We start from the raw sequence: 57,671 nt of genomic DNA on the forward strand, positions 1-57,671 counted from the left end.
TTCCCCGGTTATATGATAATTTACCAGGGAAGAATCAGATTTTTTATATAATGTTATGGTTACAGATTGTAACGCATAGTCATCAGCAGAATCCTTCACAATACCTGTAATAGAACCGCTACGCGTAGTATCTTTTTGGGCTAATAGCAAAGAGGGTAAAAAAGCTATAAACAGCGCAGTTATTAGTATCCGCATTATCCGATCTTATTTTTGGGTTTTAATTGAATGATAACCGGATTATCTGCACGGGTACCCTTTTCAAAATATTGTTTGATGACTGGTTTATATTGCGGGCTCTTTGCCTGGTTGTAGTCCTTATTCTGAAACATGATAGAGGACGAAGCGCTCGTGTATAAATAATGACCATCGCTGTACTGAATACCGGTTGAAAGAACCGGCAAAAATGCATTGGCGCTATCAGCGATTATTTTGCCGGTTGCATAAAACCGATTGGTTGATTCATCAAATAAAAAGTTGCGGTCCCTGGGACTGCGGTTATAATCAAGCGAGAAAAACAGGTATTGCCGGAGCTGGTATACATTCTCAATTTTCCACACAAAGCTTCCGTTTTGCGAGCGATACTGGTCGAAATCATTTTTCGAACGAAAAGGATGAGCGAAAAAAGCTTTGGAAAGAGAATTCTCGAAAGGCAGAATTAATGAATACAACAGCGATGTGCTATCGCTTGTCAATTTATATATTCCATAATGATAGGGCCGGGTAAATAATAATACTCCCGGATTATCGGTTGGGAAAAAAGAAACCTGTCCGGGCTTGAAATAGTAAGCATCGTTTCGCTTATTATATGGGAAATACTGACTGATGTTCTTTTCCCCGTCATACACTTTTAGCTCATACTCTGTTTGGTCAGCAAACTTACGATTCGCAAATATGTAGCTATAAGCCCATTGATTGTTATTATAAATGGTAGGATCAACCAGGGACAAACTAAACCCTTTTAATCGCTGAATTTTTTCTTTATGAATATCGGCCAGATCATAGTAAGCCGACCAGGTAAATCTTGCAAAGGACTTATTAGTGGGGTCTTCCATCATTTTCTCTACTTCGGCAGGCGAAAAATTATAGTTCTTATTGCTGCCCGAGATGAAGATGGCATTCCTGGCCTTGTCTAATTGTATGGATTTAATAGTGCAGTTAGGCGGCCTGTATTTCTTTATAAATTTTCCTTTTTTATCAAAAAAATAAATGAAGTTGGTGTCAGCATCCCAAATAATAAAGTATTCGTCAGATACCAATAACTGCTTTATCCGGCCAAAAACGCTTTTTTTGGTTGTTTCGAGAGGTATATAGTTGATTTCCTCAAATACTTTTGACGCATTGGCACCCGATGCAAAGCCCGGCTGAAAGTACAGCTCCTTTCCGTTTTGGCCCATGACAGCATAACATGCCGACAGGCAAAAAATCGTTATCCATTTTCTCATAACCCCTTTGACGTTGGAAAAATCATTTTCCTGCAATTTTTAATTGAAAAACCGATATTAATTATCAGTTTGACTATTAAACGGTCAAAAGGTTTAAAAAATAAAAAAGGCCCGCTGTAAAAACAGCGCGCCTATAATCGATTGCCAAAATAAAAAATATATGAAACCTTAACAGGTAAGAAACCTCATCATTAATTAAATACGTAGCTTAAAGTAACACCGTAAGTACGCGGATCACCTAACACACCGGCATAATGCCCGGCATTACCACCAGCAGGCAACAGTTGTTCAAAATAGCCTTTATCCAAAATATTACGTCCCCAAATAAAGGCAGAGAACCCTTTTGTAGCTCTAAACCCAAGTCTCGCATTTACCAATCCATAACCAGCTACATTTAAATAAGCTGATGGGGAGGGGCTTGAAGAAAAACCAGAACGGGCAAAGAAATCAGCACCGATAAAGAAACGGTTGGCTCTTCCGAATAAAGATGACGGCGTTGAATATTCACCACCTAAAGAACCTGCCCATTTGGAAATTCCGGGTATGGCACCACCAGAGATGTCCTTGAATGCCACCTGCACATTGTCTGCATTGGTTGCACCTGTTTCTTCTAATGGCAAAGGCGCGTTAGTGAACTTTACATAAATCCCCTCAGAATAAGCCAGCGCGCCATAAAAGCTGAAATGATGGTTTAACCTATAAGACGCATCGGCTTCAATACCCCTTACACGTACCTTATCTGCATTGGCAATATAACCCCTGTTTACTCCCAACTCTGCCGATTGTACGTTGGTTTGGTAGTCTTTGATATCGGAATTGTACGCGGCTATATTAAAGGTAAGATCCGCCGTCAGGTTTGTTTTAACACCTACTTCATAGTGCTTGGTATACTCTGGCCTGATAACAGCCAGATCTGTTGCAGGCTGTCCGCTCACTGTAGGCAAACCTGCCACATTTACGCCCACCGGTTTGTAGCTTGTTGAAAAAGTACCAAAGGCATTTATTTTTCTTGAAGGCCGGCAAGCCAAGGTTACCTGGTAAGTAGCATTACGCTCATAGGCATCTGCTTCATAAAACTGGTTGCTGTATACTCCGTTCTTTAATGTTAATAAAGCAGGATCTGTGGTTTGCAAACCGCCATAGGTTGTACGATCATACACCACCTGCTTTTCATCATAATTTAATCTGATACCTGGCTGAATATGGAAATGATCAATAAACTCCCAGTCCACGTTGGCAAATACAGCAGCACTTTTAGAACGGATCGAAGAATTAGTTTTGATGCCATAACCTTCAAAAAGACCCGGGGTTTTCCAAAGAGCGCTGGTAGAACTTTGAGAAAAGCGCCACTGGTCACGACCGGATTCTTCTGTTCCGTCGATTTTTACTTCCTGGCCCAGGTAAAATAAGCCAATCACACCGCTTAAACGGTCTGTGATATCACCTGCATACCGGATCTCCTGGGAAATATTCTTATGCTTTGCGGGGTTCTGAGATTTGGCCAAAGCCTGTAAGCCTGTAAAATCTCTGTCATTGGATGGGTCCCAGTTCCAATAACGCCATGCAGTAGTAGCCGTTAGCACGCCCGGCCCGATTTTGCTATCGATATTAACAGATGCGCCGCCTATTTCATTACCGGAATTCCAAGGTGTGTCATGGTCAATCACACGCATAAATGCATCTACCTGGCCTGCCTTATTAATATTAGGTAATGTATAATTCAGGTCAGAAGTGATGGCATTGAATTGCCTGTACGCCGGTCTTTTAGTGGTAACTACTCCTGCAACAACCTGTGCATATCCATCGGGTTTTTGTTTATTGTATTCGCCTGCTACAGTAACCGATGTGTTATCGGATACGTTATACAGGAATTGCGTACGTAAACCCAGGTTATTGATATCATTGGTATACTTATCGGTAGCTATATTATGTACCGTACCATCCCGTTGTGTTCCGGAGAAAGACACACGGGCTGCTAATCTTTTGGTCAGTGGCCCTGTAACAGACGCTTTAGCCTGTATAAATCCAAAATTACCGTAGCTTACTTCAAGATTACCGCCGGGCACAAAGCTGGGCTTACGTGTAGTAATATTGATAGCACCTGAAGTAGTGTTTTTACCAAATAATGTTCCCTGGGGGCCCCTTAGCACCTCTATCCTCTCAATGTCTACAAAATCAAGTGTTGCTACAGCCGGACGTGCGTAATACACACCATCTACATAGTAACCTACTCCCGGATCCAGTCCGTCATTGGTCAATCCGAACGGAGACCCCAGTCCCCGAATATTAATACCGGTATTCCTCGGGTTGGAGGTATACATCTGCAAAGAGGGTACAATTTCTTTTACGCGGGTAACATTAAAAGCGCCGGACTCTTCAATCTGCTTACCTCCTACCACAGATACATTAATAGGCACGTCCTGCAGGACTTCACGTCTACGCCTGGAGGTAATCACTACCGTATCTGTCTGGTACAATACCTGGAGTTTAACAATAAGTGAATCTTCCAGATTTCTTACCACTATATTGCGGATCGCATAGTTAACTGACGACACGGTTACGGTAAAAGGTACTTTAGGCGCCTGGGATAAAGTAAAAATACCGGCACCGTCGGTTGTTGTACCCTGTGCAGTACCTTTAATGACTACACTGGCACCGGGTAAGGGATCATTATTTTCATTGACTACCTTACCAGCCAGCTGGGCATTTACCAGCGCGGGCAGGAGGCCTAAAATCAATAATGTAAGTTTTAACTGGCTCGATTGTTTCATTGTTCTGTGCTTTGATAAATTTTGGTGATATAGATTTTGCATGCTCCGTCGTATCGATATACTAAAAGAGAGTAGCAATAAAGTCTATAAATTATGTAGACTAATTATGCAAAAAAATAGTTGGTTGTGTATTAGCCGCAACAACAGCTTACACCTGGAAAGGCCCTACAGCAACAAGTTCTATAATACTTTTGTGTATACATATTTTTTAAACCGAGTGCAAATATAGGTGCATTAAAATAGTCCACAAAAAAAGTAGACTATTTTTTGAAAAAAATATTTAGAGGAATAAAGCCTTGCAAATGGTAATAAGGCTCATTACGATAACCAGGACGCCCACCACAAGAAACATTTTCTTAACGGGCAAACGGGATGTGAGCATGGCCGAGAACGGGGCTGTAACAATGCCACCGATTAAGAGGCCGGCTACAATATTCCAGTGATGAATACCAATAGTGAAAATAAAAGTAATAGCACTGGTTACGGTTAAAATAAATTTCGCAACAGTAGAGCTGCCTACCACATAGCGCGGCGTTCTGCCGTTTTTAATAAAAGTGCCCGTTACCAGCGGTCCCCAGCCACCGCCGCCAAAGGAGTCGATAAAGCCTCCCACCAATCCTAATAAAGGGATATTCGTTTTTTTCTTTTCTATTTTGCGCTCTTTGCTTTTAAACACATTGGTTAGAATTCTCACACCAAGGTATAATGTATAAGCTGCGATAAAAGGTTTGGTTATTGCGGCATATTTCTCGCCTACATAAGTAAGCAATAAAGCACCTATAACTGCGCCTATTATTGCCGGTAATGCCAGCGCTTTGATGAGTTTTTTATTAACATTACCTAACCTGAAATGACTGATACTACCTGCTGCGGTAGTAAAAGATTCGGCAGAGTGAATACTGGCGCTCACTACGGGCGGAGGAACATTGAGCATCAGCAAAATAGTGGTACAAATCACACCATATCCCATTCCCATAGAGCCCGCAACTATTTCGGCCAGAAAGCCGGTCAGCAGCATCCAGTAAAACAGATGGTGATCCTTATTTAACGCCAGTAGAATGTCATCGACAAGATCAAATGCATATAACGCATATATGCTTAAACCAACCAACAATACTATTCCCAATATGATGAGGTACCAGTTGGTACTCTTTTGCGCTTTGGCTACTACATCAGCAGACTCCACTATTTCAGCGGCGGGTTCAGACTCAAATTCTTTTAAAGCTTCATCAGGATTTTCAACCAGCGAGCGTGTAACACTGTTAAGCACTTTCACTTTATGATCGAAATCGCCCGATAATTTATTACGCAATGCCTGCATATTATCCAGAACTTCATCGATCTCGTCGGGTATTGTCTCGTTAAGTGTTTCCTTCAAGCGTTTGGCAATAGTGGGAGATTTTCCATTAGTAGATATAGCTATTTTAAGATTGCCTTTCTTAACAACAGAACCCAGGTAAAAATCGCAAAGCTCGGGCTTGTCGGCAACATTTACCAGCTTCTCACAAGCCATAGTATCTGTCCTTACCTGTTGTGCTATTTCCAAATCGTTTACAGCGGCGATAACAAGATCGGCTGCCTGGATATCTTCTATCTGATAGGCCCGCTCTTCAAGTACAATAGTATTATAAGGTGCCGTAAATTCACGGACGGCATCGCTTATTTGTATAGCAACAAGTTTGATTTGTGTTGCGGGCGCGTTCTTAATTACAGCCTGCAGCTTTTCCAATCCGATATTCCCTCCACCAATAATTAAAAGCTTCAACTGTTCCAGCTTTATAAAAACCGGGAACAAATTGTTTCCAAAATCAACTTTATTATTTGTATGTGCGGACTCGCTCAAGTATGTAGATTGTACGATATAAGTTGTACTATGTACGAATTAAAACTGATCAGCTATATTCTGCAAAACAAGGGTGCGACGCAAGAGAGATGATAGTAGCACCCAGGCCGGGACAATAAAATTATTTATCCTTCTTAGCAGCCTTTAAAATTTTGCTGACAGAATCTTTATGCGAAAAGCTGTCTTTATCAGTCACTTCGCTTTGATTATATACTAAAGAATTAGCCGGCACATTGAACGTCACCCAGGCATTACCCCCAATGACACAATCCCTCCCAATGGTAATATCACCCAGAATAGTTGCTCCCGAGTAGATAATCACATTGTCTTCAATAGTAGGATGTCTTTTAGATTTCTTTTTTGTTTTTGCAGAGTTTAAAGCACCTACCGTCACCCCCTGGTACATTCTTACATCATTACCTATTACTGATGTTTCGCCAATCACAACACCGGTGCCATGATCTATAAAAAAGTTTTTTCCAATAGTGGCGTAAGGATGGATATCGATACCCGTTTTACTATGAGCATATTCTGCAAAAAGTCTTGGCAGTCCACGTATGCCCTGTTTCCGTAATTGGTTGGATATTCGGTAAACTGCAATTGCATAGAACCCTGGATAGGTTTGCAGTATCTGGCTTACATTCAATGCAGCAGGATCATTAGCTACAAATGCCGCGGCGTCGTCCTGCAGGGTTGCATATATATCAGGCAAGGCAGTAAAGAAAACTTCAACGGCCTGTTGAGATTTAGCTCCGTCATTCAACACATCATATATCAATGTAGCCAGGTGACTTTGTAAGGAGTAAAAGCCTTTCTCCAAATCGCTTTCCTTTTGATTAACCCCTGTTTTAGGGATAAACAAAAACCGGAAGATGTCATCAATAAACTGATGTGCCAGGTCCTTATCGGGCAGGTTACCCAGCTTAGCATTATTCTGTAAAAGAAGTTTTATAAAATTCTTTGTGCTCATTGCTTAATAGTTAAAATGTTGACGAGTTGATATGTTCACAAGAAAAGTACTACTTTTTAACTAACAAACATATCAACTTTTTAACTCAATTAAAGAATCCACTTCCTGTGGGAGAAATCGCCGAAAGTTTCATTTTCCTTTTTCTCTTTGGTATAAACCCCGAACAGCTCATCCAACGTGGTCAGTATCTGCTCTTCGTTCAAACTATCTTTAAACTTAGTGTTCAATCTTTCACCTAACCTGTCGCCGCCGATATGCAGATTGTACTTACCGTAAGCGGTACCCACAAACCCTATTTCTGCATTTGGAGACCGGCCACAGCCATTAGGGCACCCCGTCATCCGTAATACAATATTATCATGCTGCATGCTGTGCTTCTCCAGTATGGGTTCCAGCTTGGAGATGAGAGTGGGCAAATAACGTTGTCCTTCAGCTAACGCTAACGGGCAGGTATTGAACGCTACGCAGGCAATTGCATTTTTCCTTAAAGCTCCTGCTTTATCTGTATGTTCAATAATGCCATACTCGTTCAGCATTACTTCAATAGAGGCCTTATCCTTAGCACTGATATCTGTAAGAATTACATTTTGATTAGCTGTAAAACGGAAATTACATTTACCCAACTCCGCTATTTTAAGCAGACAGGTTTTGAAATCAATCCCTTCACCATCTAATACACGCCCATTTTCTACAAATACCGTATAATGCCATTTTTTATCTGCGCTTTGCGTCCAGCCATAACGATCTATTCTTTCGGTGAAAGTATAAGGACGGGCCGGCTCTAATTTAAAGCCACAACGCTTTTCAATTTCTTCCCGGTATTTATCAACACCCAGTTTGTCTACGGTATATTTTAAGCGGGATAATTTCCGGTCGGCACGATTTCCAAAATCACGTTGAACAGTGATTGTTTCGTACACCGCTTTCAGGATCTTTTCTTCATCATTCTCCACAAATCCCAACACAGTAGCCAGTCTTGCGTAAGTATTAGGATTACCATGTGTAGTTCCCAATCCGCCACCTGCAGCCAAGTTGAAGCCTACCAACTTATCATTTTCAATGATTGCGATCAACGCTATATCATTGATGAATACGTCTACATCATTATTGGGAGGAACCGCTATACCAATCTTTAGTTTACGGGGCAGATAGCGGTCTTTATATAAAGGGTCCTCTTCGGTCTTCTCTCCTATTTTTTCTTTATCAATCCAGATCTCATACCAGGCCTGTGTTTTGGGCTTAGCCATTTCGCTGATCTTAGATGCGAATTGAAATACTTCATCATGCACCGGAGACTCGCCGGGGTTGGAAGTACAGCAAACATTACGATTCACGTCGCCACAGGTTGCAATCGAGTCCAGTCCCGCAAGGTTAAACGACTGCATGGTGGGTTTAATATGCGACTTTAAGATGCCGTGTAATTGCACGGTTTGCCTGGTAGTTATTTTAATGGTTCCGGTCGAATGCTCTCCCGCCACGTGGTGCATCGCCACCCATTGTTCGGGCTTTAAGAAACCTCCCGGTAAACGCAGACGCAGCATAAAGGAATACAGCCATTCCAGTTTCTTGGCGCTACGTTCCTCGCGCCTGTCCCTGTCATCCTGTTGGTACATACCATGAAACTTGATCAGGTTCGTATCATCTTCACGCACGGCCCCTGTATAGCTATCCGACAAACTTTCCTTTAAAGTACCACGCAAGCCGTTACTGGCAATTTTTATCTTTTCTACTGGTGATTGTTCGCTCATCCTTCTATATTCGTTAATAGTTAATGGTTCATGGTTCACAGCCCACTGCTATGAACTATTGTCTATGATCTATTGGCAATTAATACACATCCTTCTCCCAACGTCCTTCTTCTACTAATTGGTGCAGATATTTCTCGGCTTCTTCTTCCGTTTTATTACCATGCTCTTTAAAAATTTCTACAAGCATTTTTTCTACATCTTTGCTGGTTGGTTCCCGCTTTCCGCTGATGTACATATAAGCGCCGTTGCTGATCCAATCATATAACTCAGCGCCTCTTTGTTTCATACGATGCTGTACATAGATCTTTTCTTTCTGATCGCGCGAGAAAGCTACGTCCAGGTTGGTCAATACGCCTGTTTGTAAATAATCCTGCAATTCCGTCTGGTACAAAAAGTCGGTAACAAAATGTTGCTCTCCAAAGAACAGCCAGTTACGGCCCTCCGCACCCTGTGCATCTCTTTCTGCAATAAAAGAACGGAAAGGCGCAATACCTGTACCCGGCCCGATCATGATCACATCTTTATCATTGGCAGGAAGTCTGAAGTGCTTCTGCTTCTGTATGAAGAATTCAAACTCAGTACCTGCCGGGTGCGTTGAAAAGAACTCACTGCTCACGCCGGTACGCTTATCATCTTCCACATAGTACTCATCCTTACTTACCGTAATATGTATTTCGCCCAAACCATGGCTTCCCGGTGCCGAAGAAATAGAATATAACCTTGGCGCCTGGGGCGTTAATATCTTAATCACTTCTTCAAAAGCGGCAGCAGCCTTTATAGGATACTTTTTGAGCAAATCAGGGATGCTCAATCTTACTTCTTCAGGAATTTCGTAACCCGTTATAGCTGCGTACTGTTTTATGGTAGACTTAAGCGGGTATAAAATATTCAGATGCTTTTTTAACAACTCACGAACCGGCGCCTTTACCTTGGCAGTTTGTATTTCCAGGTCGGGATTTACACCTGTTAACGTAATGATTTCTTCTACAGCAGCATCACTGTTTACCGGGATCAGTCCCAGTGCATCACCGGGTAGATAATCCAGATCCTCATCTGTACTGATCTCTACATGATAGGTTTCTTTATTGCTACCTCTATCGTTTAAATTGATGTTGGTTACAATAATACCGTTGTAATGTTTTTTACCGACAGGCTTCTTTTCTTCAACTAATGGAGCCGCAATAGCCGGAACACTTCCCACGCTGGTTTGCAATACAGTGGCTACATTGTCGATCCAATGCAGGGAATCTTCCTCATAATCTACATCACACTTTTTCAGAGGTAACATACGATGAGCACCTAAGGCTTCCAGCCTGGCATCAATATCTTCTCCGGTTTTACAAAACTGTGCGTAGGAAGTATCACCCAGCGCCAATACACCGAATTTCATTTTCTTCAACTCAACAGCCTGCTCATGCAGCTGGTCATAAAACTTCTTAGCCAGCAGCGGCGGCTCGCCTTCACCCTGCGTACTGATGACTACAAAGAAATATTCTTCTTTGGTCAGGTCTGTAAACCTGTATTGATCCAGCCCAGCCAGCTTTACACCGATGCCTTTCTTCTTGGCAATACCTGCCAGCTGAGTAGCCAGCTTTTTGGAGTTACCGGTTTCGGTACCGTATGCCAGTGTAATTTTCTTATTTAGTGCTGCAGGAGTTCCAGATGAAGGAAGCGCGCCCTGTAATGCGCCAGCCTGCCCGGCAATATAGCCGTTCAGCCAGATCAGCTCTTCCCTGGACAGTGTAGAAGTAAATTCTTTAATCTTCTGCAGTTTATCTTCAGATAACATGCTTTATTGGTTTATTAAGTTCGTTGATGTTTTGGATTCCTTCGCCTACCGGTACAAAATATTGTTCCCCGTGCTCACTATTTTTCAGCCATTTAAACTGTTGATGTAAGGCTACTACTTTCCCGATGATTACCAGCGAGGGCGAAACAAATTGCTTCCCTGCCAGTACCTGGTCGTAATCATAAATATTGCATTCATGTATGCGCTGATAACAGGTAGTTGCCTGCTCTGCCACGGCTACATGTACATCTTTCTGAACACCGAAATGCTGAAGCTTTCTCACAACATTTTCGAGTGTGCCGGATGACATATAAAAGACCAGCGTATCGTTGGTGCGTGCCAGTTCTTTCCAATGCCCGTCAGTGACAATGTCAGATTTATAATAGGTTAAAAACCTTACGGAAGTAGCATAGCCCCGTGCCGTTAAAGGGATGCCGGCATAAGCCGCAGCACCTAAAGAAGCTGTAACACCCGGAATAATTTCGTAGGGAATTTTATTGGCGATCAATGCCTGCAGCTCGTCTAAAACATTAGAAAAGATAGATACATCTCCTCCCTTTAAACGAACCACTTTTTTACCTTTCAGGGCGTAATCAACAATTAATTCGTTGATCACCTGCTGAGGCGTTGAAATGTTATTGCGGCATTCCTTACCCACTCTTACTATTTCAACGTCAGCCGAAACGTATCGATGTAGTATGACTTCACTTACCAGCCGGTCTATTAAAACCACTTCAGCTTCGCGCAAAGCATTAGCTGCTTTTACCGTTATCAGGTCGGGGTCACCGGGACCAGCTGCTGCTAATACCACTGACCCTATGCCTGCCTTTGGCGGGTTTAAATGGCTTGTTGTATGATGAGAAAGGATCATCGGTTCAGATGCTTGTTTAAGATAATAAAACAGCGGCTACCGTACTATTGCTGGTTTCATCCACCAATATAGCATTCCCATAGTCACTGATCTTATCAAACGGATCGTATACCAGGGGCTGGGCTGTTTTAATTTTAGCTTTTACCACTTCGTTCAGTTTCACATTATCAGTAACCGCGGTATGTTCTAAAGTATTAACGTCCAGCTTATACTCAATCTCTCTGATTATGGTACGAACTAAACGTCCCTTATGCTGTAAGAAATATTTATTGCCCTGTACCAATGGCTTGTTATCCAGCCAGCAAAGGATCACTTCCATTTCGCTTTCTGTTTTTGGCTGGTTATCACTGCGAACAAATGTGTCGCCGCGGCTTACATCTATATCATCGGCAAGGTGCAGCACTACGGCCTGCGGTGCAAAAGCTTCTTCCACCTCTTCACCGGCAATTTCTATTTTTGAAAGTGTGGTTTCAATACCTGCAGGTAACACTGTGATCTTATCTCCTTTCCTGTAAACACCGCTCACCACCTGGCCTGCATAACCTCTGTAGTCATGCAATTCCTGTGTTTGGGGGCGTATTACATATTGTACCTGGAATCGGGGGTCCGAATGATTGATATCTTCTGACACTTCTATTTCCTCAAGAAACTGCAACAGCGGCTGTCCCTGAAACCAGCTCATTTTAGCCGAAGGCTCCACAATATTATCCCCGTGCAAAGCTGCGATAGGTATATAAGTAACATTACTCAAACCCAGTTGCGATGCTACTTTCTCGTAATCAGTTTTGATTTCGTTATAACGTGCTTCCGAAAACTCAACCAGGTCCATTTTATTGATTGCCACTACTACATGCGGCATTTTCAATAACGAAGCGATGATTGAGTGACGACGGGTTTGTTCTATTACACCCGCACGCGCATCTATGAGAATAATGATCAGGCTGGAGTTGGATGCCCCGGTGATCATATTACGCGTATACTGCACATGCCCGGGCGCATCAGCAATGATAAACTTCCTTTTAGGTGTATTAAAATAGCGATAAGCTACATCAATAGTAATACCCTGCTCTCTCTCTGCACGTAATCCGTCAGTCAATAATGCCAGGTCAATACCATCAGCATTTTTATTCTTGGATTGCTTTTCCAAAGCTTCCAGCTGGTCTACCAGGATGCTTTTACTATCGTATAATAAGCGACCTATTAATGTGCTTTTACCGTCGTCTACACTACCTGCGGTTATGAATCTGAGAATGTCCATTTTTGTTGATTAGTTGAATAGTTGATTAGTTGATTTGACGTTAATACTGTTATTTTTTACCATTCAAATAGGTGATATAAACATTAAGCAACTTTCCAACCTTTTCTATTCGTTTTCTAAAATAATTTATCTGTTCTTCTGCTATGTATTCTTCATCAAGGGCATCAATCAAATGATTCAAGGTTTCACTTAACGAGCCTCTTGCAATAATACAAAACCGTAATCTATCTGGTATCGTATGCCTTCCATGTCCTTCAGATATTTGTGTCCCTACAGAGCGGGAACTTCTTATCAGTTGATCCGAAAGTCTAAATTTTTCTACATCCGGAAATGTCTTGGTCAATGCCGAAATTTCCTTTTTCAAAACTCTGGCGGCTTTCCAAACTTCCAGATCCTCAAAACTTTGGTACATTTAGTTGCTTAGTTTATTTGTTGATTAGTTGGTTCGCTTGCTTTTCCTAGTCAACCAGTTAACTAATCAACCAGTCAACCAACATATCAACTAAAAGTACCCCCCCTTCTTCCTATCCTCCATCGCAGCCTCTGTAACGCGATCATCAATACGGGTTTCACCGCGCTCGGATATACGGGTGGCCATTATTTCGGTTACTACTTCATCCAATGTAGAAGCACTAGACTCCACCGCTGCAGTACAGGTCATATCACCTACCGTACGATAACGTACACGCTTATTAACGATTACATCGCCTTCATCAATAGTAATGAAATCAGAAACGGCAATCAACTGGCCCTCATGCACCAACACATCCCTGTCGTGTGCGAAATAAATAGAAGGTAATTGTACCTTTTCTTTTTTGATATAGCTCCACACATCCAGCTCTGTCCAGTTACTGATCGGGAATACCCTTACGTTTTCACCTTTGTGAATACGGCCGTTATAAATATTCCAAAGCTCAGGACGCTGCAGTTTAGGATCCCATTGGCCAAACTCATCACGAACGGAAAAAATACGCTCTTTGGCGCGGGCTTTTTCTTCATCGCGGCGGGCGCCACCAATACAGGCATCGAATTTAAATTCTTCGATAGTATCTAACAGGGTATGCGTTTGCAACCAGTTACGGCTGGCAAATTTCCCTTTAGGCTCAGTAAGCTTTTTCTCGCGTATGGTATCTTCTACTTTCCGTACGATCAACTCCGCGCCTAACTCTTTTGCCAGATTATCGCGATACGCCAGGGCTTCCGGAAAATTATGCCCGGTATCAATATGTACTAAGGGAAAAGGGATTTTGCCCGGCGCGAAGGCTTTTTTGGCTAATTGAACCAGGGTAATAGAATCTTTACCGCCGCTGAAAAGCAAGGCTGGTTTTTCGAACTGTGCAGCTACTTCGCGCATGATAAAGATGCTCTCGGCTTCTAACTGCTCTAAATAGTCTAATTCGTATTTGCTCATTTTTATTTTATTAGTCTTCCAGCTCCCATTTCTGCAGGAGAAAGGAAGACGACAATCGATTGTATGTTTGGCTGAGCTTTATACCGGCAGATGAAGTATACGATCCCTTGACAAACACTCCAAAGGAGTTCTAAAGGATAACTATTATTACGGGTTGCCTTTGGAATAACAAACCAATGTTATTATTTATACTTCAGCCGGGCTCATTATTATTTTAGCTGTTAACATGAAGGCCGCATTCTTTATGCGACACTTCCCACCACCAACGACCGGCACGTGCGTCTTCGCCCGGCTCAATGGCGCGGGTACAGGGTGCACAACCGATACTGATAAAACCTTTATCGTGTAGTGGGTTGTAAGGAATATTATTTTCCTTGATATAGTCGATCATCTGTTCGTAAGTCCAGTGAATTAACGGGTTAAATTTGTATAACTGGCGGGCATCATCCCATTCCAGCATTTTCATCTCTTTCCTGTTATCGGACTGGTCCGCTCTTAAGCCGGTAATCCATACTTTAGCCCCTTGTAAAGCCCTGTTCAGCGGCTTCACTTTACGGATAAAGCAACATTGCTTACGATTTTCAACAGATTCAAAAAAGGCATTGACGCCTTTTTCATTTACAAATTGCTCCACATCCGCTGCCTCAGGAAAATACACCTGGATATTGGTTTTGTAGCGTGCATTTGTTTTTTCGAGTAGTTCGTAATGTTCGTAAAAAAGACGCCCGGTATCGAGCGTAAATATTTTTACAGGCAGGTTGTTCCGGGCAATTACATGAGTAAGCACCTGGTCTTCCTGGCCTAGTGAAGTCGAAAAAACAGTTTCCTGGGGAAACTGCTTAGACACTATCTCTATAGCTTCTGCAAGAGAAGCATTTTCGATATCCTGTATTTGTTGTTCTGTAAACATCAAAGCCTTTGGCTTAAGACCATAGTCCATGGTCGATGGACTATGGTCTATGAACTTTTATAAATTAGGTTGTGGGGTGTAACGCAGGTAAGGTTTTACCACTTTTACACCTTTAGGAAACTTCTGAATCGCATCTTCAGTGCTGATGGCAGGTACTACGATCACATCTTCACCATGTGTCCAGTCTGCAGGAGTTGCTACACTGTGGTTCGCTGTCAGTTGCAGAGAATCCAACACACGCAAAACTTCAGTAAAGTTTCTGCCAGTTGAAGCAGGATAAGTGATAATTAATTTTACTTTTTTATCAGGACCAATAATGAATAGAGAACGCACCGTTGCTTTTTCAGAAGCATTTGGATGGATCATATCATATAAAGTTGCAATATTTTTTTCCGGATCGGCTAAAATAGGAAACTCAACATTGGTATTTTGAGTTTCGTTGATATCATTGCGCCAGCCGAAATGGCTATCCAGCGGATCAACGCTTACCGCTAATACCTTGGTATTGCGTTTTGCAAATTCCTCTTTTAATAAAGCTGTTTTTCCTAACTCAGTGGTACAAACCGGAGTATAGTCTGCAGGGTGAGAGAATAAAATACCCCAACCGTCGCCTAAATACTCGTGAAATTTAATTTCACCTTCGGTTGATTGTGCCGTAAAGTCTGGTGCGATATCGCCTAATCTTAATGACATAGTCTTATAATTTTAAAAGTGGATGGCAAATATAAGTCATTTTTTATAACCCACCAACTTGGTAGGGTATTATCCTAAAAGTGCCAGTTTTTTGGCTTATTTTTTAGAAAAATTACATAATTATCTGAAAAACAGAACCTTTTTCTAAACCTGGTTGATGGAGCACCCGGCAATTAATAGCTTTGGCCAGGTCACGGATCAGGTGTAAACCCAGTCCATGTCGGGTACCCACCACTGCATTTTCATTATATAATGCATCCAGCTGCTCGGGATGTACGCCCGGCCCATTGTCAGTAATACTCAATTTTACCTGGTTTTCATTTTGCCAGGCCTTCCAGATGATTTGCGGTTTTTCGGTATTTCCCAATGCTTTAACCGCGTTGGAGGTGAGGTTGTACATGATAGTTTTGAGGTAGTCTTCGTCGGAGCTCACCGTTAGCTGACCTGGATCTTGAAACTGCACAGCGATTCCCGAGGCACTAAATTGTTTCTCAAGAAACTTAAACAGGTCGTGCACAGATATTATTGTCTTTTGAGGTGCGAAATGTTCCATCTGGCTTTTGCTCCATAACAGCATCGCTTCCATAGTCTCCAACAGGCTTTCCGCAGATTCGGTTAGTTCTTTTTGATGATGCACCTGGCGTTCCTTACTAAAAAGGTCGGGCATTTCTTTCTGCAGGTGCAGGAAATTGATCAGGTTCACAATGGGACTGCGCAGGTCATGGCTCAGGATACCAAAGAATTTTGTTTTTACTTTATTGGCCTCATCCAGTTCATTATTTAAAGTAAGCAGGGTGGTATTGGTTTTTCGGCGGAGTCGGTTTTGATAAAACAGCAAACCTCCTATTACCAAAAGCAAGCCTGCACCGGCGGTAATCCCCCAGCGGGTGTGCCGTTCATTACTTAAGGCCAGCTGATTGATTTGTATTTGTTTGTCCCGGGCTTCAATTTCACGGGTGCTTTCTATGGCTGCGATTTTATTTTTAGTACTTTGAGAAAACAACGTGTCCTGTAGCCTGTAACTATCAGCCAAAATTTCGAATGCCTGCTGATAATCTCCCTTCTCTTTTAACAAAGCAGCGTAGGATTTATCAAATTGCATCAGCAATTCACTGTTGCCAACCGATTTAGCAAGTCTTATTCCCTCTTTTAGATCCTTTTCTGCAATCGTTAAAAGCTCATTTTGTGAGCGATTAAAATTGGTTGGCATTTTTTTTCTTAAACTATCATGCTGGTACAAATGAAAGTAGACGATTCCCCTATTGCCAATATTGCTAATAGCGTAAATGGTCATCGTCTTATTGGCATTCCATATTTGCTGAGATTTGTCAATGTAATCTAATTGAACTGCGGGGCTATCGCCATAACACTCTACAAGCTGGGAGTATATGCGTGCCATGCCAACTTCGTTTCCTATTTTTTTGAAAAGATCCAAAGCGTTAAAAAGAGGCGACTTTGCTTCCTGAAAGTTCTTTTCCAGGAGATAACTAACTCCTATTATCTCAAGATTATTAGCTTCCTCATGAAAATTCCGCTCACTGCTATATATAGACGCCGCAGCTCTTGCATATTGCCTGGCTTTATCAAAATTATACTGTTGCGTCAAAATTACCGCAACAAGATAAAAGCCTTTGGCTAGTAAACCCTTAGTTTTTGTTTCCTCTGCAAGCTTTATTCCCTGGAAATAAAGGTCGAGTGCCTCTTTATACCTGTTTTCATGCTGATGAAGTGACCCGATATTATAAAGTATAGTCGTTTGCTCTCTTTTATCTTTAAGATTTTCGCTTAATTGATACGCCTTTTCGAAATGAGGTAAGGCCTCTTTCCTTTTTCCGGATTCCATAAGAATAATACCCAGATACTTTTGCGAAGTAATAATACCTCCTGGCCATTTTGCCTTCTCTGCGAACTGCAGCGCACTACGGGCATATTCAACCGATCTTTCCTGGTCAAAGCCGGCAACTACATAAGTCAGTTCATTAAGTAATTTTACCTTATCTGTGTCATGTTTTACCTGATGTAGTTGTGCAAGCATTGAATCGGCAGCTTCACGCCCCTGCTTTTGGGCAGTTCCGTGCAACAACATACATATGAACAGCAAGGTTAAAAAAAAACGCATCACATGCCAGTTTATAAATATCGGTCACCCAAATTTATACTTCCTTTTAACTCAGGGAATAGATCCCCGAAAAATCTCCGTTTTTTACAATACCCTTTCCTGATAAAATGAAGTGAACCTAAACAACCAAATTGATACCATTCTCCTGACCGATAAACTCCTGGGGCGTTAGAGCTACATAACGGCTAAAATCTTTATACAGGTGCGAAGCGTCGTGATAACCATGCCTCTCTAATTTTCCATAAAGCGCTTTAATATCGGGGTTGATAATATACTTCTTAACCAAGCTGTTGAACCGGGCCATAGAAGCCAGCTGCTTAGGCGTAGCGCCTACATACTGGCGAAAACTGTCCAGCAAATTACGCTGACTGGTGTAAGATCCACGAGCCAGAGTTTCAATACTGACAATACCCGAGGTTTGCCTGATCAGGCTTATTGCCCTCTGCACATAAGAAAAATTATGAGGAAGTTTTTTTAAGAGTTTTTTTGTAAGAAAAGCAAGAATATGCTGCCATTTTTCATCAATCGTACGGGCCTCCTGTATCATTTCATTTAAAATACGGAGCTGCTGACCGTCGCGACTGATTTTAGCCGGCCTGTCAAAAAAATGCACAGCATCTTCCTGCCAGAAAGCTCCTGTTCCCTGTGGATGAAGCAACACCAGAATAATATCCATTTTAACAGGTATTGTAAATAAACTGGGAACTACCCCTCCTCCCCCGAAATATATATTACAGGGCTGAAACACCAGTTCGTTGCCGGCATACCGGTTGGCTACATCCTGCGTATCTTCCGTTGAAAAAATAAAAGCCGGATGAAAACGCGGAAGTATATGAAAGTTAAACGCCTCACCCGCATTACGATTTAGCCACAGGGCGCTTTTCACATAAGGCCGCAGGTATAATGGTATTGGTAGTGATCGGGGGTGCATTTATTTTATTTAATGAATACTGATGCCCATCATAATCTCAACCTAAAGTAACTGCTGAAGTCCTTCCTTATAACTTCTCCCTACAGGTATCTTTACTTCATTGATCAACACTTCCTGCGGCGTTATCTTATCAATAAAATGCTTTTGTACGGCATAACTTCTATGCACTCTTACAAAACTACCGAAAGAGGGGTTTTTGAGTAAGTTACCTAAAGTTGCCAGCACACAATACTTTTTTTTCCTGGTTACAATGCTGGTGTAATCCTTCAGCGCTTCCAGGTAGAGAATATCATGTGGTTTGATCTTTATATGGTCATGACCATCTTTAATAAAAATCGTATCTCCATTCAGGCTATGATCAAACAAATCAGATTTATATTTCAGCTCCAGGTATTCCTGCAGCCTTTGCATGGCGCGGTCAAACCGTTCAGCCTTCAAAGGTTTTATTAGAAAATCTAGCGCCGCCACATCAAAACTGTCGGCTGCATAATCGGGATAGGAGGTAATAAAAATACAGGCATCTACGGTCATCAGCTCTTTCCGCATCTGCAGACCACTTTTATCGCCCATATCAATATCTAAAAGCAATACCTGGGGCTTAAGCTGGTTAATTTCTGCCAATGCAGTTGCAGCGTTTTCATAAACACCCACAATATTCAGGAAGCTGTATTTTTTTGTAAAAGCCAAAGTAGTAAGCCGGTCTATTTCATGGTCGTCGGCTATAATGCAGTCATATGTATTACTAAAAGCCATACTACAAATTTATAATATTTCTGCTGTTGATCGATTCAAAATGTCGTTGGTCGATTAGGACATTTCAAGGCTAACCGGGTGATCTAGCTTTACTACAACAAAAACAGAGCAACGTCCGGAAGTAAAAAAAAAGCACCATACGGCGGAAATCGTTAGTTGCCGTTCTTATCAATTTTATCGCATGAAACCAATAAATACAAACTAGTAAAAATCATGAAAAAGGTCATCTTTCTTTCCCTGTTATTATGGGTACTCGCAGCCTGCCAGAAAAAGGACATCCGTGAATTACGTAGTGAGCTAAACAGGCAAAAAGATTTGATTGCTCAACTACAGAGCGCTTTGCAAAGCATTAATACCGACATGAAAACACTACAGGCCATTGCCACTGCGCTGCAGGCTAAGATAAGTGTGGTGAGCTATACAGCTACCCCCACCGGCTACGAACTTATTATGAGCGATGGCAGCAAAATAAATCTTACCAATGGCAAAGACGGCACTAACGGCGCCAATGGTACCAACGGAAAAGACGGTGTAAACGCTCCTCTAATAGGTTTAAGGCAGAATGCCGATGGGAATTACTACTGGACCATCGGTGGCGACTGGCTGCTGCAAAACGGGCAAAAGGTAAAAGCCAATGGAACCAATGGCGCTAACGGAAGCAACGGAGTCAATGGTATTACGCCCCTATTGATGGTAAACGCTACCAGCAACCAGTGGATGGTTAGCTACGACAGCGGCAATACCTGGAGTGTGATAAAAGATGGAAATGGTAACCCCATTACCGCTACCGGTGCTACAGGAGCAATCGGTCCTCAAGGCCCCCAGGGACCGGCAGGAATTACCAATTTTGGTATTACGGAAACCGAAACCAGCATTATTATTACTTATAATGGCAATACTTACACCTTATCCAAAATCGGCATAGTACCTACATGCAACATAGGAGATCTTCCCAGTATTACTTTCCGTGGACTTACAGTTATTCTTTCTAATGATGCCAAAGGCTTATTATCCTCTGCAGCACAGCGTATGAGAAGTAACCCGGATTGTAAAATAATAGTGAAGGGATACAATTGTAGTACTTCATTGGCAGAACGCCAACGAAGCTGGGATAGAGTAAAGAATGTCATCGACCACCTGGTACAAAACGAAGGTATCAGTGCCAGCCGATTTATTTTTCAGTATAGTCAAAGTGGCAGGGACTGCGAATACGTAGATCTTGCAGGCGCCAATCAAAATCAAACGGGCGGAGGAACTGTTCCACCCCGCCCTACAAGCTAAGGTTAAAATATTGCCGTACTTAATTAAAAAGTTTCGGCACCCATTAAGAAATAATTTTCAAACTTAAAAAACATTATTATGTCTAAAATTTTTAACGCTGGCCCATCCATTGGCAATGTAATGCAGCAACAACATCAGGCATCTCCCCTTCTTTATTACTATAGTAAAGAGTTTAAGGAGAAGATGGAAGGTAAATATCAGGAATGGGGTGGCGAATCTTTTTTCGGACTTCCCGAAAAGAAAGCGGGAGCTTGCTGGTATTACTCCAGAGGTTGCTTGTATTATACGCCTCAAGGCATTTTCGAAATACACGGAGAAATCTATAAAAAATGGCGGGAGCTTGGTGGAGCCCGCTGGGGTAAACCTACAACCAACGAGTTAACCTGCCCTGATGGTAAAGGCAAATACAATCATTTCAACCACGAAACTGCATCTATTTATTGGAGTTCGCATACCGGAGTCTTTAGCTGTGTAGGTGATATCAGGCAAAAATGGCTTAGCATAGGAGCAGAAAAGTCGTACTTAGGTTATCCTACAAGTGATGAAAATGACTTCCCTGATGGGGGTAGGGTAAGTGCATTTCAAGGAGGAGGTATTTATTGGTGGCCCGATACCGGTGCTATTGATTTGAAAGACGTAGCCCTACACTACAAGGGTCTCGTATGTATTAAAGAAACAGGTGAAGCCTCCGGAGCCGATGAACCTTATGCGGCCATCGGGATTACTACGCCATTTGAAACAAAGTCTTTTACCACGCGGGAGTATAGTAGTGTAGACTCTAACACCAGCCGGCCAGACTATTTAGAGTTATACAGGGGGAAACCTAATGGAATTGGCTTAAGTATTATCCTCATGGAGCGCGATCACGGCAATCCCGAAGAGGCACGTAAACGGGTACAAACAGTAGTGCAAAAAATGCATGAAACAGGAACATTGGCTCTTGGATTCATTCCTGTAATAGGTGTAGGTATAGCCGCTATCGCCGGACCTTTAATTCAAAAGCTGGTACCTGGAACAGCACAACTGATCAGCGACTTTTTGGGCTTTGCTGATGACCAGATAGGAACCCAGCAAATTACGCTGACTGCAAAAGATCTGCTATTACTGGCTACCAGAACTGCCGACTCTACCTACAAAAGCATTTCCTTCCGGCTTTCTACCAACAATTTAAGAGGGGAAAACGCCAATTATAAACTATACTTTACTGTGTTGCCGGTATAATTGCTAATCTGGTAATTATAGACTTTCATCGAAGACCCCTGTTTGATGTAGTCGTTAAATAACGCCTATTGTCATGGCATCAAAAAAACCAAAACAGATTTCCGCTAAAGCAGGCAAGGTTCTAAAAAAGCCCTTCGTAACCATATTAAAAGCCATGCCACGCAAAGCAAAAAACACACAACAAAAACCTAAAAAATAAAATGATGAGAGTACGAAATCTTCTACTGGTGATGTTAGCCTTTATTATTGCAGCAGCTGCCTGCAAAAAAGGTGATACCGGCTCTGCCGGCCCGCAAGGGCCTAAAGGCGATATTGGTGCTACCGGGGCCGATGGCACCCAGATATTCTCCGGCCAGGGTGCACCCGCTGCCACACTGGGCAGAAACGGCGATTTTTACCTGGACCTTACGACCAGCAATATGTATGGCCCCAGGGCAAATGCCGGCTGGGGAGCGCCCTACGCTTTAAAAGGAGCCAACGGCAGTAACGGAGCTAACGGTAACGCGGGTTCCAAAATATACAGCGGCAACGGAGCGCCTGATAACACCACAGGCATTGCTGGTGATTATTTTATGAGCACGGACACCTACCTGTTTTACGGTCCTAAAACTGAAGCGGGTTGGGGCTTGCCGGTTAATTTGAAAGGACCGAAAGGCGATAAGGGAGACGCGGGCGCCGGAGCTATATCAATACTTATTAACCCATCTTCTATTAGGTGGGAAACGGTTAGAATTTATGAGCAGCCTTATACTATAGCAGACATCAGCATACCTCAGATAGATGAAGATATCATTAATAATGGTGCCATTTTAGTTTACCGTAATCCAAGAAGCGCCGGCACATGGACACCATTGCCCTATACATTGAGAGACGAACCAGGGAGGGTGTGGCTTTACAACTATGAGTTGAGTGTAGGTAAATTAAGGCTGACCATTGTAAAAAGCATCGGGACCGATTTCGGAGATGAGTCTCTTAACACTCCTTACCGGATAGTTATTATAAAAGGTAGTGCAATAGTTGCAGCAAAAGCTAAAGGCATAAACTTTAAGAATTATAACCAGGTAAAAACAATTTTCAATCTGAAAGGTTAGCGTCAGCTAATTAAGGCGGCACGGCCCTACCGTTTACAATGGAAACCTGAAGGTTGAGCTTAGGTTTTAAAAAGGGGCTGTATCAAAATTAAATGAAGCAGCCACCCGATATGCACTTACAGTTTTTACAATGGCATAATTCATAAAAATATCATCATGAAAAATCAACAACCCGATTTAATGAATCTTCAAAAGAAGATCACCCACATTTATGATCGTTTCAAACCCGCGCCCGATGATGAAGATACCACATCTCCCTGGTTTTCCCTTATTCGAACAGCGCTGGAACGAACTGAGCACCGCCTTTCAAAATTGGAAGTACTTGGCCGGTTTAATCCTTATATATGGGAACTGATTGGAGACCGCCTGCGGCGTTTCAGCTCCAATGCCGATTCCAGGTACCTTAACCCACAGCCGATACCTCCACGTTGGCTGTTTGCGAGTGAACTGGCATCAGTTATCGTAGAGCGGGCTCAATTAATATCAGACATTTCTGAAGGGATACAGAAAGGAAGCGCCGTAAAAGCAGCGGGTAATTTCATTATGCAGTTCGCAGATGGTATTTGTCCCGATCCTCCGAAAATAAAAATCCCTAAAGGCTGGCCCTGGCCGCAGCCCGATCCTGATCCACGCTGGAATGCTCCGGAACTGGCTGCAGTTGCTGAAATTTTTATTAAAGTATCCGCTCAGAGTACCTTAAAAAACGTGTATCAAACAGCATCTGAAAAAATTATCGAAACAGCATCGAACAGAATTCAATAATGTCGAAATCTACATCTATGGAGAAAAAATACCGGGTACTACTAATGACTTTCGTTTTAATAGCAGTGATATCCTTATCGGGGTTTTACGAATCCTATTTTCAGTTCTTACCCCAGTTCAGTAGGTTTCCCGCAGTCATCCATATTCATTTTTCTGCGTTCTTTTGCTGGTTTGCTATGATCATTATTCAACCTCTTTTAATCAGGCAAAAAAATTACACTCTTCATAGAAAGGTTGGCCGGCTTTCTTACCTGCTGGCTCCTATATTAGTATTAACGATTATTGTACTGGTAAGGGATAAGGCGCAACGAGAATGGGCAGTATCAACAGACAATGCAGCTATGACCGCATTTATAGGTTTGCTGGACATCCTGTCTTTCTCGGCATATTATATCATTGCTATGATCAAACGCAATAATACGCGTTGGCATGTGGCATTTATTATTGCCGCCAGCCTGGTAGTACTAAATCCTGGTATGGCAAGACTGCTGAATCAAATCAAACCCGGCCTGGGACTGGCGGGTGCGGTTCTGGCACCGTTCCTGGTATCTGCAGCAATTATTTTATTCGAAAAAATAAAATATAAACGGCAGGTACTAACAAGCCCCTATGCCCTTTTCTTTTTATGCTGGGCACTTGAAATAGCACTACTGATGGCAATACCCCAAACAACACTATGGAAAAAAATGGTCTCCACTTTTATAATGTAGCGGCAGATTACTGTACAAACTTTTGAATCCCCAAAAAAATAAACAGATGAAACAACTTTTATTAATAGTGGTTTTACTCAGCCAACAGCTCTTAATGCAAGCTCAAACACCAGCTGCCCCCTATATCCAAAACCTTAATCCCGAAGAAGAAAATATGGTACAGTTTCCTTTAGATATCATCGGTCAAAACTTCACTTATCCAGGCAATGGCACATGGAGATGGCGCAGCTCGATAATAAAAATCTCCATACTTGCTAAATATATAGCCAGTCCTACATCCAGCATATTACAACACGTTTCAGGGCAAACAATCGTAAATATAGGTGGCGGATGGCGTTTCAACGACTTCAGCATCAACCTGCCGACGCCCTATGCACACTTGGCTTATGTTGAAACTACCTATACTCTAACCATTTGGCATGAGTTCAATGGTCAGAAATCTGAAGAGGTGGTATATTATTTAAAAAAGCCCGGATCTAAATATACTCCGCCGGGTTGGTACACCTCTGAAAATCCTTAATACTTAACACCTTTAAAATGATTCGTATGAAAACATATATTACACTAATCGCATTGTTTTTTCTCGCAGCCGGTTGTAAAAAGAACGATCTTATTGAACAGCGCACCGTTATAACAATCAGCGATCTTAAAGAACAATACATTGCCGGTGCTTACGAATGGGATAAGACAGCCACCTTATACACTGTCACCTTTGATGAAAGTGAAGGCAGACTATATGCGAACTATCAGACATATAAGACCTTTAAGAGAGCTCCCGCTTATTTAAGTAATGATACCGTTAGAGTAGAATTTGATACCTGGGGCGAGCATCACTATGTATATGCATTAAAAAGAGAAAGAGGGAATATAAAACTCCAATATGTTTATTTAAGTGGTGGCATTGGTCCATTTAAAGAATTGTCTACTTATATTAACCCCGTTGATAATGGGCTAAACTTTGGTGGCTATACTTTTCAACAGACAGATAAAGCTAACTCCTTCCTGAAGTTTGATGCCAACAGCAAATGGGGATGGGCGACCACTGCCGGTTCGATTGTGCTAAACAGAACGTATAACAGCATCAAAAATCTTATATGGTATGGTAATACCCATCTGGGGTTTATGGTACCTGCATGGAAAGAGCATGCCATTCCGATTATGGTTGTGCAAAACAACAACGGGGAAATTGTGGTTTTTAAGCAGCATCAATAAAAAGTTTATATTTATTAGCTGGGTTATTCTCTAATTGGTAACATCAACTCATCTTATGCAATCGAAAAAAATTGAGATCACCGATTACGACTACCAGTTTCCGTTAAATAAAACTGCGGGAAGCTATGCATCTCTAAATGTGTATAAACATATACGGGGCGCTATCACACCTGCGGCCAATATTCAGTTCTATTATGTAAAAATTCCGGCCGGGGCTCCTAATCGTGTTGACTTTGAAGAAGCATATGCACACACATCTCTGCCTGCCACTCTGCTGCCCCGGATAATAGGCTTGCTACGCAATGAAAAACCCGTTTTCATTTGGTTCTATTCTAATAACAGCGTCAGGATAAGTTCTTCCCGAGAAAATGTTGGTGATAACGACCAGGCTTAAGCCTTAGTCCCGCAAATCAGCCAGGGTTTTGCTTTCGAGTACCGCCAGCGTAGCATCACGCACTTCTACCATAGCATCGTGCAAGCCACAATGCTTTTCGTTGCAGTTATCGCAGCGCTTATAAAAGTACAGGCTTACGCAGGGTAGCATGGCAATAGGCCCATCAATCAGACGGATGATTTTTGCCATTTTTATAGTAGATGGCTCTACCTTAAAAAAGTATCCTCCGCCTTTTCCTTTTTTACTGTCAAGGATATCAGCTTTTTTAAGTTCCAGCAGGATATTCTCTAAAAACTTAAGGGGTATCTTTTTTTTTTCGGAGATCTCTGAAATCAACACAGGTCCCTCCTTCTGCCTGTCGGCAAGGTAAGTAAGAGCTTTAAATGCGTATTGAGATTTTTTGGTAAGCATATGTAATAGTCTACAAATTTACAAGAAATTTCTCATTTGCAAATGAGTATAGCAATGTATCGATAGCTTAACAACTATCTATTGACGTAAATGAGTAAACGTTTCTGGTTAAAAATAACCCTGCCCCATGTCCTGTTTTTCGTTCACAGACTTAGTTTTTGCGGGTGTAAAGAACTTCATCAGGATTCTTTACCCCAGCTTCTTTAATACTTTACGCTTAATCCTTGTATAAAACTCTTTATTAAATAAGTTAGAATCGTGCATGGCTTTGTAAATCAGGAAAACGCCCACAGGAACAAGCACGAACGTTGAGAGCCACATTCCCGAAAAGGCGCTCATTTCCATTTCCTTGGCCAGCTTCTCCCCACGTGTAGAAACGAAGTAGAACACCATGAAGAAAATAATGGCAAATATCATGGGCGTACCTAAACCGCCCTTCCTGATAATAGAACCCAATGGTGCCCCAATCATAAATAATACAATGCAGGCAAGCGCCAAAGCAATTTTTTTATGCCATTCTATTTTGTACTTCTGCAGGGTCTTTTCCTGCTCCACGATATTGTTGCCGTTCATCTCCAGGTTATTCCGGAAACTTTCCAAACTGGTCAATGCCCGGTCCTGGATCTGTTGCCGGGCACTGTCTGGTAGCAACGCTGTAAAGCTGTTAGGATCTTTTTTAACCGGCTTCACTTTCGCCGCAGCTTTGGCCAAGCTATCTTTTTTAGTTGCCGAAGTATCTCTTTTATTTTTCGCTGTATCTTTTGTTGAAGTTGCCCCCCGGGCAGCAGTATCTGATTTCTTCTTTTTAAGGGTGTCCTTATTAAGATCCCGTTGAGGAGGTGGCGGCGCTAAAGGCTTCAGACCCATTTTTATCGAATCCCTTTTTGCTTTACGCCGGGTAGAATCGGCAATCCGTTTCAACCGTAAAGAGTCCTTCCTTGCTACGCGCTTCAGCGAATCAGTTTTTAGCTTCTGCCGGGTACTATCCCGCTTTGCCCTGACTCTTGCCGAATCTTTCTCCGCTTTAGTGCTGTCCTTTTTAACGCCCATATAGGCGTCGATATTCGCTTTGAAATTGAATATAGAGTCGGGGATCTTAATACCGGTAGTGATACTATCCCTATAGTTTAAGATCATGAAGTTGGCATAAATCGTAGCTTCAAAATTTTTTGCTATCTCGCCATTAAACTTACTGATAGAGTCAATAGCCACATCTAACTGACGCATATTGTACATCCGCTCATTATTCACATTAGCGCTGTCATCAGACTTGCTGAACTTAAAGGAGCTGATGTCCATCTGCATTTTATACTCCTTAAAACCCAGTCTGATATAGTCTGTAGTAGAATCTCCTTTACCTCCCCGCTCCTCATATCTCCATCCGTTTTTAAATACAATATCAAGAAAGCGTTTGTCGGCCGAAGGTTTCATTACACCATCCCTGGCAATCAAAAACGCATCCTGCAAGCTGTTATCTCCCGCCTGGTAAACTATTACATCCCTGATAATAGAATCATTGGCTTCCTTTTTCCCTATTTTGATGGCAAACTTGTCAATACCATCAAAAAAAACACCTTCCTTAATGGCAAATGCCGGTTTTGCCAGTACAATATCAGCTAATAAGGTCCTCGATTTCAGGTTGGCTACCGGTATAGCATAATTGGAAAAAAGAAATGCACCCAATGCAATACCACCTGCCACAACAAACAAGGGCCGCATAAAACGCATGAGCGAAATACCGGCTGATTTAATGGCGACCAACTCAAAGCTTTCCCCCAGGTTACCAAAGGTCATCAGCGAAGAAAGTAACACAGATAAGGGTAAAGCAAGGGGAATTAATACGGCACTTTGATACCAGATAAACTTTAAAATGGTGCCCGCATCCAGTCCTTTTCCCACGAAATCATCTATCCACAGCCAAAAGAACTGCATGATCAACACAAACAGCGTAATGAAAAAAGTGGCCACAAACGGGCCAATAAAAGCTTTTATAATTAGTTTATCTAACTTCTTCACCTGCGTAATAGTATATCTTTACCTGATGCAATCAGCAAAAATACGTCTTTCACCCGAGCATATAAAGCTTGTTACCAATGCCGGCTGGATTTTAACAAAGAATGAAATTCTGCTGCACATTAAAACAGCTTTTGAAGAACTGTATACCTGGCAGCAGTCCACCCTTCAATCCTATTTGTTACCTGCCGACATTTTAAAGCCGGGTGGGAAAATATCACGCGGAGAAAACTACCTGGGTTTACCCTGGATGGTTTTAGACAACCCGCGGCATTTCGTAAAAGGAAATATTTTCGCGGTAAGAACCTTATTCTGGTGGGGGCGCTTTTTTAGCACCACTTTACACCTTTCTGGCATTTGGCAACAAAATGCGGGACAGCAACTGATTCATGCTTTCGAAAGCCTGCAACGGGCATCTTTAAAAATATGCTATAGTGGCGACGAATGGGTACATGATATAAACAGCGACTCCTACACATCCCTTAACGGGATGGATCAAAAAACTTTTGGGAAAATAATACAGGAAGCCCCGTTCGTAAAAATTGTGGCGCATACCAGCATTGAAAACATCGAAAACTCAATGGAAATCCTGATGCAGCAGTTTGAGTTTTTGGTAAGTATACTTGGAGATGACAGCTAGATTACTGTCATCTGTTAACTTATAAAGGTTACACCCTTAGTTTCCCAACCTGTGAAAAAGATCTTTCACCTGGTAGTCCCAAAGCTGGCTTTGATCCTTTATCTCCCTTTTTTCAGCAAAATCGGTGATCACCAGAATGGTTTGATTGGTTATTTCAGACTTATCTATTTTGAACTCAAAATATTCATCTTTGGGTGAATTGGCCCATTTAAAACGGATAAAGCTTTCTTCTTCCTGCTCCAGAACCACCGCTTCCTCGTAGGTCCCGTTCCAGCCGAAATAAAACTTCCCGTCACGTTCATCAACGTGTTCGGCAAACCATTCTCCCAACCCGTTAGAGGTAGCTAAAAACTCATACAATATTGTTGGGGAGCAGCGAACGGGATACTCCAAAGTGAACTTCTGTTTACTCATCGTCACGAAATATTATTACTCAATAAGTCGCAATTATATAAAATTTATCAAACAAACAAAATTTATTTTTATTTAGCCGTCCGCGGTGCTACAAGGGAACGCTCTTTCCTGCCCCCGTTCATGCCTGCACGCGCGGGCGTTCGGCACAGGCGGGCGTATCACACTTGCGCTCGTACTGCTATCACCAAAAACGTCTAAAAGCGGTATATTTGCACACATTTTGTAAAACAGGATATTCACAACAGTATGTTCAACAATCTACAGGATAAATTAGATACCGCCTTTAAGAACCTGAAAGGCCAGGGCCGTATAACCGAACTTAACGTAGCATCTACCATAAAAGAAATTCGCCGCGCATTGGTAGATGCGGATGTAAACTATAAAATAGCTAAGGATTTTACTGACAAGATCAAGGACAAAGCTGTTGGGGAAAAAGTGATTAATGCGGTTAGTCCCGGGCAGTTAATGGTAAAAATTGTAAAGGATGAGTTAACCGAACTGATGGGTGGCGAGGAAGCTCCCTTTAACGCCAAAGGTAATCCTGCCGTGATACTGATCGCGGGTTTACAGGGTAGTGGTAAAACTACTTTTAGCGGCAAACTGGCTAACTTCCTGAAAACCAAGAAGGGACTAAATCCGTTGCTGGTAGCAGCCGATATTTATCGCCCGGCGGCGATGGAACAACTTCGTGTGCTGGGAGAACAGATTGGTGTAGAAGTTCACATTGAGCTGGAGAATAAAGATGCGGTAAGTATCGCGCAAAGCGCTGTAGCCAGTGCTAAAAGCAAAAACAAAAACGTAGTCATCGTAGATACTGCAGGCCGTTTAGCAATAGACGAGCAAATGATGACCGAGGTAGCCAATATTAAAAATGCTGTGAATCCACAGGAAATTCTTTTTGTGGTAGACAGCATGACGGGCCAGGATGCCGTAAATACAGCCAAAGCATTCAATGAGCGCCTTGACTTTAGCGGGGTGGTGCTGACAAAATTAGATGGTGATACCCGGGGTGGTGCGGCCATTTCCATACAGTACACAGTGAACAAGCCGATTAAGTTTGTTAGTAACGGTGAGAAAATGGATGCGCTGGACGTATTTTATCCCGAAAGGATGGCGCAACGTATATTGGGAATGGGGGATATCACCTCCCTGGTAGAACGTGCCCAGCAACAGTTTGACGAAGAGCAGGCTAAAAAGATTGAGAGCAAGATCCGCAAAAACAAGTTTGATTTTGCCGATTTCAAGGCCCAGCTGGAGATGATCAAAAAAATGGGGAATATGAAAGACCTGTTAGGTATGATCCCTGGTGTGGGCAAACAAATTAAAGACCTGGATATCAGCGACGACAGCTTTAAAGGTATTGAAGCGATTATTGATTCGATGACGCCCGAAGAACGCAGCAACCCGGACCTGATCAATGGCAGCCGTCGCAAACGCATTGCCCTGGGCAGTGGTAAAGACATTGCAGAAGTAAATGCCTTCATGAAGCAATTTGAGCAGATGCGTGATATGATGAAAAATATGAATAAAATGGGAGCTTTCGGCAAAATGATGCCGGGAGGACTGGGAGGAATGAAAAGACCATTCTAAATACTTTTAAACTTATTTTCGGAAGCAACGGCACGGTTTAAACCGTGCCGTTGGTGTATGGGGACCACGTAAATCTTAACGAATCGCAAAAACTTAAAATTATTTTACTTTTTAAAAAGTTTGTGTTCGGTTTACATAAAAGTTTATATACCTTTGACCCCCCAAATCAACTGATAAACCCATTTGGTTTGGGACTTAATAATTATTTTTTAACGCCTTAAATTTCTATTTAAAATGGCAGCTAAAATTAGATTGCAAAGACACGGCTCTAAAAAAAGGCCCTTTTACTTCATCGTTGTTGCTGACGCAAGAAGCCCTCGTGATGGTAAATTTATTCAAAAATTAGGTACTTATAACCCTTTGACTATTCCTGCTACTATTGAGCTGGATCGTCAAAAAGCATTGGAGTGGCTGAACAAAGGTGCAACACCTACAGATACAGTTCGCCGTATCCTGAGCTTTAAAGGAGTATTATACCTGAAGCACTTATTACGTGGTGTAAAATTGGGTCTGTTTGATGAAACTGCAGCAATGCAGAAGTTCACAACTTGGAGTGCAGAGCATGAAGAGCACATTAAAAGGCGCCAGCAGAAGGCTATCGACGAAAGAAGAGCTAAACGCAGGGTAGCCAGTGCCGTTCCTCGTAAAGTAGCTGAACCTAAAGCAGACGCTCCTGCACCTGAGGCAAATGCTGAAGGCGGAGAAGCTTAATAAGCTTATGGAACAAAAAATTAAAAGCGGTTCAGTGATAAGCTGGATCGCTTTTTTATTTTCCTTATTTTGCAGCATTATGGCACAAACGCCAAACCCTAATTATATCAGCATCGGCAAAATTGCCGGCACTCACGGCCTTAAAGGCGATGTGGTACTAAAGCACGCGCTTGGTCAAAGAACAGCGCTTAAGGATCTTAAAACCCTGTTCATCAAAGACAAAACAGGCAGCTACCTGCCGTGGTTCCTGGAAAACGCGAAAATTAAAAGCGAAACAGAAACCTTTGTAAAGCTGGAAGGCCTGGACACAGTAGAAACGGCCCGCCCTATTGTACAAAAAGAAGTGTGGTTGGCTGTTGCCGACTTCGACAAATATGCCGCTAAAAATTCGGTGATCAGCTTTATTGGGTATACTATAATTGACGCCGGCAGAGAGTTGGGGCAAATTGAGGAAATTATTGAGCAACCTCACCAGGTGCTTTGCAGGTTGCATATTGAGGGTAAGGAAGTGCTCATTCCCCTGCATGAAGAAACACTGCAAAAGGTAGACGCTAAAACCAAAATAGTTCATGTTTCCCTCCCTGATGGACTATTGGATATTTATTTATCTTAAAAATAAAATGCCGGCCTGCCATATCAAAGGGTGTCCCGTACATTTGCGGGTATGAACATCAAACAACACATAGCCTGCCACCTGGTTGAGGTGCACAGAGGCGGTAACTGGACAGATGTGAGCATTGCCTGTACGTTGAAAGATATCAGCTGGCAACAGGCGGTGATGATCACGCCTTTTTCGCCCAATAGCATTGCCATGTTATTGCACCATACCACCTACTGGAACCGTATTGTGGCGCTTCGGGGGCAGAATATTGAACCGGAAATCAATGAAAGTAATGGCATGAACGTTCCTGCGTTCAACAGTGACGAAGATTGGGATCATCTGAAAAAAGACAATATCCATTCGGCAGAAGAACTGGCTACGATTATAGAAGGCTATGATATAGGCAGCCTGTATAATCCCATACTACCTGGCCATTCCAGCGCATATAAAAATTTCCAGGGGCAGGTAGAGCATGTCCATTATCACCTGGGGCAAATGGTGATGATAAAAAAGCATGTACAACTACTGTAAATTATTGATCAGTACAGTTCGCAATCGACCGGATATTTTTTACTTCACTCCAGTTAGCCACTGTTATTGAGTCTCCACTGCAATTAACCCCAACGCCTGATGTTTTAGGAACTGTATTCCAGTTAATACATTGTGCGTCTGAGAAATAGATTACTGAAGACCTATAAATGCCTTTACCGAGCGAATAGCTACATCCTGCACCGCAATCAGACATTTCTTTCCATTTTTCTTTTTGCAGTGTAATATAATAGTCATCACAGTTTTCTTCTACTCCTTCACGTTTGGAGCATGCACATATTGTTAAAACGAACACAGTCACCGGTAGCAGCAGAATAGCTTTCATATATTTAGTTTTATACACTCTGGCAGTATTTCATTGGTGTTGGATGACTTCCCTTTTAATTAAAACGTCGGGTGGTTGCTAAATGCAACACCAATTTAAAAATTTATTTTTGACAAGTGAGCGCAGTCAAACCCTATATCGCTCATTTCGACCTGGATTCCTTTTTCGTTTCGGTGGAGCTATTGCTTCAGCCCGAACTGAAAGACAAGCCGATGATTACGCCACGGTTGATGTTTTTTCACCAACCGGTCGAACCCGTTAATCTACCCCCTACAAGGATGCTTGCTGGTGAGAAACATCAGCAAGGGCCAACCATATTTACACTCTAAGAGGGGTTAGCATAGTGATGTTAGCTTTCCTTTTTCAATCTTGCTGATGTCGCTATAATCTATATTGCTAAAATCTGTTACTTAGGTGCGAGATTAAATATTATGATTGGCGGTTATCTTAATAAAATTCTCTTATCAATATTAAGTCCGAATGCAAGCTTAAGTATTGTCAATAACGTTAAATTAATCGTTCCCTTTAAATATTTTAATGTATCACTATAGTCTATGTTTAGGGCTAGGATGCTTAACTCTTCAGGATTAATTTTCTGTTCTTTCATTTTTTTCAGGATCCTAAGTCCTAATTGTCTTTGTTCTTTCTCTACAGCTATCTTGATACTTTCTTCAGTCAAAGGTGCAGTACGAATCTTTGGTGTTTTTCCTTTTATCGTCATCAAATCATTTAAGCTTACTGAAAATACCAGTTTGAACTTTACTAAAGTAGCCAGTTCAATATTTTGTGGTTCTTTCATAATAGCTCTAATTGTTGATTCTGAAGAATGTGATAACCGGGCCAACTGTCTTTGCGAAATTTTATTTTCAGTAATCCAGTTTTTTAAATTAAGCGCCAAATAGCTAATAAGTTCTTTGCACTCTTTATCAATGTTCATTTACGGAAAATGGACAATAAATTCAAAATAAAAATAGGGTTATAATGCGCAATTAATATACTTAGTATCTTTGAATTATAGTAGTTCATTTGGTAATAGATGCGACTATTAAAATAGTATTTTCGCGATCACTTCATAAAATATTTGAAGCATTCGCTTTGAGTCTTGTAGCTGAAAGGTTCCGTGGTCGTTTTTATTATGGCTTATGGCCAACACAAGGCAACAACCCGCACGCACTACACGAGGAGGGCCATAACCCGCTGTAGCCGGTAACAAAGCCACGCCCCAAACTGCTGGCAGGAGTGTTAATAAAATAAATTTTAATTACAATTTATTTACTAAATAAATTAGTACATTTGTGCTGGTTTTCTATACTTTTGTTACGATTATCCGTTTACCTGTGGTTTATGCCTAAATTTTGAAAAGCCCTTTTGCCACAGGGCATTTGTTAAGCCTCGCCGCTATACCCCGGCGTAGTATACCCGTACAATAGCCTATATATTTTGATAAGTTGTAGCAAAGTACCCCTTTGCAGCAAAGCAGGCTATAAACCAACCTTAAAACGCATAAAATAAATACAATGAAAAACAAAAAAACAAACGACCCGTTCGAAACCCAGGGCTGGGCGCTGGAGGTAATAACCGACCCCTACCAGGTTATTGCACACTGCTTTAACCTGGACGACATTGCCGGCTACCGGTGTACTATCAGGCAGGTGCTCCTATCTGCAGGCAGCTCTAAAGTGCATCGTAAAAGTGATCCCGCTACCGTGCTGCGGCAATTTAAAGCTATTACATCAGTAATATTGGCTGCTAAAGAGCTCTGCCATTTAAAAAAAAGTACCGAATTAAAAATTGCCGACAAACAGCTTATGGAAAAACGCTTGTATGCAAAACCCTACTCCATTTGCCCCGAGTGGGATTATATGCCCAGGCTACTGAATACAACTGAGTATAAAAACCCCTACCTGGTTTTCAGGCGCCTTTTAAAATGCCATGATGTACCCAAATGGAGGGCATTAATGGACGAAATAATAGACTATGCATTTGCCAGCTATGCCGATAAATGCGATTTAAACCTGCTTGCATTATTCCTTCATTTTACAAAATTAATGGAGGCCGCCCACCTTATTGATGTAAGAGAAATTACACACTTGGGCGGCTACTTAAAGCCAGGCATTGTATTACAAGCCAACCCTTAAAGGAAGTACCCCACCGTTTATTATGTCCAACCGAGCCTAATAACGCCACTATTTTTTAACCGCCACACGGAGCTGATCCGCGCGGCTATAAAACAATACCAATGAAAAATTACATCAGCCAGTTACATGGCAACGAGCAAAATACGGTGCATTGCATTAAAAAACTTATTGCCGGTCAAATGAATGCACTCATTATTTACGGCTTCGGGTTCGAAACCGTAAGCATGGTTAAACGATCGGCTTTTATTAAAAAACACATAAAGGAAAAAAGATCGTTTACCTGCGACCTGCTTATTATTACTCCCGACCCGGTAACAATCGACAACGCAAAAAAAACTGAAGTACAGGAAATGATCGCCCATTTCGGACAGGTAAATATGACCGTTCATACAATAAGCTTTGTATTACAGCAACTCAATAACGGCAATTTATTTTTTAACTGGGTGCACAAAAACGCGATGCTGTTGCACAACCACAATAATAGCGTTCAACTATTACCCCCTGCTATCAGCAGCGAATATTGGCCACAGGTGGAAGCATTTTATGCCGCCGACCCGGAAATGGCTAGCTACCTGCACGTTAACCTGCAGCCTATTGTAAAGCCACATCCGAAAGAAAAAGCACCGGCACAGCCACCGCTGGAAATACGGCTAACATTGGATACGCAGCCGGGCTGGCAGGCTGCTGCCCCTGACCATGTAGCCCGTGGAAACATACAATAGGTAGACACACTAACTATTAGGAGGCCCGGCACCGCTGCCGGGCCTTTGTGCTATTTGCATGGTGAGGGCTGGGCTTTTTGCAGCCGCTGTTCTTACCTTTGTCCTGTTGAATCAACCCCGTCCGTATATCGCCCATTTCGACCTGGATTCTTTTTTCGTATCCGTGGAGTTGTTACTTCACCCGGAGCTGAAAGGAAAACCGGTAATCGTGGGTGGGTCGGCTAACCGGGGTGTGGTATCCACCTGTAGTTATGAAGCCAGGAAATTTGGTGTGCATTCCGCTATGCCAATGGCTACTGCCATGAAATTGTGCCCACAGGCTGTTGTACTAAGAGGCACTTATCAACAATATAGCCATTACTCCAAAATGGTAACAGATATCATCGCCTCCAAAGTACCGTTATTTCAGAAAGCTTCTATCGATGAGTTTTACTGCGACCTCACGGGAATGGATCGTTTTTTTAACGTAAGCCAATACACCCAGCAACTCCGCACATTTATTATAAAAGAAACAGGATTACCCATTAGTTGCGGGCTTTCTTCTGCCAAATTCATCAGCAAAATGGCTACTAATGAAGCTAAGCCCAACGGCTTCCTCGAAATTCCACACGGAAAGGAAAAAGAATTTTTATGGCCGATGGGCATTGAAAAAATTAATGGCGTGGGTAAGCAAACGGAGCAACGCCTGAGAAATATCGGTCTGCACACCATTAAAGATATCGCCCAAACCCCTGTTGCTATACTGGAGAAAAAACTGGGTAAATGGGGACAGGAGCTTTGGCAGAAAGCACATGGCCTGGGCAGCGCCGAGTTAACCACCGAATGGAACCAGAAAAGCATGAGTCATGAAACCACTTTTCATGAAAATCAAACCAATATTGAGTTTATCCATAGCCAATTGGTAAGACTTACCGAAAAAAATGCCTACGATCTCCGGCAGGATGAAAAACTAACCGGTTGCCTGACAGTTAAAATACGGTACGATGACTTTGAAACAACTAATAAGCAGGAAAGCATTCCCTACACGTCATTAGACGATGAATTGATAGAAAAAGCGAAAGATATTTTTGACAAGTTTTACCAGCGGGGTCGAGCCATCCGGCTCATAGGTGTACGGTTCAGCCAGCTGGTGGACACCGGCATGCAAATGAACCTCTTTAACGATCAGCACAATAAATTAAACCTGTACAAAGCGGTGGATGATATAAAGAACCGCTTCGGCGACAAGCTGGTTTCGAAAGCCGTGGTAGGCAGAAAAAAACCCAGGGAATAAACCTATTCCCCGAATATTAGTATTTTCAGGGATCGTATTCCCCAAATATTAGCATTTTCAGGGATTATATTCCCCGAATATTAGTATTTTTGGGGAACAAATCAGCTTTTATGTATATCAGAAGCATTCAGAAAGAGATCGAATCTAAGTTCGGTAAGAAAAAAGCTATTATAATTTTTGGTCCGAGGCAGGTGGGCAAAACAACACTTATTGAGCATATACTTAAAAATGAGTCTTACCTATTTTTGAACTGTGACGACCCCACCACCAGCACCCTTTTAACGAATGCTAATACAGAACAGTTGAGAGCTCTTATAGGGAATTACAAAATTGTTTTTATTGACGAAGCACAACGTATAGAAAACATTGGCCTCACCTTAAAAATAATTACAGACACTTTTAAAGATGTACAACTTATTGTTAGCGGCTCTTCTGCACTGGAATTATCGAATACTTTAAAAGAACCTCTTACCGGCAGAAAATGGGAATATGAGTTATGGCCCGTTTCCTGGAAAGAATTTGAAGCCAGCACCGGGTATCTTAAAGCACAACAGCAACTCGAACTTAGAATTGTCTATGGTATGTACCCTGATGTAATTAACCGGACAGGAGAGGAAGAAGAGACATTGAAAGAATTGGCCGGAAGTTATTTGTACAAAGATCTATTGGCCATAGGAGGCATAAGAAAGCCCGAAGTACTTGAAAAAATTTTGCAGGCGTTGGCACTTCAATTAGGACAGGAAGTAAGCTACAACGAATTAGCGTCGCTTATCGGAGTTGATAAAAAAACCATTGCTACGTATATCGACCTCTTACAAAAAGCTTATGTAATCTTTAGGTTGGGAAGCTTTAGCCGTAACCTTCGCAATGAAATTAAAACCAACCAGAAAATATACTTTTTAGATACAGGGATCAGAAATGCAGTTATCGGAAATTTCACTCCCTTGGGCTTACGACAAGACAAGGGGGCTTTGTGGGAAAATTTTTTAATTGCCGAAAGACAAAAAAAACTAAAATATGAACGGCTGAACGCACATCCCTATTTCTGGAGAACGGTACAGCAACAGGAAATCGATTATGTAGAAGATGGGAATGGTATCATTACAGGATACGAGATAAAATGGAACGCCAACGCCAAACTCAAAGCTTTCTCATCTTTTAAAGAAACATACAATGCCGATGTTCATTTGATCCACCACCAGAACTTCAGGGAATTTCTTTAATTCCTGCGCAACCGTTTGTCTTTATACTGTTGCCAAAAAGCTTTTTATTTGCAGAAGCTTTGCAAATAAAAAAATATTCATTTTTAATCAGGAAATATGAACGAAAAATTTACCCAACGTATCGCAGGTGAGGTGGAAGAAATAAAAACCTCCGGCTTATACAAAAGCGAGCGAGTTATTAATAGCCCGCAGGGTGCCGAAATAGAAGTTAACGGCAAAACGGTGCTTAACTTTTGCGCCAATAACTACCTGGGCCTCTCCTCCCACCCCGATGTAATTAAAGCGGCCCACGAAGCCATCAACTCTCATGGTTATGGCATGAGCAGTGTTCGTTTTATTTGCGGAACACAAGATATACATAAAGAATTAGAGAAAAAGATCTCTGAATTTTTAGGCACCGAAGATACCATTCTATACGCAGCAGCTTTTGATGCGAATGGGGGCGTATTTGAACCCCTGTTTAATGATCAGGATGCTATTATATCGGACGCATTGAATCATGCCAGCATTATCGATGGTGTAAGACTTTGTAAAGCCCAGCGCTTCAGGTATGAACATAATAATATGGAGGACCTGGAAGCTAAATTACAGGAAGCAGCCGGCTGCCGTAGCCGCATTATCGTAACCGATGGTTCATTCAGCATGGACGGCACTATTGCCCAATTGGATAAAATTGTGGCACTGGCAGAAAAACACGATGCAGTGATTATGATCGACGAGTGCCATTCTTCGGGGTTCCTGGGTAAAACCGGTCGCGGCACCCACGAGTACCGTGGTGTAATGGGTAAAATAGATATTATCACCGGTACTTTAGGTAAAGCATTGGGCGGCGCATCTGGAGGTTTTACTTCGGGGCGTAAAGAAATTATTGACATGTTGCGCCAGAAATCACGTCCTTACCTGTTTAGCAATACAGTAGCACCTTCTATTGTCGGGGCATCTATCGCAGTACTGGATATGCTATCAGCCTCAACCCATTTGCGTGACAAGCTCGAATTCAACACTAAATATTTCCGGGAAAAGATGACAGCGGCTGGCTTCGACATTAAACCAGGCGATCACCCTATTGTGCCAATCATGCTCTACGATGCCGTGCTGGCAGCCGATTTTGCAGCAAAACTATTAGAAGAAGGCGTATATGTGATTGGCTTCTTCTTCCCGGTGGTTCCCAAAGGCCAGGCGAGAATACGGGTACAATTAAGTGCAGCTCACGAACAGGGGCACCTGGATAAAGCCATCGCAGCCTTCACCAAAATAGGTAAAGAGTTGCGAGTATTGAAATAATAGAAAAGAATAGCATTATCTGACGTCATGGACCGCGGTTCATGACTTTTTTATTAAAACATAACCTAAAGACTCCTATAATAAATACTGTTTACGAATAAGCCTGCATAATCTGCAGTTTGGGATAACAGGTTTTTCCTATTTCCTGAATTTTTCAAAATTGTTGATGTTGATATGGGAGGCTTTCAGTTCATGCATCATATTGTACAATCCGAAGAAAGTGCGGTTCATATAGATAAAATGTCTGGAACCTCTGTTGGTATTGAATTTGCGCATTTCACTAAGCCTGGCATATTGTTGTCCCAAAGCTGCTATTTCTTCGAAAAACTTCTCGTCAGAAAAATCGAAATGCGCAGCATTAAACGGGCGCGTAAACAATTCCAGCATGTCGTAAAACAGTTGCTTAAAGTATGTCTTTTCTTCCGGTGAATCTTCAGCCGCCAATATCTCCAGTTCGTATAATTTCTTCTCAAACATCGATGGGATCTTAAGGTTCTTTTGATCAGCTAACTCAAAGTAGGGTTTATAAAAATCAGCAGGAATTTCTTTAATGCAGCCAAAATCAATCACCAGCAACTCGCTGTCAGCAGATATTAAAAAGTTACCCGGATGTGGATCAGCATGCAGCTTCCTGAGCACATGCAATTGGTACATATAAAAATCCCAGAAAGTTTGTCCCAGTAGATTCCGATCGGCTTCGGTATGCCCCTTTTGAACGTACTCTGAGAAATGAATACCGTCCATCCAGTCCATTGTGAGAATCTTCTCGCAGGAATAATCCGGGTAATAACCAGGGAATTTTATATTCGGTAAATGGGCACAATCATTTGCAAACTGCTGGCTTCGTTTCAACTCCAGCACATAATCGGTTTCTTCAAAAAGTTTTTGCTCCACTTCCCCAAAGTATTTTTCAGAACCCTCTTTTCGGATATTGAACATCTTCATAGCAATGGGTTTTACCATTTTCAGGTCGGACGAAATACTCTCTTTTACACCCGGGTACTGAATTTTGACAGCAAGCTTTTTATCGCTTTTCATAGCCTGGTGCACCTGCCCGATACTTGCAGCGTTGATCGATTCAGGAGAGAAACTATCAAAAATATCTTCAGGGTTTTTACCAAAATATTGCCGGAAGGTTTTACGTACCAAAGCAGCCGAGAGTGGAGGCACCGAAAATTGTGAAAGTGAAAATTTATCTACATAAGCTGCAGGTAACAAGTTCTTTTCCATGCTCAGCATTTGCGCTACTTTAAGCGCCGAGCCTTTCAGCTCTTTTAAACTGTCATAAATGTCCGTAGCATTTTGCTCATGCAGGTTGGCGCGGGCCTCGGCTTCATCTTTGGTTAACTTCTCCCCGTAATACTTAATATAATTAATACCCACTTTAGCTCCTGCCTTCAATAAGTTACCCGCACGTCCTATTTTGCTGGTGGGTATAGAATTCAATGTCTTCATTCACAAATATCATTTGATTGAGAATAGCCTGACGCATTATCCCATTTGAAATTTTTCTTTCCACAAAAACTTCCCCAGGTCCAGTACCTTATTCATAATGGGATTGCTGACCACATCAAACCCCGTGTCGATCGTCTTTTCGATGTAGATATCCGTTTTCTCGAATCCGAGCGAATCATCTTTTTTCCAGAACTCCAAAACGCTTACAAAATGCAACCATAAAACGCCCTCCTTCGATTTTCCGTTAAACTGTTTCAGGAACTCAGGCGCTTTTTCAAAAAAATCTTCATTGTCGAACGAAAGCCTTTGACTGAATTGCTTGTGCCTGGATTTTAAAGCGCGAAGTAATCGATGTTGCTGCACCAGGTCGCCCTTCAGCAACAACAGTATCAACGATCGGTTGAGCTTAAAATTCTCGAAAAGGATAAAATACAAATTGAGTAATTTTTCCCTGGCAGGCATTTCCTGAAAATGTTCAATCTGAGCGGCCAGTTCTAATGACCTGTCAAAAAAATGAACCAGGTAAGCTTGCTCCAAACTATCGAACCCCGAGAAAAAATCATAAAAGGCGCTCTCCGTTAACTGGTGTTTTTTTGCAAACAGGTACACACTTTCCGGGCGCTTTCCATGCGTTAGCAGGTATTCGCTGTACCACTCCATTAAAGTAGTTTTATCAATTGGCTTTGCTTTTGTTTTGTTTACATTTTTCATGACCGGTTCTTTTTTGATGGAAATTTGTGTGCCAGGCTGTCAAAGCTAATCAAAGTATACTGTATTGCTATAACGGTTTCCACATAGCATCATAACAACAGGAAAACAAATAAGGTTGAGACATCCCTGGCGTTTTAATTTCTTTAACAGAATGCTGTAAATTTACCTATGTTAAAATATTTCCGGTGAGCTGGAGTATGGATACCGTATCAATTTCAAATTGACCGTCGATATCAGGTTGCTATAAGACGGGAAGCTTGTTCATCACCTCATGTTTGCAAAACTTATTACATTTTTATTATGCCTTATAACCATACAACAGGTTGGGGCTCAAACCCAGGCTCCCCTGGCGCAATTCCCATCGCCCATGCTTGAAAATATACGCAGGCATGAACGGGTTACGTTTGAGATGGAGCCTTCAAAAACAATCATACTTAATGACATACTACCTAAACCTGTAACTATATATCTTCCGGCCAATCTCCGGAAATCAAAGCAGGCCGATTTATTGATTCACTTTCATGGTTTAGCGCCAGTCGTAGCCTATGCAGCCTATCAATATAAGTATCCGTTAATCGCCGTTTCTGTCAACCTCGGATCGGGATCCGCGGCGTATGCGCAACCTTTCGTTAATGATGCAGCTTTTGAAAAACTCAGGCAAGCCGTTTTGGATACCGTGCGCAAACATATCGGACGTTCTTTGCCTACGGGAAAAATCATTCTGAGTGGATTTAGCGCAGGCTATGGAGCCATCAGAAGTATTCTTTTGCACCCTGCAGCCTTTAAAGACATTCAAACTGTTCTGCTTTTAGACGGTTTACACACCAGTTATATCCCCGAAAGAAAAGTATTAGCAGAGGGAGGTTTGATCGACTCTATCTCCCTTGACCCCTTTATTCAATTTGCCAGGGAAGCCATTAATAAATTGTCAGGTAAGAAATTCATGTTTACCCATTCAGAGATTTTCCCGGGCACATTTTCCAGTACCACGGAAACAGCCCAATATCTGTTGCAAAAATTAAATATCAAAACAATCCCTGTTTTAAAATGGGGGCCTTTAGGTATGCAACAGATCAGTAAAGCATCAAGCGGAAATTTTTCTGTATTAGGCTTTGCCGGTAATACTGCACCTGATCATATCGATCATTTTCATGGTTTATTTCATTTTTTGCATCAGCTATAAAGTTCCCAACGCATCAATTAAATTCCGGCATACACTCCGCAATAGAGTGCAATTCAATTTTTCGCCAAAGTCGTGCCAGCCGAGGTGCCCGCCCGAGTCTGTACGCCCGCCTGACCGGACGGGCAGGGACGGGGAAGCATCTCCTAAATAGCGGCGGTTTCTCCGGGGACAGAGACGCATCAATCATGAATATATCGCTGCGATGCAGCTCTGCTGCCTTCATGACTATTTTTTTACTGATATGTTGCAGCTACGCTGCTTTTATTATGGTGATCATTGCCGCATGGCGGCATCGTATTAATAGAAGCCATAATAATTCATTAGCTACCGGAGCTGCGTAGCAGCGATATATTTTATTTTAAGCAGAGCGGAATTGATGCGATCACACCGGAAATTTCCAGACAGGCTCAAAAGAACCTACAAAAAGAAGTATAGCAGAAAGCGAAAATTTGAATTACCCCCCGCAATAATCATCATCCTTTCTTTCCCGGAATACTGTAAATTGCCTTATGTTAAAAGATATCGTTCTCTTCATCTGTATGATCACGGCCTCAGCAACAGGGCACGCTCAGGACGGCAAATCCAAAACAACAGAATCAGAAAAACCACAGACCATCAAAAACAGCAGCCCTGATCTGAAATTTGACCCCGACGCTACGGTTGTTACTTATCATACGGTGATCATTAATGGTAAAGCAGTTCCCTACAAAGCTACTGCAGGCACACTACCGGTTTGGGATGCCGATGGAAAGGCTATTGCAGGCGTATTCTTCGTATACTATGAAAGAACGGATGTGAAGGACAAGAGTACACGCCCGCTCACTATCTCTTTTAACGGAGGGCCGGGGTCAGCATCGGTATGGATGCATATTGGATATACGGGACCCGTATTTTTGAATATAGACGATGAAGGCTATCCCGTGCAGCCTTATGGATACGCACCCAACCAACATTCTATTTTAGATGTCACCGATATAGTGTACGTAGACCCTGTGAATACCGGCTTTTCGAAAATGGTGGGCAAAGATGTAGCCCGCGAAAAGTTCTTTGGTGTTAACGCTGATATTAAATACCTGGGCGACTGGGTAAACAGTTTTGTAAGCCGGTACGATCGCTGGGCCTCACCTAAATTCCTGATTGGCGAAAGCTATGGTACTACCCGCGTATCCGGATTAGCGTTAGAGCTGCAACAATCCCATTGGATGTACCTGAATGGTGTAGTGTTGGTGTCTCCCACCGACCTCGGCATTGAACGCGGTACTGCAACCGATGCGGCCTTATTGCTTCCCTATTATGCAGCCACCGCCTGGTACCACAAAAAACAGCCGTCAGACTTATTACAAAAAGACCTGGCAGACATGCTGCCTGAAGTTGAAAATTTTACGATGAATGAGTTAATACCTGCGTTGAATAAGGGAAGTTTCTTGGATGACGGGGCCAAACAAATGCTGGCCGCCAAAATAGCCCGCTATTCAGGCATTTCCGAAAAAATTATCTTACAAAATAATTTATCGGTTGGCACCAGCCTGTTCTGGAAGGAACTGCTGCGTCATGAAGGCTTGACCATAGGTCGCTTAGATTCAAGATACAGGGGTATCGATAAACAGGATGCAGGAAATAGCCCTGATTTCAATGCAGAACTTACCGCATGGCTGCATGCGTTTACACCCCCCATTAACATGTACCTGAAAAAAGAGCTGGGCTATAAAACGGACTATCCCTATAACATGTTTGGGCCGGTTCATCCCTGGGACAATAAAGGCAATCAAACCGGCGAAAACCTGCGCCAGGCGATGGCTACCAATCCTTATTTACATGTACTGGTACAATCGGGTTATTACGATGGCGCCTGCGATTATTTCAACGCCAAATACAATATGTGGCAAATGGACCCGTCGGGCAAGCTCAAAAACAGGATGAGTTGGGAAGGCTATCGGAGTGGTCATATGATGTACCTGCGCAAAGAAGATCTGAAAACGAGTACACAGCATCTGCGCGAGTTCATAAAGAAGGCGATTCCGAAAGCAGGTACGCCCGCCAAATATTAAGGTACCCTGTAAACCGGATAGGTTAAATAAGCCGGCTCTACCCAGGGTGAGTGCTGGTAAATAAAATTCAGCTGGGTGCCAGCACTTTGAGCAAAGGCGGTATCTAGCCTGCGCCTGGCTTCCAGTTTCTGCTGCAGTTCATTATTTGATTTTAAATAGTCAGCAGCTATATCCTCAAAATGATAATCGGAGTAGCCTTCTTTTTGTTGAAGAATAGCATCAAAAAAATTCCATTTAAAATAGGAATCTTCTGCAGCAGGTTCTAGTGTTTCTATCAAAAATCGGTTGGCAGCCTGGTTCATCGGGATGTACCAGTCGCCCTTTCTGAACTGGATAGACCGCGAAGCAACACTTAGCTTTATATCCGAATTAGGATGATGACCCTCATACGGACGCAGACTAGCTTTATAATCTTCAATGCGGTATACCTGTACACTAATTAATGTATCCTTGTTAATGGGCTGCATAACAATATGGTTAGCTTTTAGTCTTTCAACAACCTTCCACCAACCCTGCGGAATGATATATGCTTTGGGTTTGTTTATAACGGTAACTGACTGATACTGGTTGTAAAAAGGCACCTGCAGCGTATACGGCTTTGTCCTGTCGTAATACAACCTCGGCAAACCGGATATTTTACTGGGCTTGTAGCCACTTTCATACCCTTTAAAAGTAATCATCTTTGAACTCGCTTTATCCAGCTGCCAGCCAATTGTAAAACTGTCTTTTGTGATCGCTTCTTCTTTGGCACGGGCTCGTAATTCCAATATCTGGTGTTGTTCAGCACCGGCAAACTCAATAAAAGATTTCATTAACTCGTATGTAGATTGCACGCGTTGCGAATAAGGTTTCAGCATATGTGTTTCGGGCACAAAAGCAAATGTGTTCCATAACGTCGCATAGCCACTACTGTAACGCGGCGCGTCCCAGAAAGCATTCCATCCTTTTTCTACCTTATCCCGGTGGTCAAAGTTGACATAAGGAACCAGGTCATACCCTTTCTTTTTCATCGAACTGTATAAAGCTGGTTCCATCACCTCGTTAAGATATAGCCCCATAGCACCCCCCAACTTATTATGTTGCGACGTCAGCAAAGTCATCGCATGCTGATAATCGGCGCCATTGCTCACGTGGTTGTCTATCAAAATATCCGGATCGATCAGATGAAAAATATGGGCGAAAGATAGGGCCTCTTTAGAATCAGCCTTAATAAAATCCCTGTTAAGGTCAAGATTCTGTGCATTACCTCTGAATCCGAAAGCTTCCGGACCATTTTGATCTACACGATAATCATCACTCCGGTTTAAGCATCCACCAATATTATAAACCGGGATAATGGCCAGCACTACCTGCCGGGGTAGTTTCAGCTTTCCTCTCGCAATATCTGCTGCCAGTAACATACTGGCGTCAATGCCATCCGGCTCTCCCGGGTGTATGCCATTATTAATAAGTATAACAAGTCTTTTTTCCCGCTTGATCTGCCTGTAGTCGCTAACACCATCGTTACTCACTGTTACCAGGTGCAGGGGCAGGCCGGCGTCGGTCATGCCCATGGAGCTAATGAATATCTTGCGGGAAGCCTTATCCGCCTGCTTCCACCAGTCGATAATTTCGCCATAAGCAGGAGTTTCTTTACCACCGGATCGTTCGAGCACCGTTACAGGCAGCTGTGCAAAAGCTACACAGGAAGCCAGCATGGAACTTAGCAAAAAAAGTTTTTTCATTTCTGAGATTGAATCAGTTTTCTTTTCCTAATGCGTTATAAATGCTGGCAGCCCATCTCCGGGGCAGGGCACGTATAATATTAGAGGTGAACCTTGCGGGCTTTCCTGGCACGATGATCATTTTTCTTTTCAGCGTTTTTTTAACAGCAATTTCCCCAACCCTGGCCGGCGGCACTTCCATAAAATCGCCGAACCATCCAAGCTTTTCTTTCGTATCTTTTACTATTTCCGGTTTGGTATATACCGGACCAGGAGTGAGACAACTTACACTTACGCCCTTATTCTTTAGCTGATATCTCAGGGAATAGCTGAAGAATGTAAGCCCCGACTTGGATGCAGCGTAAATATTTTTTACCGGAATCGGGCTAAAACCTGCCATACTGCTGACATTCAAAATATAAGATGGCTTATTTTGTTCCAGTAAAGGCAGAAAATGATGCACCATTGTTACCGGCGATTCCAGGTTTAGCCTGATCATATATTTTACGCTGTCGGGCGACAACTTTAAAAAGTCATTGGTACCGCCCATTCCGGCTACATTACAAAGCATTTTTAAGGGCAGGTTATTTTCCCTGCTCCAGCGGGCCAGCTGAGGAGCAACACTGTCATTAGTCAGATCGGCTGACAAAATCTCTACCTGTACTGCATACTTCTCTTCCAGCAGCTTTTTGGCATTCTTCAATGGCTGTTCTGTACGAGCTATGAGTACCAGGTTATATTTTCTTTTGGCCAGCGCTTCGGCAATGGCGTAGCCGATTCCCTTACTACCTCCTGCTACTATAGCAAAGGGTTGCTGGTTTTTATATATCAATCTTGCAGGCAGCTGCTGGGCCTCTAACGTTGTAATACAAACACTACAAATACTGGTCAGCACCAGGACATGATTCCTTTTAAAAGCAAGGCGGGCTGATTGTCCCAAAGCAATCAGCAATTGAAATAACAGAGTCATAGGAGTGGGCTTTTTACAAATATTGCTTTTTATTTCAAAGATTGCTGATATTAGTTACTTTTGTCGCCGCTTTCATGGTATGGATACCTTAATTAATCAAATCGACAGAGAAAAACTCCCCAAACATATTGCCATAATTATGGATGGCAACGGACGTTGGGCGCAGGAGCAGGGAGAAGACCGCCTTTTCGGCCATTATCATGGCGTGGAAAGCGTTAGGGATATCGTAGAGGGCTGCGCCGAAATAGGTATCAAATTTCTGACGCTTTACGCTTTTAGCACCGAAAACTGGGACCGGCCCGAATATGAAGTAGTAGGTCTGATGGAACTTTTAGTGTCCACAATTCGCAAGGAAGCAGAAACCCTGCACAAAAATAATATCCGGCTTCATGTTATAGGAGACATGAGCATGTTGCCTGCTTATGCGCAGCAGGAACTAAACGAAGCCCTGGAGATTACATCGGGTAATAGTGGCCTTAACTTAGTAATGGCTTTGAGCTATAGTGGCCGCTGGGAACTGCTAAACGCGGTAAAAAGCATCGCTAACGAAGTTAAAAACAACCGTTTACCTGTAGAAGCCATTGACCAGGATGTGCTGCAGAAATATCTTTGCACCAGCGATTTTCCAGATCCGGAATTAATGATCCGGACAAGTGGAGAATACCGCATCAGTAATTTTTTACTGTACCAACTCGCCTATGCAGAGCTTTATTTTACTAATGTACGCTGGCCCGAATTCAGGAAAAACAACCTGTATGAGGCTATATTGGATTACCAGGGAAGAGAGCGTAGATTTGGTAAAACTTCCAGGCAAATTGAAGATGCTAAGTAATATGTAAAAGTTTATCCTAAATAGCTTCAGCCTGGGCTGACCTGGTTGCGTCACCTATTTTAACATGAGTTTTCCAATTTTTACCTTTAATTTGCCGCCGCAATGGGAATAATGTGTAACAGTGTGGTGATAAAATAATAACTTCCTGCTTTTGCAAAAACAAAATTGATTACCGATATTTAAATCCTTTATGCGTTTTTTTCTTTACAGGTTTTGCGTTACAATTATATCATTAACAACGGTAAGCTATGTTTTTGCGCAAACAGACACCATTCCCAACAACAATCTTTCTCTTGAAATGCAGGAATGGCAAAATCCAAGACAACCTAAAGAGTATACCGTTGCAGACCTCAAAGTAACGGGGGCCAATTACCTGGATTCTACTATTGTACTTTCAGTAGCAGGCTTACAAAAAGGCCAAAAATTCACCTACCCGGGTTCGGACATCTTCTCCCGCGCTATTCAAAATTTATGGAGACAGAAGCTGGTAGCTGATATTAAAATTTATGTAACGAATATTATCGGCGAAAATGTAAGTCTTGAAGTAGCTGTTAAGGAAATGCCCCGCCTGGGAGATTATAAATTTGAGGGGGTAAAAAAAACAGAACAGGAAGAGTTAGTGAAAAAAACGGCTATAGCCAAGCAAACAACCATCCTGTCTGAAAATACCCGTCGTAATATCATTGATGTTACCAAAACCTTCTATGAAGAAAAAGGGTTTTCGGGAGTGGAGGTGGAACTGGTAGAAAAACCTGATCCTGTGTTCAAAAACTCCAATTCCCTGACGATTAAAGTAGTTAAAGGAAAGAAAGTTAAAATAGATGGCATTAACTTTTTCGGCAATGAAAATGTTAGAAGCGTTAAGCTGAAGAAGCAAATGAAGGGAACCAAGGAAATGACCAAAATGACCTTATTCCCCTCCCCGTATGTAAGCACTTACGGACCTATTAAAAAATATAGCTTCGGAGAATATGTAAATGACTGGGGCTTTTTATCTGGCACCAAATCACTGGAAGTATTAGATCCCTATTTCAGATTTAAGTTTGCTTCATCCAAGTTTAACCAAAAGAAGTATGTAGAAGACAAAGAGAAAATACTAAGCTATTTTAATGAAAAAGGATATCGTGATGCCCAGATACTGGCTGACACGCAGGTAATACAGAACAATAAAATGTATGTTGACATTAAGGTAAGCGAAGGGCGGAAATACTATTTTGGTAATACTGTTTGGAAAGGCAACTCCGTTTACAGCGATACTGTTTTAAATAATATCTTAAACATTAACAAGGGAGATACCTATGATGGTAGCATTCTGAATAAGGCCCTGGGTATTGAACCCAGCCAGGATGCACAGGATATTCAAACGGCTTATCGTGATCGCGGTTACCTTTTTATCCAGGTCGTTCCGGTGGAAACCCGGATCTACAACGATACGATCGACCACGAAATAAGGGTGGTAGAAGGTCCCCAGGCCCGTATCAAAACGGTAAATATCCGTGGTAATGAGCGTACCAAGGAACATGTTATACGTCGCGAAATGCGTACTTATCCCGGCGCCTTGTATAGCCAAAGCGGCCTCATGCGTACCATTCGTGAACTGAATGCCTTAAACTATTTCGAGCAGGAGTCTATCAATCCGCAACCCGTACCTAATCAGAATGACGGTACGGTAGATATTAACTGGAGCCTTAAAGAAAAATCCTCTGACCAGTTAGAGTTATCCGCCGGCTGGGGTGGCGGTATTGGCTTAACCGGTACCCTGGGTGTTACTTTTAATAATTTCTCGATCAAGAATATCTGGAAAAAACAAGCCTGGGATCCACTACCGGTAGGTGATGGCCAGAAGCTAAGCCTTCGTGTACAATCTAATGGGCGTGCTTTCCGCTCTTATAACTTCTCTTTTACAGAGCCCTGGCTGGGTGGTAAAAAAAGGAATTCACTCATCCTGTCTTACAACAACAGTAAGTACTACAACCTGGCTGGTTTTACATCGCGTGGAACATACGAGTATGATAAGAACAAATCACTTACGGTAAATGGGTTTTCAATTGGTTTAGGTAAGCAATTAAACTGGCCCGATGATTATTTCTACATGACCACCACCGTAGGTTTAACGCGTTACAACGTAAAAGAAATGGGCTACATTTATCAGCTACCTTTCAATACCGGTATTTCTGATAACCTAAGCTTAAAGTTTGCATTACAGCGCAACTCCGTATCAGATCCCATTTTCCCACGCAGTGGTAGCGACCTGATGTTTAGCGTGCAAGCTACTCCCCCCTACTCTTTATTTGGTTCTACCGACGACCAATTCCGATATGTTGAGTATCACAAATGGCGCTTCAACTCTACCTGGTACGTGCCTTTGGGCAGAGGTAAAGGTGAAAATAAAGACAGGCAGTTTGTACTGAAACTGGCTGCCAAATATGGTTTCATGGGCAGGTACAATAAGGATATGGGCTTTTCACCTTTTGAACGTTTTCAATTGGGCGATGCTGGTTTAAATAATACCTTCTCCCTGACTGGTTTTGATATCATCGCGCATAGAGGTTACCCTATTTATAATACTTCAGACCCTACTGTTAATCCTGACAACACGAGCCAGGGGAATTTTAATAATTTCTTTACCATCTTTAATAAATACCAGGCAGAGCTTCGCTATCCACTGGTTACCAACCCCAGCAGCACCATTTTTGGTTTGGCGTTTTTCGAAGCTGCCAATGGTTGGAAAGACTACAAAGACTATAACCCTTTCAAATTACGCCGAAGCGTAGGTTTGGGTATGCGTTTTTACCTGCCTATGTTTGGTTTACTAGGATTTGACTATGGTATAGGTCTTGACAGGCTGACTCCTGGTGGTGGATTAAAAGGTGCTGGTAAATTTACCTTTATGTTAGGCTTCGAGCCGGAGTAATCAGATAAATGCTTTAAAAAAGATTTAACCTTTTTTGCACTTTAGTTAAAGCAACTATACATTTGTCGGATACGTCAGACTTCAGATACTAAATCTCACTATTAAAAACACGTCCAAAAGGATTATTGCCAGGCGGACCATAAAAAAATAACAAGATGAAAAAAGTTTTTGTTTTGGGTATGGCACTATTATTCGCATGTGCCGGCGCATTTGCACAAAAATATGCAGTAATTGATACCCGTTATATTTTTGAAAAAATGCCTGATTATAAACGCGTACAGCAACAGGTGGATGCACAGGCTGCTGTATGGCAAAAAGAAATTGATGCCAAACAGGCGGAGCTGGATAAATTATACAATGATTACGATGCAGAACAGGGTATGATGAGTGAAGATTTGAAAAAGAAAAAGGAAGACGAATTATTTAACAAAGAAAAAACACTTCGCGACCTGCAAAAGAAACGCTTTGGTTTTGAAGGAGAACTGTTCAAAAAAAGACAGGAATTGATGGAGCCGCTGCAAAAGAAAGTAGCTGAAGCAGTGAACAGGCTGGCTAAAGCGAATGGTTACGATTTGGTTTTCGACAAAAGTGAGGGCAAATCCATTATCTTTGCCGACCCTAAGCTGGATAGAAGCGAAGACATCTTAAGGGAACTTAGATTGAAATAATTTAAAACTTAAAACAAACTCAACTGTGAAAGAAAAGCAGGCTTTGCACAAACGCATTTGAGTTACCCAAAAATTAAAAAACAAAAAAGGGATGAAACAAGTAAAATTTCTTGCGGTTGCGTTAGGTTTGGTATTAGTGAGCGTATTTTCGGCCAATGCACAAAAAATCGGCTATGTTAGCGTAGACGCTTTGGTAGCTAATTTGCCCGAAGCACAACAAAAACAACAGGAACTTGAGAAATGGCAGCAGGATTCTATCGGCGGCACCTATACCCGGTTATACCAGGAGTACCAGGAAAAAGATAGCGTTTTGAAAAAAACAACTACTCCTTCTGTTAAACAGGTTTTGGAAAGAGACCTGGCACAATTAGGTGAAGTTTTAGGCACCTGGCAGCAAAGAGCACAGGAAGCTTCCCAGGCTAAACAAGCCCAGCTATTCAATCCTTTGTATAAAAAAGTGTATGACGCTATCAATGCTTATGCAAAAGAAAAAGGATATACATACGTATTAACCCAGGATGCTTTTGTAGTAGCCCCGGATAGCGATAACTTGAGCCTTCCCATTGCTACTAAATTAGGCATTAAGGTAAATCAGCAAGGTGGCACAACTCCTGCCCCTGCGGGTAGTGCAGGTCCTGCATCTACTACGCCTAAGAAATAAGCAATTACAAATAATATTTTTGAAACCGCCCGGCAAAACTGGGCGGTTTTTTTATTTTTGATCTATAACTACAAGCCATGTCACAAGAAGCCCCCATTGGTGTATTTGATTCCGGGTACGGAGGATTAACCGTTTTAAAAGAACTGGTACAACGACTGCCCCAATATGATTATTTATACCTGGGAGATAATGCGCGTGCGCCTTATGGCACGCGGTCTTTTGATACGGTCTACCACTATACGCTGGATGCCGTTAAATGGTTTTTTGAGCAGGGCTGCCAATTAGTGATACTGGCGTGCAACACGGCTTCGGCTAAAGCCTTACGTACCATACAACAAAACGACCTGCCCCTCCTTGCCCCAGATAGAAGAGTACTGGGTGTGATAAGGCCTACTACAGAAATAATCGGTAAATACTCTGAAACCAGGGAAATAGGGATACTGGCAACCAGGGGAACCGTTGCATCCGACTCTTACCCGATTGAAATTGCCAAATTTTACCCCGATATCCTAACCTATCAGGAGGCCTGCCCCATGTGGGTTCCTATTATTGAAAACAATGAAATGGATAATGCAGGAACCCATCATTTTATCAAAAAGAACCTGCACAACTTATTTCAAAAAGGAGATAATATTGATGTGATCCTGCTGGCATGCACCCATTATCCACTCATGCTGAAACAAATAAGAGAGTATGTGCCAGTTCAGGTAAAGTTACTCACCCAGGGAGAGATTGTAGCCGAAAGCCTGGAGGATTATTTACAAAGACATCCGGAAATAGATGAGAAATGCAGTAAGAGTGGATTAGTGCAATTTTTCACAACTGATGCGGCAGAAGATTTTGATGAAAAAGGATCCGCTTTCTTCGGGGCGCCTGTTAAAAGTAAACATGTAAGTATGTAAAATACTTAGCCTAAAATTCACGCCAGATAATGAATCACGACCTGTTACTTGCCAATATTGCAAAACATATTCACCTGAATAATGAGGAAACAGCACAGTTTACCTCTTTACTCAGCTACAGGGAACTTTCCAAAAAGGATTTCTTTTTGGAGGAAGGCCAGCCCTGTCACCATTTAGCATTTGTTCACTCGGGAGCGCTGAGAGCCTACCATTTAGATGCTTCCGGTAAGGAGTCAACCATTATGTTTGCGCTGACCGACTGGTGGATAACGGATATGTATTGTTTTTTGAACAAAAAACCGGCTATGGTATTTATAGAGGCCCTTGAAGACAGTGAGATATTCCTGTTAAGTAAAGAAAATCTTGATAAGCTGTTTGATACAATGCCTAAATTTGAACGATTCTTTAGAATTCTGATGCAAAATGCCTATACCCGGGAACAATTAAGAATTATTGAGAACCTATCCTTAGCTGCTGCTAAAAGGTATGATAATTTCCTGGCTAAATATCCGCAAATCATCAACCAGGTTACACAGAAGCAAATAGCCTCCTACCTGGGCATTACTCCCGAGTTTCTAAGTACCATCCGGAAAAATAAAGCCCGCGGAGCCATTTCTTAAAGTATATTAAGAGCGGTTGACATTTCCATTAGTTTCTTTGAATAATCAAAAAAACAACATAATGCTCATACTTATTGCAGGCCCTTACCGAAGCGGCACCAACGATGACCCCCAGCTCATGCAGCAAAATTTGAATAACCTCGAAGCGGTAAGCCTATCCCTGTTCAGAAAGGGTTATACTCCCATTATCGGCGAGTGGGTAGCATTGCCGCTTATCCGGCTGGCAGGCTCTGCCAGGCCCGGAGATGAAGCCTGGAACGAGATACAATATCCTGTTGCTCATAGGTTACTGGAAAAATGTGATGCGGTTTTTCGCATCCCCGGCGAATCAAAAGGTGCAGATGAAGATGTGAGAATTGCAACAGAAAGGGGGCTAAAGGTGTTTTATAAGCTGGATCAAGTACCGATGCTTCCGTAAGGCTATGCAACTCGCATTAGGCCAACTTTTGAACTCCCGGGGCTGGAGAAGAGGGATGGCTGGTGCAAACTTTAAACTTTTAAGCTTTAAACTTTAAATTTTTCCCTACCTTTGCCGTCCCTTTCACAAACAGGAGATGTGGTGATCTGCTGTTCCGAAAATTAAACCGGCATGTTCTCCCATGCTATTAATTCAAAAGTGTTCCGAAGGAATCCCTTTGGGGAAAAAATTAAAATAAAATGAAACGTACTTTCCAACCGCACCGTCGTCGTCGTAAAACTGTTCACGGTTTTCGTAAACGTATGCAAACTGCTAACGGCCGCAAGGTTTTAGCAAGCCGCCGTGCCAAAGGCCGTAAAAAGCTTACTGTGTCTGACGAAAGAAGACTGAAGTAATCTTTGATAAGCTTTCAAATTATTCGTAGCTCCGTTTTTCGGGGCTATTTTTGTTTTTTAAAGTATCTTCATCTATATATTATGGAGCACAAAAAAGCAGGTAGCCGTGGTATAGAAATAGTGGAGCAATATTTTGCTTTCCTCGACCGGCACCTGGCAGATTTATTGGAAGACAGGGTAGATGACATGCTTACCATCAGCCAGATCGCCCAACATTTATTCATTGCACCAGGTCATTTAACCAATACACTTACCAAGGAAACCGGCCGACATCCCTGCTATTATTATGACCTGAAAATAATTGAGGTAGCTAACAAATTACTGCTTAACACTGCCTTATCCGGCTCCGAAATAGCGAGGCGCCTCACTTTTGACCCGTCTAATTTCGTTAAATTTTACAAGAGCATTACGGGCATTACTCCGGCCATTTTCCGAGAGAAAAAGGTATTGCCCCCTGTATTACCTATTGAGGGGAAAAAATATACCCGCTAGCTCCAGATTCTGTGACTATCACCATACCTGGTTGTAAAACATCAAGGAATTTTGTGTCATCTTTTAATCAAAATAAAAAAAATGGCAAACAGAATAGCATTGATAACAGGAGGTAGCAGGGGACTTGGTAAAAACACAGCCCTGGCATTGGCTCAAAAAAATATAGATGTGGTGCTCACTTACAATAGTCAACAGGCAGAGGCGGAGGGGGTTGTGAAGGAGATTGAAGCTTTGGGAGGCCGGGCCATAGCCCTGCAACTGAATATCGCAGATGCCGGTAGTTTCGACAGTTTTATAGAGAAACTGAAAAATAGCTTAGTATCAAAATGGCAAAGGGAAAACTTGGATATCCTAATCAATAATGCGGGCATTGGCATTCATAAACCCTTTGCTGAAACCACAGAAGCAGACTTTGACACCTTAGTCAATATACAATTCAAAGGCCCCTTCTTTTTAACCCAAAAAATGCTTTCCTTATTAAAAGACGGAAGCAGCATTATTAATATTTCCAGCGGCCTGGCCAGGTTTTCCACCCCGGGCTATTCGGCCTATGCCGCAATGAAAGGCGCTATGGAAACACTAACCCGCTACCAGGCAAAAGAACTGGGGGCTCGCGGCATTCGTGTAAACATAGTAGCGCCCGGTGCTATAGAAACAGATTTCGGAGGCGGCGTGGTAAGAGACAACCAGCAACTCAACTCTTTTATTGCTTCTCAAACAGCCCTGGGCAGGGTTGGCTTACCTGATGATATTGGCGGCCTCATTGCATCGCTTTGTATGCCCGAAATGAGCTGGGTAACCGCACAAAGAATTGAAGCATCGGGCGGCATGTTTTTATAGCGCTGCGCCGCTTGTAGTTTACCGCGTTTTTGCAAGGTTCATTAGCAATCAGATGTATATATTGTACTTAGCAGTGGCGCGTATCCTCACGCGCTACTACTTTATCCATCCAATTCCAGCCGCTGGAATGTTGCAGGTTTTATATCTTTACAGCTATAATAAATGCACGTACCTCCATAATGCCTACACATATTTTTCCAAAATCGCAGCGACTTAAAAGCCGGAAAAAGCTGCAACAGGTTTTTGCTGAAGGAAAGAGTGTACGCACCAAAGATCTTCGACTGGTATACCTGGCCGAAAAAAATGGCATCACCGGGGTTAAATGTGGGGTAGGATTAAGTACCAGAAATTTTAAGCACGCTGTTGATCGTAACCGCATTAAAAGATTATTGAGGGAGGCCTACCGGTTACAGCAACATGATTTAAAAAAATATGCGGAAGATCACCCGGTTGACCTATCCTTATTCTTACTTTACACCGGAAGAGATTTACCCCAATACGAAGATATTTATGAAAATGTTGGGGTAGTTTTACAAAAATTACAGAAAGCCTTACATGCGGCAGTTCCTGAAAATACTTAGCTGGCCCTTTATCGGTCTTATTAAAATATATCAATGGGTTATTTCACCCTGGCTGGGACCCAAATGCCGGTACACGCCTACCTGTTCTCATTATTCTTTACAAGCTTTCAAAAAATATGGCATTTTTAAAGGGTTCTGGCTATCTGTAAAAAGAATCTCCCGTTGTCATCCCTGGGGAGGAAGTGGCTACGACCCGGTTCCATA

General features: G+C 42.2%; 58 protein-coding genes (2 of these 58 only partly in view). 33 read left to right on the top strand and 25 right to left on the bottom strand.

Translation table 11 applies throughout. The annotated features are described in order from the left end of the window. The 16 genes from U0035_RS10865 to U0035_RS10940 all read right to left on the bottom strand — a co-directional run. On the bottom strand, window positions 1–195 hold the start of the coding sequence (locus U0035_RS10865; protein ID WP_114789820.1) for a TonB-dependent receptor. 2,745 nt of this gene lie to the left of the window's left edge; the window shows 195 of its 2,940 coding nt (coding positions 1–195); it begins with the start codon at window positions 193–195; the stop codon falls past the left edge of the window. Beyond that, on the bottom strand, window positions 195–1,442 hold the full coding sequence (locus U0035_RS10870; protein WP_162817779.1) for a 6-bladed beta-propeller: 1,248 nt from the start codon (window positions 1,440–1,442) through the stop codon (window positions 195–197). Before U0035_RS10870 ends, U0035_RS10865 begins: the two co-directional genes overlap by 1 nt. 191 nt (window positions 1,443–1,633) lie before the next feature. After that, a complete protein-coding gene (locus U0035_RS10875; RefSeq protein WP_114789822.1) occupies window positions 1,634–4,213 on the bottom strand; it encodes a TonB-dependent receptor in 2,580 nt (859 codons plus the stop codon). 280 nt (window positions 4,214–4,493) lie between these two features. Next, the gene (locus U0035_RS10880; RefSeq protein ID WP_114789823.1) at window positions 4,494–6,056 is read right to left on the bottom strand and encodes a TSUP family transporter; all 1,563 of its coding nucleotides are present in this window, start codon (window positions 6,054–6,056) and stop codon (window positions 4,494–4,496) included. A 121-nt stretch (window positions 6,057–6,177) separates the two neighbouring features. Further along, window positions 6,178–7,026, bottom strand: coding sequence for a serine O-acetyltransferase EpsC (epsC, locus tag U0035_RS10885; RefSeq protein ID WP_114789824.1), 849 nt, complete (start codon window positions 7,024–7,026; stop codon window positions 6,178–6,180). Between the two features lie 89 nt (window positions 7,027–7,115). Further along, window positions 7,116–8,774, bottom strand: coding sequence for an NADPH-dependent assimilatory sulfite reductase hemoprotein subunit (locus U0035_RS10890; protein WP_114789825.1), 1,659 nt, complete (start codon window positions 8,772–8,774; stop codon window positions 7,116–7,118). A 79-nt stretch (window positions 8,775–8,853) separates the two neighbouring features. Beyond that, on the bottom strand, window positions 8,854–10,563 hold the full coding sequence (locus U0035_RS10895; RefSeq protein ID WP_114789826.1) for a diflavin oxidoreductase: 1,710 nt from the start codon (window positions 10,561–10,563) through the stop codon (window positions 8,854–8,856). Continuing rightward, window positions 10,553–11,434, bottom strand: coding sequence for a uroporphyrinogen-III C-methyltransferase (gene cobA, locus U0035_RS10900; protein ID WP_114789827.1), 882 nt, complete (start codon window positions 11,432–11,434; stop codon window positions 10,553–10,555). The genes U0035_RS10895 and cobA overlap by 11 nt, the downstream gene beginning before the upstream one ends. Window positions 11,435–11,450: 16 nt before the next feature. Further along, window positions 11,451–12,692: a sulfate adenylyltransferase subunit 1 gene (locus tag U0035_RS10905; RefSeq protein WP_114789828.1), complete on the bottom strand. Its 1,242-nt coding sequence runs from the start codon at window positions 12,690–12,692 to the stop codon at window positions 11,451–11,453. Between the two features lie 49 nt (window positions 12,693–12,741). Next, a complete protein-coding gene (locus U0035_RS10910) occupies window positions 12,742–13,104 on the bottom strand; it encodes a four helix bundle protein (RefSeq protein ID WP_114789829.1) in 363 nt (120 codons plus the stop codon). Between the two features lie 90 nt (window positions 13,105–13,194). After that, entirely contained in the window at window positions 13,195–14,103 is a 909-nt protein-coding gene (gene cysD / locus U0035_RS10915) for a sulfate adenylyltransferase subunit CysD (RefSeq protein ID WP_114789830.1), read from the bottom strand. A gap of 214 nt (window positions 14,104–14,317) precedes the next feature. After that, window positions 14,318–15,043 (bottom strand): phosphoadenylyl-sulfate reductase, encoded by a 726-nt coding sequence (locus U0035_RS10920; RefSeq protein ID WP_245957645.1) that lies wholly within the window; start codon window positions 15,041–15,043, stop codon window positions 14,318–14,320. A 27-nt stretch (window positions 15,044–15,070) separates the two neighbouring features. After that, the gene (locus U0035_RS10925) at window positions 15,071–15,706 is read right to left on the bottom strand and encodes a peroxiredoxin (protein WP_114789831.1); all 636 of its coding nucleotides are present in this window, start codon (window positions 15,704–15,706) and stop codon (window positions 15,071–15,073) included. A gap of 112 nt (window positions 15,707–15,818) precedes the next feature. Beyond that, window positions 15,819–17,825 (bottom strand): ATP-binding protein, encoded by a 2,007-nt coding sequence (locus U0035_RS10930; protein WP_114789832.1) that lies wholly within the window; start codon window positions 17,823–17,825, stop codon window positions 15,819–15,821. Window positions 17,826–17,943: 118 nt separating this feature from the next. Then, the gene (locus tag U0035_RS10935) at window positions 17,944–18,756 is read right to left on the bottom strand and encodes a helix-turn-helix transcriptional regulator (protein WP_114789833.1); all 813 of its coding nucleotides are present in this window, start codon (window positions 18,754–18,756) and stop codon (window positions 17,944–17,946) included. A 42-nt stretch (window positions 18,757–18,798) separates the two neighbouring features. Continuing rightward, window positions 18,799–19,509: a LytR/AlgR family response regulator transcription factor gene (locus U0035_RS10940; RefSeq protein ID WP_114789834.1), complete on the bottom strand. Its 711-nt coding sequence runs from the start codon at window positions 19,507–19,509 to the stop codon at window positions 18,799–18,801. Between the two features lie 213 nt (window positions 19,510–19,722). On the opposite strand from U0035_RS10940, the gene U0035_RS10945 reads away from it, so the two are divergent. The 8 genes from U0035_RS10945 to U0035_RS10980 all read left to right on the top strand — a co-directional run bounded on the left by U0035_RS10945 (window position 19,723) and on the right by U0035_RS10980 (window position 26,180). Then, a complete protein-coding gene (locus tag U0035_RS10945) occupies window positions 19,723–20,790 on the top strand; it encodes a PL29 family lyase N-terminal domain-containing protein (protein WP_114789835.1) in 1,068 nt (355 codons plus the stop codon). Window positions 20,791–20,868: 78 nt separating this feature from the next. Further along, a complete protein-coding gene (locus U0035_RS10950; protein ID WP_114789836.1) occupies window positions 20,869–22,011 on the top strand; it encodes an LGFP repeat-containing protein in 1,143 nt (380 codons plus the stop codon). A 200-nt stretch (window positions 22,012–22,211) separates the two neighbouring features. After that, on the top strand, window positions 22,212–23,102 hold the full coding sequence (locus U0035_RS10955; RefSeq protein ID WP_211316359.1) for a collagen-like domain-containing protein: 891 nt from the start codon (window positions 22,212–22,214) through the stop codon (window positions 23,100–23,102). A 156-nt stretch (window positions 23,103–23,258) separates the two neighbouring features. After that, window positions 23,259–23,864 carry a hypothetical protein gene (locus tag U0035_RS10960; RefSeq protein ID WP_114789838.1) on the top strand — a complete coding sequence of 202 codons (606 nt, stop codon included), beginning with the start codon at window positions 23,259–23,261 and terminating at the stop codon, window positions 23,862–23,864. Further along, window positions 23,864–24,574 (top strand): hypothetical protein, encoded by a 711-nt coding sequence (locus U0035_RS10965; protein ID WP_114789839.1) that lies wholly within the window; start codon window positions 23,864–23,866, stop codon window positions 24,572–24,574. Before U0035_RS10960 ends, U0035_RS10965 begins: the two co-directional genes overlap by 1 nt. Window positions 24,575–24,620: 46 nt before the next feature. Further along, a complete protein-coding gene (locus tag U0035_RS10970; protein WP_114789840.1) occupies window positions 24,621–25,094 on the top strand; it encodes a hypothetical protein in 474 nt (157 codons plus the stop codon). Window positions 25,095–25,120: 26 nt separating this feature from the next. Further along, window positions 25,121–25,786: a hypothetical protein gene (locus tag U0035_RS10975; RefSeq protein ID WP_114789841.1), complete on the top strand. Its 666-nt coding sequence runs from the start codon at window positions 25,121–25,123 to the stop codon at window positions 25,784–25,786. 55 nt (window positions 25,787–25,841) lie between these two features. Then, on the top strand, window positions 25,842–26,180 hold the full coding sequence (locus U0035_RS10980) for a hypothetical protein (protein ID WP_114789842.1): 339 nt from the start codon (window positions 25,842–25,844) through the stop codon (window positions 26,178–26,180). Window positions 26,181–26,183: 3 nt separating this feature from the next. Here the strand turns inward: U0035_RS10980 and U0035_RS10985 are convergent, their stop codons facing one another. Both U0035_RS10985 and U0035_RS10990 read right to left on the bottom strand, forming a co-directional pair. Then, on the bottom strand, window positions 26,184–26,591 hold the full coding sequence (locus U0035_RS10985) for an RrF2 family transcriptional regulator (protein WP_114789843.1): 408 nt from the start codon (window positions 26,589–26,591) through the stop codon (window positions 26,184–26,186). Window positions 26,592–26,780: 189 nt separating this feature from the next. After that, entirely contained in the window at window positions 26,781–28,607 is a 1,827-nt protein-coding gene (locus U0035_RS10990; RefSeq protein ID WP_114789844.1) for an LptF/LptG family permease, read from the bottom strand. Window positions 28,608–28,632: 25 nt separating this feature from the next. Between U0035_RS10990 and U0035_RS10995 the strand changes: the two genes are divergently transcribed. Beyond that, window positions 28,633–29,244 carry a hypothetical protein gene (locus U0035_RS10995; RefSeq protein ID WP_114789845.1) on the top strand — a complete coding sequence of 204 codons (612 nt, stop codon included), beginning with the start codon at window positions 28,633–28,635 and terminating at the stop codon, window positions 29,242–29,244. A 36-nt stretch (window positions 29,245–29,280) separates the two neighbouring features. Here the strand turns inward: U0035_RS10995 and U0035_RS11000 are convergent, their stop codons facing one another. Continuing rightward, window positions 29,281–29,658, bottom strand: a complete 378-nt coding sequence (locus tag U0035_RS11000) for an START-like domain-containing protein (protein ID WP_114789846.1) — start codon at window positions 29,656–29,658, stop codon at window positions 29,281–29,283. 246 nt (window positions 29,659–29,904) lie between these two features. Between U0035_RS11000 and ffh the strand changes: the two genes are divergently transcribed. The 4 genes from ffh (at window position 29,905) to U0035_RS11020 (ending at window position 33,091) form a co-directional block, all read left to right on the top strand. Continuing rightward, window positions 29,905–31,248: a signal recognition particle protein gene (ffh, locus tag U0035_RS11005; protein WP_114789847.1), complete on the top strand. Its 1,344-nt coding sequence runs from the start codon at window positions 29,905–29,907 to the stop codon at window positions 31,246–31,248. Window positions 31,249–31,482: 234 nt separating this feature from the next. Further along, window positions 31,483–31,959, top strand: a complete 477-nt coding sequence (gene rpsP, locus U0035_RS23075; protein ID WP_114789848.1) for a 30S ribosomal protein S16 — start codon at window positions 31,483–31,485, stop codon at window positions 31,957–31,959. Window positions 31,960–31,966: 7 nt separating this feature from the next. Next, entirely contained in the window at window positions 31,967–32,572 is a 606-nt protein-coding gene (gene rimM, locus U0035_RS11015; protein ID WP_327138743.1) for a ribosome maturation factor RimM, read from the top strand. A gap of 51 nt (window positions 32,573–32,623) precedes the next feature. Next, complete coding sequence (locus tag U0035_RS11020) at window positions 32,624–33,091, top strand: DinB family protein (protein WP_114790458.1); 468 nt, start codon at window positions 32,624–32,626, stop codon at window positions 33,089–33,091. A 1-nt stretch (window position 33,092) separates the two neighbouring features. Here U0035_RS11020 and U0035_RS11025 read toward each other — a convergent pair whose 3' ends face one another. Next, window positions 33,093–33,434, bottom strand: coding sequence for a hypothetical protein (locus U0035_RS11025; RefSeq protein WP_114789849.1), 342 nt, complete (start codon window positions 33,432–33,434; stop codon window positions 33,093–33,095). Between the two features lie 116 nt (window positions 33,435–33,550). Between U0035_RS11025 and U0035_RS11030 the strand changes: the two genes are divergently transcribed. Beyond that, window positions 33,551–33,763, top strand: a complete 213-nt coding sequence (locus U0035_RS11030; RefSeq protein ID WP_114789850.1) for a hypothetical protein — start codon at window positions 33,551–33,553, stop codon at window positions 33,761–33,763. A 113-nt stretch (window positions 33,764–33,876) separates the two neighbouring features. Here U0035_RS11030 and U0035_RS11035 read toward each other — a convergent pair whose 3' ends face one another. Further along, window positions 33,877–34,371, bottom strand: a complete 495-nt coding sequence (locus tag U0035_RS11035) for a helix-turn-helix domain-containing protein (protein WP_114789851.1) — start codon at window positions 34,369–34,371, stop codon at window positions 33,877–33,879. Window positions 34,372–34,951: 580 nt separating this feature from the next. Here U0035_RS11035 and U0035_RS11040 point away from each other — a divergent pair. The 5 genes from U0035_RS11040 to kbl all read left to right on the top strand — a co-directional run bounded on the left by U0035_RS11040 (window position 34,952) and on the right by kbl (window position 40,074). Continuing rightward, window positions 34,952–35,572 (top strand): hypothetical protein, encoded by a 621-nt coding sequence (locus U0035_RS11040; protein ID WP_114789852.1) that lies wholly within the window; start codon window positions 34,952–34,954, stop codon window positions 35,570–35,572. A gap of 101 nt (window positions 35,573–35,673) precedes the next feature. Further along, window positions 35,674–36,294 carry a hypothetical protein gene (locus U0035_RS11045; protein WP_114789853.1) on the top strand — a complete coding sequence of 207 codons (621 nt, stop codon included), beginning with the start codon at window positions 35,674–35,676 and terminating at the stop codon, window positions 36,292–36,294. A 106-nt stretch (window positions 36,295–36,400) separates the two neighbouring features. Further along, window positions 36,401–37,567 (top strand): DNA polymerase IV, encoded by a 1,167-nt coding sequence (gene dinB / locus U0035_RS11050; protein ID WP_245957646.1) that lies wholly within the window; start codon window positions 36,401–36,403, stop codon window positions 37,565–37,567. Between the two features lie 110 nt (window positions 37,568–37,677). Further along, a complete protein-coding gene (locus U0035_RS11055) occupies window positions 37,678–38,790 on the top strand; it encodes an ATP-binding protein (protein WP_114789855.1) in 1,113 nt (370 codons plus the stop codon). 96 nt (window positions 38,791–38,886) lie between these two features. Continuing rightward, window positions 38,887–40,074, top strand: a complete 1,188-nt coding sequence (kbl, locus tag U0035_RS11060; protein WP_114789856.1) for a glycine C-acetyltransferase — start codon at window positions 38,887–38,889, stop codon at window positions 40,072–40,074. Window positions 40,075–40,212: 138 nt separating this feature from the next. On the opposite strand, the gene U0035_RS11065 is transcribed toward kbl, so the two are convergent. Together U0035_RS11065 and U0035_RS11070 are read right to left on the bottom strand one after the other, a co-directional pair. Then, complete coding sequence (locus U0035_RS11065) at window positions 40,213–41,529, bottom strand: ABC1 kinase family protein (RefSeq protein WP_114789857.1); 1,317 nt, start codon at window positions 41,527–41,529, stop codon at window positions 40,213–40,215. 36 nt (window positions 41,530–41,565) lie between these two features. Then, the gene (locus U0035_RS11070) at window positions 41,566–42,240 is read right to left on the bottom strand and encodes a hypothetical protein (RefSeq protein WP_114789858.1); all 675 of its coding nucleotides are present in this window, start codon (window positions 42,238–42,240) and stop codon (window positions 41,566–41,568) included. A 271-nt stretch (window positions 42,241–42,511) separates the two neighbouring features. Between U0035_RS11070 and U0035_RS11075 the strand changes: the two genes are divergently transcribed. Then, window positions 42,512–43,423 (top strand): hypothetical protein, encoded by a 912-nt coding sequence (locus U0035_RS11075; protein ID WP_114789859.1) that lies wholly within the window; start codon window positions 42,512–42,514, stop codon window positions 43,421–43,423. Window positions 43,424–43,932: 509 nt separating this feature from the next. Continuing rightward, window positions 43,933–45,471: a S10 family peptidase gene (locus U0035_RS11080; protein ID WP_114789861.1), complete on the top strand. Its 1,539-nt coding sequence runs from the start codon at window positions 43,933–43,935 to the stop codon at window positions 45,469–45,471. Here U0035_RS11080 and U0035_RS11085 read toward each other — a convergent pair. Beyond that, a complete protein-coding gene (locus U0035_RS11085; protein ID WP_114789862.1) occupies window positions 45,468–47,195 on the bottom strand; it encodes a M14 family metallopeptidase in 1,728 nt (575 codons plus the stop codon). The genes U0035_RS11080 and U0035_RS11085 overlap by 4 nt on opposite strands. A gap of 13 nt (window positions 47,196–47,208) precedes the next feature. Continuing rightward, complete coding sequence (locus U0035_RS11090) at window positions 47,209–48,144, bottom strand: SDR family NAD(P)-dependent oxidoreductase (protein ID WP_114789863.1); 936 nt, start codon at window positions 48,142–48,144, stop codon at window positions 47,209–47,211. A gap of 79 nt (window positions 48,145–48,223) precedes the next feature. Between U0035_RS11090 and uppS the strand changes: the two genes are divergently transcribed. The 12 genes from uppS to yidD form a co-directional block, all read left to right on the top strand. After that, the gene (gene uppS, locus U0035_RS11095) at window positions 48,224–48,976 is read left to right on the top strand and encodes an undecaprenyl pyrophosphate synthase (RefSeq protein WP_114790459.1); all 753 of its coding nucleotides are present in this window, start codon (window positions 48,224–48,226) and stop codon (window positions 48,974–48,976) included. Window positions 48,977–49,166: 190 nt separating this feature from the next. Continuing rightward, window positions 49,167–51,890 carry a BamA/OMP85 family outer membrane protein gene (locus tag U0035_RS11100; RefSeq protein WP_114789864.1) on the top strand — a complete coding sequence of 908 codons (2,724 nt, stop codon included), beginning with the start codon at window positions 49,167–49,169 and terminating at the stop codon, window positions 51,888–51,890. Between the two features lie 155 nt (window positions 51,891–52,045). Continuing rightward, window positions 52,046–52,558, top strand: coding sequence for an OmpH/Skp family outer membrane protein (locus tag U0035_RS11105; protein ID WP_114789865.1), 513 nt, complete (start codon window positions 52,046–52,048; stop codon window positions 52,556–52,558). A gap of 91 nt (window positions 52,559–52,649) precedes the next feature. After that, complete coding sequence (locus U0035_RS11110; protein WP_114789866.1) at window positions 52,650–53,219, top strand: OmpH/Skp family outer membrane protein; 570 nt, start codon at window positions 52,650–52,652, stop codon at window positions 53,217–53,219. A 77-nt stretch (window positions 53,220–53,296) separates the two neighbouring features. Beyond that, window positions 53,297–54,121, top strand: a complete 825-nt coding sequence (murI, locus tag U0035_RS11115; protein ID WP_114789867.1) for a glutamate racemase — start codon at window positions 53,297–53,299, stop codon at window positions 54,119–54,121. A 29-nt stretch (window positions 54,122–54,150) separates the two neighbouring features. Continuing rightward, window positions 54,151–54,741: a Crp/Fnr family transcriptional regulator gene (locus U0035_RS11120; RefSeq protein ID WP_114789868.1), complete on the top strand. Its 591-nt coding sequence runs from the start codon at window positions 54,151–54,153 to the stop codon at window positions 54,739–54,741. 61 nt (window positions 54,742–54,802) lie between these two features. Continuing rightward, a complete protein-coding gene (locus U0035_RS11125; protein WP_114789869.1) occupies window positions 54,803–55,159 on the top strand; it encodes a DUF4406 domain-containing protein in 357 nt (118 codons plus the stop codon). Window positions 55,160–55,398: 239 nt separating this feature from the next. Then, window positions 55,399–55,554, top strand: coding sequence for a 50S ribosomal protein L34 (rpmH, locus tag U0035_RS11130; RefSeq protein WP_114789870.1), 156 nt, complete (start codon window positions 55,399–55,401; stop codon window positions 55,552–55,554). Window positions 55,555–55,635: 81 nt separating this feature from the next. Next, the gene (locus U0035_RS11135) at window positions 55,636–56,046 is read left to right on the top strand and encodes a helix-turn-helix domain-containing protein (RefSeq protein ID WP_114789871.1); all 411 of its coding nucleotides are present in this window, start codon (window positions 55,636–55,638) and stop codon (window positions 56,044–56,046) included. Between the two features lie 81 nt (window positions 56,047–56,127). After that, a complete protein-coding gene (locus U0035_RS11140) occupies window positions 56,128–56,886 on the top strand; it encodes an SDR family NAD(P)-dependent oxidoreductase (RefSeq protein ID WP_114789872.1) in 759 nt (252 codons plus the stop codon). Between the two features lie 179 nt (window positions 56,887–57,065). Then, window positions 57,066–57,467 (top strand): ribonuclease P protein component, encoded by a 402-nt coding sequence (rnpA, locus tag U0035_RS11145; RefSeq protein ID WP_114789873.1) that lies wholly within the window; start codon window positions 57,066–57,068, stop codon window positions 57,465–57,467. Continuing rightward, window positions 57,442–57,671, top strand: partial view of a membrane protein insertion efficiency factor YidD gene (yidD, locus tag U0035_RS11150; RefSeq protein WP_114789874.1) — the 5' portion only. It continues 1 nt past the right edge of the window; 230 of the gene's 231 nt are visible here — the first part of the coding sequence; its start codon is at window positions 57,442–57,444; the stop codon is cut by the window's right edge — 2 of its three bases fall inside, at window positions 57,670–57,671. The genes rnpA and yidD overlap by 26 nt, the downstream gene beginning before the upstream one ends.

The organism is Niabella yanshanensis (assembly GCF_034424215.1).
Taxonomy (GTDB): domain Bacteria; phylum Bacteroidota; class Bacteroidia; order Chitinophagales; family Chitinophagaceae; genus Niabella; species Niabella yanshanensis.

Bases quoted from the DNA above. Each gene is read 5' to 3' on its own strand.
- uppS (WP_114790459.1), top strand. From the start codon at position 48,224: ATGGATACCTTAATTAATCAAATCGACAGAGAAAAACTCCCCAAACAT.
- kbl (WP_114789856.1), top strand. From the start codon at position 38,887: ATGAACGAAAAATTTACCCAACGTATCGCAGGTGAGGTGGAAGAAATA.
- U0035_RS11110 (WP_114789866.1), top strand. From the start codon at position 52,650: ATGAAACAAGTAAAATTTCTTGCGGTTGCGTTAGGTTTGGTATTAGTG.
- U0035_RS11140 (WP_114789872.1), top strand. From the start codon at position 56,128: ATGGCAAACAGAATAGCATTGATAACAGGAGGTAGCAGGGGACTTGGT.
- U0035_RS10875 (WP_114789822.1), bottom strand. From the start codon at position 4,213: ATGAAACAATCGAGCCAGTTAAAACTTACATTATTGATTTTAGGCCTC.
- U0035_RS10940 (WP_114789834.1), bottom strand. From the start codon at position 19,509: ATGGCTTTTAGTAATACATATGACTGCATTATAGCCGACGACCATGAA.
- U0035_RS10925 (WP_114789831.1), bottom strand. From the start codon at position 15,706: ATGTCATTAAGATTAGGCGATATCGCACCAGACTTTACGGCACAATCA.
- U0035_RS11000 (WP_114789846.1), bottom strand. From the start codon at position 29,658: ATGAGTAAACAGAAGTTCACTTTGGAGTATCCCGTTCGCTGCTCCCCA.
- U0035_RS10910 (WP_114789829.1), bottom strand. From the start codon at position 13,104: ATGTACCAAAGTTTTGAGGATCTGGAAGTTTGGAAAGCCGCCAGAGTT.
- U0035_RS11080 (WP_114789861.1), top strand. From the start codon at position 43,933: ATGTTAAAAGATATCGTTCTCTTCATCTGTATGATCACGGCCTCAGCA.
- U0035_RS11090 (WP_114789863.1), bottom strand. From the start codon at position 48,144: ATGACTCTGTTATTTCAATTGCTGATTGCTTTGGGACAATCAGCCCGC.
- cysD (WP_114789830.1), bottom strand. From the start codon at position 14,103: ATGAGCAAATACGAATTAGACTATTTAGAGCAGTTAGAAGCCGAGAGC.
- rpmH (WP_114789870.1), top strand. From the start codon at position 55,399: ATGAAACGTACTTTCCAACCGCACCGTCGTCGTCGTAAAACTGTTCAC.
- cobA (WP_114789827.1), bottom strand. From the start codon at position 11,434: ATGATCCTTTCTCATCATACAACAAGCCATTTAAACCCGCCAAAGGCA.
- U0035_RS10930 (WP_114789832.1), bottom strand. From the start codon at position 17,825: ATGCGTTTTTTTTTAACCTTGCTGTTCATATGTATGTTGTTGCACGGA.
- U0035_RS11135 (WP_114789871.1), top strand. From the start codon at position 55,636: ATGGAGCACAAAAAAGCAGGTAGCCGTGGTATAGAAATAGTGGAGCAA.
- epsC (WP_114789824.1), bottom strand. From the start codon at position 7,026: ATGAGCACAAAGAATTTTATAAAACTTCTTTTACAGAATAATGCTAAG.
- U0035_RS11105 (WP_114789865.1), top strand. From the start codon at position 52,046: ATGAAAAAAGTTTTTGTTTTGGGTATGGCACTATTATTCGCATGTGCC.
- U0035_RS11120 (WP_114789868.1), top strand. From the start codon at position 54,151: ATGAATCACGACCTGTTACTTGCCAATATTGCAAAACATATTCACCTG.
- U0035_RS10975 (WP_114789841.1), top strand. From the start codon at position 25,121: ATGAAAACATATATTACACTAATCGCATTGTTTTTTCTCGCAGCCGGT.
- U0035_RS11025 (WP_114789849.1), bottom strand. From the start codon at position 33,434: ATGAAAGCTATTCTGCTGCTACCGGTGACTGTGTTCGTTTTAACAATA.
- U0035_RS11100 (WP_114789864.1), top strand. From the start codon at position 49,167: ATGCGTTTTTTTCTTTACAGGTTTTGCGTTACAATTATATCATTAACA.
- U0035_RS10920 (WP_245957645.1), bottom strand. From the start codon at position 15,043: ATGGACTATGGTCTTAAGCCAAAGGCTTTGATGTTTACAGAACAACAA.
- U0035_RS10895 (WP_114789826.1), bottom strand. From the start codon at position 10,563: ATGTTATCTGAAGATAAACTGCAGAAGATTAAAGAATTTACTTCTACA.
- U0035_RS11085 (WP_114789862.1), bottom strand. From the start codon at position 47,195: ATGAAAAAACTTTTTTTGCTAAGTTCCATGCTGGCTTCCTGTGTAGCT.
- U0035_RS10955 (WP_211316359.1), top strand. From the start codon at position 22,212: ATGATGAGAGTACGAAATCTTCTACTGGTGATGTTAGCCTTTATTATT.
- U0035_RS11075 (WP_114789859.1), top strand. From the start codon at position 42,512: ATGTTTGCAAAACTTATTACATTTTTATTATGCCTTATAACCATACAA.
- U0035_RS11020 (WP_114790458.1), top strand. From the start codon at position 32,624: ATGAACATCAAACAACACATAGCCTGCCACCTGGTTGAGGTGCACAGA.
- U0035_RS10890 (WP_114789825.1), bottom strand. From the start codon at position 8,774: ATGAGCGAACAATCACCAGTAGAAAAGATAAAAATTGCCAGTAACGGC.
- U0035_RS11055 (WP_114789855.1), top strand. From the start codon at position 37,678: ATGTATATCAGAAGCATTCAGAAAGAGATCGAATCTAAGTTCGGTAAG.
- rpsP (WP_114789848.1), top strand. From the start codon at position 31,483: ATGGCAGCTAAAATTAGATTGCAAAGACACGGCTCTAAAAAAAGGCCC.
- U0035_RS11045 (WP_114789853.1), top strand. From the start codon at position 35,674: ATGAAAAATTACATCAGCCAGTTACATGGCAACGAGCAAAATACGGTG.
- U0035_RS10945 (WP_114789835.1), top strand. From the start codon at position 19,723: ATGAAAAAGGTCATCTTTCTTTCCCTGTTATTATGGGTACTCGCAGCC.
- rimM (WP_327138743.1), top strand. From the start codon at position 31,967: ATGGAACAAAAAATTAAAAGCGGTTCAGTGATAAGCTGGATCGCTTTT.
- U0035_RS10985 (WP_114789843.1), bottom strand. From the start codon at position 26,591: ATGCTTACCAAAAAATCTCAATACGCATTTAAAGCTCTTACTTACCTT.
- U0035_RS10905 (WP_114789828.1), bottom strand. From the start codon at position 12,692: ATGGACATTCTCAGATTCATAACCGCAGGTAGTGTAGACGACGGTAAA.
- U0035_RS10970 (WP_114789840.1), top strand. From the start codon at position 24,621: ATGAAACAACTTTTATTAATAGTGGTTTTACTCAGCCAACAGCTCTTA.
- U0035_RS10935 (WP_114789833.1), bottom strand. From the start codon at position 18,756: ATGCACCCCCGATCACTACCAATACCATTATACCTGCGGCCTTATGTG.
- U0035_RS11070 (WP_114789858.1), bottom strand. From the start codon at position 42,240: ATGAAAAATGTAAACAAAACAAAAGCAAAGCCAATTGATAAAACTACT.
- U0035_RS11035 (WP_114789851.1), bottom strand. From the start codon at position 34,371: ATGAACATTGATAAAGAGTGCAAAGAACTTATTAGCTATTTGGCGCTT.
- murI (WP_114789867.1), top strand. From the start codon at position 53,297: ATGTCACAAGAAGCCCCCATTGGTGTATTTGATTCCGGGTACGGAGGA.
- U0035_RS11065 (WP_114789857.1), bottom strand. From the start codon at position 41,529: ATGAAGACATTGAATTCTATACCCACCAGCAAAATAGGACGTGCGGGT.
- U0035_RS10870 (WP_162817779.1), bottom strand. From the start codon at position 1,442: ATGAGAAAATGGATAACGATTTTTTGCCTGTCGGCATGTTATGCTGTC.
- U0035_RS10980 (WP_114789842.1), top strand. From the start codon at position 25,842: ATGCAATCGAAAAAAATTGAGATCACCGATTACGACTACCAGTTTCCG.
- U0035_RS10960 (WP_114789838.1), top strand. From the start codon at position 23,259: ATGAAAAATCAACAACCCGATTTAATGAATCTTCAAAAGAAGATCACC.
- U0035_RS10950 (WP_114789836.1), top strand. From the start codon at position 20,869: ATGTCTAAAATTTTTAACGCTGGCCCATCCATTGGCAATGTAATGCAG.
- U0035_RS11040 (WP_114789852.1), top strand. From the start codon at position 34,952: ATGAAAAACAAAAAAACAAACGACCCGTTCGAAACCCAGGGCTGGGCG.
- U0035_RS11125 (WP_114789869.1), top strand. From the start codon at position 54,803: ATGCTCATACTTATTGCAGGCCCTTACCGAAGCGGCACCAACGATGAC.
- ffh (WP_114789847.1), top strand. From the start codon at position 29,905: ATGTTCAACAATCTACAGGATAAATTAGATACCGCCTTTAAGAACCTG.
- U0035_RS10995 (WP_114789845.1), top strand. From the start codon at position 28,633: ATGCAATCAGCAAAAATACGTCTTTCACCCGAGCATATAAAGCTTGTT.
- U0035_RS10965 (WP_114789839.1), top strand. From the start codon at position 23,864: ATGTCGAAATCTACATCTATGGAGAAAAAATACCGGGTACTACTAATG.
- rnpA (WP_114789873.1), top strand. From the start codon at position 57,066: ATGCCTACACATATTTTTCCAAAATCGCAGCGACTTAAAAGCCGGAAA.